Annotated in this window: 48 protein-coding genes and 5 pseudogenes (1 of these 53 running past the window's edge); 32 read left to right on the top strand and 21 right to left on the bottom strand. The window is 57.9% G+C overall.

Features of this window, described 5'->3' with window-relative positions:
* Nucleotides 1-70, top strand: partial view of a 3-hydroxyacyl-CoA dehydrogenase NAD-binding domain-containing protein gene (locus tag XI04_RS03785; protein ID WP_271623487.1) — the end only. It extends 2,027 nt beyond the left edge of the window; only the last 70 of its 2,097 coding nucleotides appear in the window; its start codon lies beyond the left edge, outside the window; it ends in the stop codon at nt 68-70.
* Nucleotides 71-591: 521 nt separating this feature from the next.
* On the opposite strand, the pseudogene XI04_RS03780 reads toward XI04_RS03785, so the two are convergent.
* From XI04_RS03780 to XI04_RS03765, 4 genes and pseudogenes are all read right to left on the bottom strand, one after another.
* Nucleotides 592-1,240, bottom strand: a pseudogene (locus XI04_RS03780) (hypothetical protein); the annotation flags it as partial.
* A 150-nt stretch (nt 1,241-1,390) separates the two neighbouring features.
* On the bottom strand, nt 1,391-2,437 hold the full coding sequence (locus XI04_RS03775; RefSeq protein ID WP_271623486.1) for a phosphotriesterase family protein: 1,047 nt from the start codon (nt 2,435-2,437) through the stop codon (nt 1,391-1,393).
* An 8-nt stretch (nt 2,438-2,445) separates the two neighbouring features.
* The gene (locus XI04_RS03770) at nt 2,446-3,390 is read right to left on the bottom strand and encodes a Bug family tripartite tricarboxylate transporter substrate binding protein (protein WP_271623485.1); all 945 of its coding nucleotides are present in this window, start codon (nt 3,388-3,390) and stop codon (nt 2,446-2,448) included.
* A 111-nt stretch (nt 3,391-3,501) separates the two neighbouring features.
* Nucleotides 3,502-4,854: an aspartate aminotransferase family protein gene (locus XI04_RS03765; protein WP_271623484.1), complete on the bottom strand. Its 1,353-nt coding sequence runs from the start codon at nt 4,852-4,854 to the stop codon at nt 3,502-3,504.
* A 1,691-nt stretch (nt 4,855-6,545) separates the two neighbouring features.
* Between XI04_RS03765 and XI04_RS03760 the strand changes: the two genes are divergently transcribed.
* Genes XI04_RS03760 through XI04_RS03750 form a run of 3 tightly spaced genes read left to right on the top strand, consistent with a single transcriptional unit; the run spans nt 6,546 to nt 9,752 of the window.
* Nucleotides 6,546-7,955, top strand: coding sequence for an MmgE/PrpD family protein (locus XI04_RS03760; protein WP_271623483.1), 1,410 nt, complete (start codon nt 6,546-6,548; stop codon nt 7,953-7,955).
* Nucleotides 7,945-9,000: an ABC transporter substrate-binding protein gene (locus XI04_RS03755; protein WP_271623482.1), complete on the top strand. Its 1,056-nt coding sequence runs from the start codon at nt 7,945-7,947 to the stop codon at nt 8,998-9,000. Before XI04_RS03760 ends, XI04_RS03755 begins: the two co-directional genes overlap by 11 nt.
* Nucleotides 8,997-9,752: an SDR family NAD(P)-dependent oxidoreductase gene (locus tag XI04_RS03750; RefSeq protein ID WP_271623481.1), complete on the top strand. Its 756-nt coding sequence runs from the start codon at nt 8,997-8,999 to the stop codon at nt 9,750-9,752. The genes XI04_RS03755 and XI04_RS03750 overlap by 4 nt, the downstream gene beginning before the upstream one ends.
* Before the next feature lie 1,169 nt (nt 9,753-10,921).
* Here the strand turns inward: XI04_RS03750 and XI04_RS03740 are convergent.
* The 4 genes and pseudogenes from XI04_RS03740 to XI04_RS03725 form a co-directional block, all read right to left on the bottom strand.
* Nucleotides 10,922-11,672 (bottom strand): annotated as a pseudogene (locus XI04_RS03740) (IS701 family transposase); the annotation flags it as partial.
* A gap of 164 nt (nt 11,673-11,836) precedes the next feature.
* Nucleotides 11,837-12,640, bottom strand: coding sequence for an ABC transporter permease (locus XI04_RS03735; RefSeq protein WP_271623498.1), 804 nt, complete (start codon nt 12,638-12,640; stop codon nt 11,837-11,839).
* Nucleotides 12,641-12,695: 55 nt separating this feature from the next.
* On the bottom strand, nt 12,696-13,562 hold the full coding sequence (locus XI04_RS03730) for an ABC transporter permease (RefSeq protein ID WP_271623480.1): 867 nt from the start codon (nt 13,560-13,562) through the stop codon (nt 12,696-12,698).
* A gap of 2 nt (nt 13,563-13,564) precedes the next feature.
* On the bottom strand, nt 13,565-14,659 hold the full coding sequence (locus XI04_RS03725; RefSeq protein ID WP_271623479.1) for an ABC transporter ATP-binding protein: 1,095 nt from the start codon (nt 14,657-14,659) through the stop codon (nt 13,565-13,567).
* 415 nt (nt 14,660-15,074) lie between these two features.
* Between XI04_RS03725 and XI04_RS03720 the strand changes: the two genes are divergently transcribed.
* A complete protein-coding gene (locus tag XI04_RS03720) occupies nt 15,075-15,872 on the top strand; it encodes a formyltransferase family protein (RefSeq protein WP_271623478.1) in 798 nt (265 codons plus the stop codon).
* A 142-nt stretch (nt 15,873-16,014) separates the two neighbouring features.
* Here the strand turns inward: XI04_RS03720 and XI04_RS03715 are convergent, their stop codons facing one another.
* Together XI04_RS03715 and XI04_RS03710 are read right to left on the bottom strand one after the other, a co-directional pair.
* The gene (locus XI04_RS03715) at nt 16,015-17,073 is read right to left on the bottom strand and encodes a phosphotransferase family protein (protein WP_271623477.1); all 1,059 of its coding nucleotides are present in this window, start codon (nt 17,071-17,073) and stop codon (nt 16,015-16,017) included.
* 144 nt (nt 17,074-17,217) lie between these two features.
* Complete coding sequence (locus XI04_RS03710) at nt 17,218-18,453, bottom strand: acyl-CoA dehydrogenase family protein (RefSeq protein WP_271623476.1); 1,236 nt, start codon at nt 18,451-18,453, stop codon at nt 17,218-17,220.
* A 458-nt stretch (nt 18,454-18,911) separates the two neighbouring features.
* Here XI04_RS03710 and XI04_RS03705 point away from each other — a divergent pair, with 458 nt between their 5' ends.
* From XI04_RS03705 to XI04_RS03695, 3 genes are all read left to right on the top strand, one after another.
* A complete protein-coding gene (locus XI04_RS03705) occupies nt 18,912-20,198 on the top strand; it encodes an aminotransferase class I/II-fold pyridoxal phosphate-dependent enzyme (protein ID WP_271623475.1) in 1,287 nt (428 codons plus the stop codon).
* Nucleotides 20,199-20,497: 299 nt separating this feature from the next.
* A complete protein-coding gene (locus XI04_RS03700; RefSeq protein ID WP_271623474.1) occupies nt 20,498-22,918 on the top strand; it encodes a CaiB/BaiF CoA transferase family protein in 2,421 nt (806 codons plus the stop codon).
* Nucleotides 22,919-23,203: 285 nt separating this feature from the next.
* Complete coding sequence (locus tag XI04_RS03695; RefSeq protein ID WP_271623497.1) at nt 23,204-23,464, top strand: transposase; 261 nt, start codon at nt 23,204-23,206, stop codon at nt 23,462-23,464.
* A gap of 234 nt (nt 23,465-23,698) precedes the next feature.
* On the opposite strand, the gene XI04_RS03690 is transcribed toward XI04_RS03695, so the two are convergent.
* The 4 genes from XI04_RS03690 to XI04_RS03670 all read right to left on the bottom strand — a co-directional run bounded on the left by XI04_RS03690 (nt 23,699) and on the right by XI04_RS03670 (nt 27,764).
* Complete coding sequence (locus tag XI04_RS03690) at nt 23,699-23,938, bottom strand: hypothetical protein (protein ID WP_271623473.1); 240 nt, start codon at nt 23,936-23,938, stop codon at nt 23,699-23,701.
* 1,030 nt (nt 23,939-24,968) lie between these two features.
* Nucleotides 24,969-25,547 (bottom strand): anthranilate synthase component II, encoded by a 579-nt coding sequence (locus tag XI04_RS03680; protein WP_271623472.1) that lies wholly within the window; start codon nt 25,545-25,547, stop codon nt 24,969-24,971.
* Nucleotides 25,544-26,935: an aminodeoxychorismate synthase component I gene (pabB, locus tag XI04_RS03675; protein WP_271623471.1), complete on the bottom strand. Its 1,392-nt coding sequence runs from the start codon at nt 26,933-26,935 to the stop codon at nt 25,544-25,546. The genes XI04_RS03680 and pabB overlap by 4 nt, the downstream gene beginning before the upstream one ends.
* A 544-nt stretch (nt 26,936-27,479) precedes the next feature.
* Nucleotides 27,480-27,764 (bottom strand): Dabb family protein, encoded by a 285-nt coding sequence (locus XI04_RS03670; RefSeq protein ID WP_271623470.1) that lies wholly within the window; start codon nt 27,762-27,764, stop codon nt 27,480-27,482.
* A 305-nt stretch (nt 27,765-28,069) separates the two neighbouring features.
* Here XI04_RS03670 and bioB point away from each other — a divergent pair, with 305 nt between their 5' ends.
* The 7 genes and pseudogenes from bioB to XI04_RS38775 all read left to right on the top strand — a co-directional run bounded on the left by bioB (nt 28,070) and on the right by XI04_RS38775 (nt 34,853).
* Entirely contained in the window at nt 28,070-29,068 is a 999-nt protein-coding gene (gene bioB / locus XI04_RS03665) for a biotin synthase BioB (RefSeq protein ID WP_271623469.1), read from the top strand.
* A 40-nt stretch (nt 29,069-29,108) separates the two neighbouring features.
* Complete coding sequence (panD, locus tag XI04_RS03660; protein ID WP_271623496.1) at nt 29,109-29,462, top strand: aspartate 1-decarboxylase; 354 nt, start codon at nt 29,109-29,111, stop codon at nt 29,460-29,462.
* 89 nt (nt 29,463-29,551) lie between these two features.
* Nucleotides 29,552-30,691 (top strand): 8-amino-7-oxononanoate synthase, encoded by a 1,140-nt coding sequence (locus XI04_RS03655; protein ID WP_271623468.1) that lies wholly within the window; start codon nt 29,552-29,554, stop codon nt 30,689-30,691.
* Nucleotides 30,688-31,317, top strand: coding sequence for a dethiobiotin synthase (gene bioD, locus XI04_RS03650; RefSeq protein ID WP_271623467.1), 630 nt, complete (start codon nt 30,688-30,690; stop codon nt 31,315-31,317). Before XI04_RS03655 ends, bioD begins: the two co-directional genes overlap by 4 nt.
* Before the next feature lies 1 nt (nt 31,318).
* Nucleotides 31,319-32,581: an adenosylmethionine--8-amino-7-oxononanoate transaminase gene (locus XI04_RS03645; RefSeq protein ID WP_271623495.1), complete on the top strand. Its 1,263-nt coding sequence runs from the start codon at nt 31,319-31,321 to the stop codon at nt 32,579-32,581.
* A gap of 1,637 nt (nt 32,582-34,218) precedes the next feature.
* Nucleotides 34,219-34,491 carry a hypothetical protein gene (locus XI04_RS38780; protein WP_442869385.1) on the top strand — a complete coding sequence of 91 codons (273 nt, stop codon included), beginning with the start codon at nt 34,219-34,221 and terminating at the stop codon, nt 34,489-34,491.
* Nucleotides 34,407-34,853 (top strand): annotated as a pseudogene (locus tag XI04_RS38775) (3-methyl-2-oxobutanoate hydroxymethyltransferase). Before XI04_RS38780 ends, XI04_RS38775 begins: the two are co-directional and overlap by 85 nt.
* Before the next feature lie 349 nt (nt 34,854-35,202).
* On the opposite strand, the pseudogene XI04_RS03640 reads toward XI04_RS38775, so the two are convergent.
* Nucleotides 35,203-35,985: pseudogene (locus tag XI04_RS03640) on the bottom strand (IS5 family transposase).
* A 1,048-nt stretch (nt 35,986-37,033) separates the two neighbouring features.
* On the opposite strand from XI04_RS03640, the gene XI04_RS03635 reads away from it, so the two are divergent.
* Together XI04_RS03635 and XI04_RS03630 are read left to right on the top strand one after the other, a co-directional pair.
* Complete coding sequence (locus XI04_RS03635) at nt 37,034-37,819, top strand: hypothetical protein (protein ID WP_271623466.1); 786 nt, start codon at nt 37,034-37,036, stop codon at nt 37,817-37,819.
* Between the two features lie 227 nt (nt 37,820-38,046).
* Complete coding sequence (locus XI04_RS03630) at nt 38,047-38,460, top strand: HAMP domain-containing protein (RefSeq protein ID WP_271623465.1); 414 nt, start codon at nt 38,047-38,049, stop codon at nt 38,458-38,460.
* Between the two features lie 338 nt (nt 38,461-38,798).
* Here XI04_RS03630 and XI04_RS03625 read toward each other — a convergent pair whose 3' ends face one another.
* A complete protein-coding gene (locus XI04_RS03625) occupies nt 38,799-38,933 on the bottom strand; it encodes a recombinase family protein (protein ID WP_442869384.1) in 135 nt (44 codons plus the stop codon).
* 262 nt (nt 38,934-39,195) lie between these two features.
* On the opposite strand from XI04_RS03625, the gene XI04_RS03620 reads away from it, so the two are divergent.
* Genes XI04_RS03620 through XI04_RS03610 form a run of 3 tightly spaced genes read left to right on the top strand, consistent with a single transcriptional unit; the run spans nt 39,196 to nt 44,786 of the window.
* The gene (locus XI04_RS03620; protein ID WP_271623464.1) at nt 39,196-40,545 is read left to right on the top strand and encodes a DNA methyltransferase; all 1,350 of its coding nucleotides are present in this window, start codon (nt 39,196-39,198) and stop codon (nt 40,543-40,545) included.
* 23 nt (nt 40,546-40,568) lie between these two features.
* Nucleotides 40,569-43,061, top strand: coding sequence for an ATP-binding protein (locus XI04_RS03615; RefSeq protein WP_271623463.1), 2,493 nt, complete (start codon nt 40,569-40,571; stop codon nt 43,059-43,061).
* Nucleotides 43,062-43,067: 6 nt separating this feature from the next.
* Nucleotides 43,068-44,786, top strand: coding sequence for a hypothetical protein (locus XI04_RS03610; protein ID WP_271623462.1), 1,719 nt, complete (start codon nt 43,068-43,070; stop codon nt 44,784-44,786).
* A 120-nt stretch (nt 44,787-44,906) separates the two neighbouring features.
* Here the strand turns inward: XI04_RS03610 and XI04_RS03605 are convergent, their stop codons facing one another.
* Nucleotides 44,907-45,092 (bottom strand): hypothetical protein, encoded by a 186-nt coding sequence (locus XI04_RS03605; RefSeq protein WP_271623461.1) that lies wholly within the window; start codon nt 45,090-45,092, stop codon nt 44,907-44,909.
* A 161-nt stretch (nt 45,093-45,253) separates the two neighbouring features.
* Between XI04_RS03605 and XI04_RS03600 the strand changes: the two genes are divergently transcribed.
* From XI04_RS03600 to XI04_RS03580, 5 genes are all read left to right on the top strand, one after another.
* Nucleotides 45,254-45,439 carry a hypothetical protein gene (locus tag XI04_RS03600; protein ID WP_271623460.1) on the top strand — a complete coding sequence of 62 codons (186 nt, stop codon included), beginning with the start codon at nt 45,254-45,256 and terminating at the stop codon, nt 45,437-45,439.
* A 62-nt stretch (nt 45,440-45,501) separates the two neighbouring features.
* Nucleotides 45,502-45,900 (top strand): IS66-like element accessory protein TnpA, encoded by a 399-nt coding sequence (gene tnpA / locus XI04_RS03595; RefSeq protein WP_271623459.1) that lies wholly within the window; start codon nt 45,502-45,504, stop codon nt 45,898-45,900.
* A 23-nt stretch (nt 45,901-45,923) separates the two neighbouring features.
* Nucleotides 45,924-46,244 carry an IS66 family insertion sequence element accessory protein TnpB gene (gene tnpB, locus XI04_RS03590; RefSeq protein ID WP_442869382.1) on the top strand — a complete coding sequence of 107 codons (321 nt, stop codon included), beginning with the start codon at nt 45,924-45,926 and terminating at the stop codon, nt 46,242-46,244.
* A gap of 45 nt (nt 46,245-46,289) precedes the next feature.
* Complete coding sequence (gene tnpC, locus XI04_RS03585) at nt 46,290-47,939, top strand: IS66 family transposase (protein ID WP_442869381.1); 1,650 nt, start codon at nt 46,290-46,292, stop codon at nt 47,937-47,939.
* A gap of 2 nt (nt 47,940-47,941) precedes the next feature.
* A complete protein-coding gene (locus tag XI04_RS03580) occupies nt 47,942-48,184 on the top strand; it encodes a hypothetical protein (protein WP_271623457.1) in 243 nt (80 codons plus the stop codon).
* Nucleotides 48,185-48,727: 543 nt separating this feature from the next.
* Here the strand turns inward: XI04_RS03580 and XI04_RS03575 are convergent.
* From XI04_RS03575 to XI04_RS03565, 3 genes are all read right to left on the bottom strand, one after another.
* A complete protein-coding gene (locus tag XI04_RS03575) occupies nt 48,728-49,897 on the bottom strand; it encodes a hypothetical protein (RefSeq protein WP_271623456.1) in 1,170 nt (389 codons plus the stop codon).
* 285 nt (nt 49,898-50,182) lie between these two features.
* Complete coding sequence (locus tag XI04_RS03570; RefSeq protein WP_271595960.1) at nt 50,183-50,473, bottom strand: H-type lectin domain-containing protein; 291 nt, start codon at nt 50,471-50,473, stop codon at nt 50,183-50,185.
* 233 nt (nt 50,474-50,706) lie between these two features.
* Nucleotides 50,707-51,069: a hypothetical protein gene (locus XI04_RS03565; RefSeq protein ID WP_271623455.1), complete on the bottom strand. Its 363-nt coding sequence runs from the start codon at nt 51,067-51,069 to the stop codon at nt 50,707-50,709.
* Between the two features lie 382 nt (nt 51,070-51,451).
* Here XI04_RS03565 and XI04_RS03560 point away from each other — a divergent pair, with 382 nt between their 5' ends.
* From XI04_RS03560 to XI04_RS38760, 7 genes and pseudogenes are all read left to right on the top strand, one after another.
* Nucleotides 51,452-51,652, top strand: coding sequence for a hypothetical protein (locus XI04_RS03560; RefSeq protein ID WP_271595958.1), 201 nt, complete (start codon nt 51,452-51,454; stop codon nt 51,650-51,652).
* A 1,879-nt stretch (nt 51,653-53,531) separates the two neighbouring features.
* Entirely contained in the window at nt 53,532-53,762 is a 231-nt protein-coding gene (locus XI04_RS03555) for a hypothetical protein (RefSeq protein WP_271623454.1), read from the top strand.
* A 383-nt stretch (nt 53,763-54,145) separates the two neighbouring features.
* A complete protein-coding gene (locus XI04_RS03550) occupies nt 54,146-54,319 on the top strand; it encodes a hypothetical protein (protein ID WP_271595956.1) in 174 nt (57 codons plus the stop codon).
* A gap of 4 nt (nt 54,320-54,323) precedes the next feature.
* A complete protein-coding gene (locus XI04_RS03545) occupies nt 54,324-54,557 on the top strand; it encodes a hypothetical protein (RefSeq protein ID WP_271595955.1) in 234 nt (77 codons plus the stop codon).
* 362 nt (nt 54,558-54,919) lie between these two features.
* Nucleotides 54,920-55,435, top strand: a pseudogene (locus XI04_RS38770) (ThiF family adenylyltransferase).
* A gap of 455 nt (nt 55,436-55,890) precedes the next feature.
* On the top strand, nt 55,891-56,166 hold the full coding sequence (locus XI04_RS38765; protein ID WP_442869380.1) for a zincin-like metallopeptidase domain-containing protein: 276 nt from the start codon (nt 55,891-55,893) through the stop codon (nt 56,164-56,166).
* Nucleotides 56,167-56,186: 20 nt separating this feature from the next.
* A complete protein-coding gene (locus XI04_RS38760) occupies nt 56,187-56,309 on the top strand; it encodes a hypothetical protein (RefSeq protein ID WP_442869379.1) in 123 nt (40 codons plus the stop codon).
* Nucleotides 56,310-56,404: 95 nt separating this feature from the next.
* On the opposite strand, the gene XI04_RS03535 is transcribed toward XI04_RS38760, so the two are convergent.
* On the bottom strand, nt 56,405-57,469 hold the full coding sequence (locus tag XI04_RS03535) for a hypothetical protein (RefSeq protein ID WP_271623453.1): 1,065 nt from the start codon (nt 57,467-57,469) through the stop codon (nt 56,405-56,407).
* Nucleotides 57,470-57,671: the final 202 nt, after the last annotated feature.

Here is a 57,671-nt window from a genome sequence, read left to right as displayed (position 1 = left end):
GCTGCTGAAGAAGCTCGCGGCGGAAGGCAAGACGTTCGCCTCGCTCGCGGCCGAGTCGAAAGCGGCGTGATGATGCATTTGTCATTAATGTCTTAGCGGGCCACGTCAAGGAGACGAAGCGAGAATATTGAGGCTCTAATGACATCCCCAAGGCAAAAACCGGGCGCCCAGATTGTTGATCGCGCGATCACCGACACCACACCGATCGCATCGAGACCGATTTCATCCTTTTCGGTCACCTTAGAACCATAGTCACTAGTCAGTCGGAGTATGGAATAGGCCGTAAACTCGGGAGCCATCGGCGCAAGTCATGCCAGTCGCCCTGAGCGCGCCGACGAAGGTTATCGTCCTACGCTCCCGGTTCGCATGCTTGGCCATTCATTGATCATTTCAACCGCTGTTGAGGCGCCACGCTGAACCGCTGCTACCACCCATGCTCTCATCTTTCACGGGCCCAACAATGCAAAGGCAACGGTCCGGGGAAAGGAGTTAGCCACGAGATCGGTCTCCATCACCGGCCCTCGGCATAATTTGCCCAGAAGAGAAGCCCCTACCGATCCCGCAGGCCGCCCTGGGTTGCCTGGACAGTTGCTTTAACCAGAGCACAGTTGCCGCGATAGCGACGACGGCGAAGTAGTTTCTCGCCGTCTTTCGTAGCGCGTAGCGACACGCCTGAACCGCTTCAATTTCGAGAAGCAGCACTCGATGAGATGACGCTCGGCATAGAGCCGCACCACCCATTGCGACCTCGCTGGGAGCCCTCGATGAGCGGCTGGGCCCGAGGCGCATCGCCGGCTTGACCTGTCGTGAGCAAGAAGCCGACCGGGCACCCCAAGCCACGGACAGCCATATGGATTTTTGTCGTCAGGCCGCCGCGCGAACGCCCAATGGCCTGATTTTGAGCCCCCCTTTTCCGCCACTGGCGTGCTGGTGGGCGCGGACAGATGGTGGAGTCAACGATCAGGTATTCAAAGTCCGGGTCATCTGCGAGCGCTTCGAACATGCGCAGCCAGCCCCCTTTGGCGCTCCACCGGCTGAAGCGTCGGAAGACGCTGTTCCATTCGCCGAACGCTTCGGGCAGATCACGCCACGGCGAACCGGTTCGCACGATCCATAACACGCCCTCGACCAACGTCCGGTTGTTGCGGCCCGTCGAACCACGCTGGTCAGGCCGACCCATGATCAAGCCGGAAATACGGTCCCATTGCGGGTCGCTCAGGACGAGCCGATCCAAAGACACCCAAGGCTTCCTCCTAAAAGAAAGCCTTGAATCACGCTCCGTCTGATCTGAGAATCCCAAGAGTGCACACAGCCTAGTCTATGCGACCAGCGAACGCGCTCGGATGCTGCCGCTCATTCCGGAACTGCGGTGACGAGACCCGAGAATTGATCAGACGAAGGTCAGAAGCCGCTTAGGTGTCCGGACGATGATCGTGTCGATCTCCGTCTCGCTATAGCCGCGGCGACGCATCATCGGGATCACATTGGCGAAGATGTGTTGATAGCCGTGCCCGCCGAAACGCGTTAGACGCGTGCGGTGGCAGATGTCGTGACTGATAACGATCTGCTCGAGATGCCCGCGCTGGATTAATGCCCGGATCAGGCGCAGGCGTACAGCATCGTTCGGCATGTCGATATCCGCGTGACTGTAGTAGGACTGCTCCATGCCAAACAGGTCGAACTCAATGACGCAGCCCGTATCGGCAAGGCGCAGCAGTCGATCCTCGTCGAAGATCGTCCGGTCAATGTGGCTCATCACCATGCGATCCATGGGAGCGTCCTGCTTCAAGAAAAATTCCGCCACCTCTTGTGGCTGGTCTTCATGACGACCGGGGTGCACATTGATCGTAGCTCCGGTTTCCCGCTGCGCAAGGATCGCGCCCTGCATCACGCGCCGCTCAAGGTTCGTCCACGGCGATTGACAACCGATCTCGCCGATGATTCCAGCGCGCACGTCAGTTCCCCACGCACCTTCCAGAACCTGCGAGATCATCTCAGACGCGAAGTCCTCAACTCCTCGCGCGTGATTCCGCTGGTCCTGGAAGTCGTGAACATAATGACCGCACCCCATCACAATCTGAGCTCCGCTGGCCCGGGAGATATCCGCCAGTCCGCCCGGATCCGGTTTCAAACCTCCCGAGGTGAGCTCGACGATTGTACGTCCGCCTGCAGCGACCATCTCCCGGATTTCGTTTACTGCAGTATCTTGCTGATTGAGCTTGGTTTTAAGGCCGGATCGCTTTTGTCCGTAATTGATTTGCCAACAATTGCAAAGCTCGATCTCGACGTCGTCGATGCCTGCCGCGACATATTTCCGCGGCGTGATATCGCAGATGACGTGCTCGTGCATCAAAGTGGGTCCAAGGGCGGCGGGGTCGACGATCCCCAGCACCGTTTGCGCCCGACCTTTCAGGGCCAGTCTGTCGAGCTTTGACATTGGCAGCCTCACTGCTCCGGCTTGAGTCCAGCGAACTCGATCGCCTTCTTCCATTTAACGTTCTCATCGGCAATCAACGTCGCCATCTCTTCTGGCGAGCCGCCGACCGGATCGGCGCCAAGCTTTCGCATCCTCTCTACCATGTCCTTGTCGGCCAGGTAGGTATTCGCGCTCCTGTTTAGCTTGGTGATTATGTCTGCACGCGTCCTGACAGGAGCTGCGATCGTGAACCAGGACGAGGCCTCATATCCCGGAACCCCGGCTTCGGCGACAGTCGGCACGTTTGGCAATTCCGGCCAGCGCTTTGCGGTGGTGACGGCGAGTGCGCGGAGCTTGCCACCCTCCACATACGGCAGGGCCGCAGGAAGATTGTCGAGCGACATCTCGACCCGGCCTCCGATCACGTCAGTCAGCGCCGGCGCGCTGCCGCGATACGGCACGTGTTGCAAATCGATGCCGGCTATCGACTTCAAAAGCTCGGTCGCCACGTGGCCAGTGCCGCCGGTGCCCGGCGATGCGTAAGAAAGCTTCCCCGGCTCGGCCTTCGCGAGCGCGATAAGCTCCTGCAGCGTATTCGCCTTCACATCGAGATTGACCGAGATCAGGTTCGGCACGCGCGCAATCACCACGACGGGCGCAAGGTCCTTTGCACCGTCGAACGGCTTGTTCTTGTAGATATACTGGTTGATGACGTGCGGACCGGGCGTACCGATCACGAGAGTGTAGCCATCCGGATCAGCCTTCGCGACGTAATCGGCGCCGAGATTGCCCCCGGCGCCTGCCTTGTTCTCGACGATGAACTGCTGGCCGTATTCCGCAGATAACCTTTGCGCCATCAGTCGGCCGAGGATATCGGTTGTACCGCCCGCTGCGAACGGCACGACCACCTTGACTACCCGCGTTGGCCATTGTGCTTGGGCGGACGCCCGGCCAATGAACGGCGACGACAGCATTGTGGCACCAGCCGCGAGTACGGCGCGGCGGCTTGGATTGGATTTGCCCCTGAATGTGCGTCCCGAGCGCATCGTTCTTCCAGAAATTGCTACGCTCCGTTGAGACGCTGATCAGCTGCGAGCGGGACGTAGGCTGGTCGTGTCTGCCGCAAATAGCACTTTCCGCCGCCTGAGAAATTGGTCGAAGGCGGCGGTAAACGCTTCGCAGGCGGCATCATCAATCTCGAGCGAAAGCGCCGCCATGCCGCGCCGGGCAAGATAGATTCCCTGCTCGAGAAGATCGAAGAACATCAATTCCTTGATGCGCTGATCTTGCGCGGTGGTATCGGCAATCGATCTCACCGGTCCCGCAACACTATGGATGGTGAACATCGAACCAATCCCGGTGAGACACAGGGGGGCATGATGCTCCCGGCATAGCGACTCCAGCCGGTTACGCAGCGCTTCGCCGCGCGCATTGACGCGATCCAATGCCTGCTGCGTGGCGACTTTCGTCATCATTGCAACGCCGGCGGACATGGTAAGTACGTTGTTGTTGAAGGTGCCGGCATGGGCAAGCGCCCCCGCCCTGCGCGGATCGAAACGCTGCATCAAATCGGCGCGGCCGCCGAAGGCGCCGAATGACAGACCGCCTGCCACATACTTGCCAAGCGTCATCAGGTCTGGACGAATGCTGTAGCGGGTCTGCAGACCGCCCGGCGCGAGACGCGAGGTCATTACCTCATCGAACACAAGGAGCGCACGGATTTTCTCGGTCTCCTTGCGTAGCGTCAAGAGGAAATCTCGCTCGGCGGGAATGCAGCCGCCAGAGCCCTGCATCGGTTCAACGATCACAGCGGCAATGTCGTCGGCATGCTGCGCGATCAGCTTTGCCGCCGTGGCAGCGTCGTTGTAGGGCGCAAGCAGCCAATCGAAGGGTACGTTGACCTGATTGACCGCCGCTTTAAAAGTGAACACGGAGCCATGATAAGCGCCATCAAAAGCCATCACTTTCTTCTTGCCGGTCGCGGCGCGCGCGAGCGTCAACGCTAGGAGCGTTGCCTCAGTGCCGGAATTGGTGAAACGCAGCAGCTCCATCGCCGGAAAGCGCCTTGCAATGATCGCAGCAAACTCCGCTTCCACGCGCGTGTGGCCCGATAGGCTCAGTCCGTTGTCAAGCGCCTGCTTGACTGCCGCGCCGATAATCGCATTGGAATGCCCGGCAAGGCCCGCCGTGTACTCGCCCATAAAATCGAGATAGCGATGGCCGTCGACGTCGGACACTTCGCAGCCCCTCCCGCAACGGATCGTCAACGGGAACGGCTCATAGAACAACACAGTGCGGGTGTTACCGCCGGGCATGGCCTCGCACGCGGACGCATGCTGCTTCGCGCTGTTGGGATTGCGCGCCACATAGGCGCCGATGGCACCGCTAAGGGCCTCATCGAAGGCCGAATTGACGCTCAGGGTCTCGACAACATTCATCGCTGTTCCTTTTCCGGCCGTCCAGGAGCTTTATAATTCTATTCGGCGCGCGAAGCCGAATTCTTCGAATGTAGGTTCTTACAGGGCCGAAATTATGCACTGATTGCTTGAACGCGATACTTTCATGCACTCAGGGAAAGACAATACGATTCTATGGTTGCGCGATCATTAGTTGTGTTGTGGCTCACCAACTCCCTTGCGGAGAGGAACCAGTCTTGCCTCTCCTTGCCAATTCCTCTCGAAAACCCTGGGAGCGGTTGGGGTGTCAAAGGGCGGGTCTCTGAAGCATCGAAATTCTCAAAATGAGCCACATCTACCTACCGAACGGGACGGCCCCGGTAGTAGTGCCGGGTATGGCGCTCGAGTGTCTGCAACTCCAGACACTGAGCTAGCGGAACCAATCGAGGTGGATTATCCAAATTGGAGCAGCTGCGCTTCGTCAGCCTTTCGGGAAATAACACGCGGGCATAGTGATCCACACTATGCAAATCGATCCTGCCCGCCGAAGGATGCTCGCTCGCTCATTCGCGCAGAGTGCCAGGGTGTGTTTCTGGCAGACCTGATGTTGGGAGTGCGGGTTCCTGCATCCGCCGAACCCGTTTGTACGCACTGTGGGGCGGCTCGAAGAGATGCTGCGGCCTGTGTTGGAGAGGCCAGGACGCAGATCGCAAACTTCGCCCCCCAGAGTAGGTAGTCTCCCGACGCTCCCCAATCAGCTATTGTGACCTACCGTACGTCACACGCGGACATCAAACTGGTATAGCGATGAAAGGCTTGGTCAACCCCTTGCACGTCTCACGGTTCATTCAGTCGCACGACGAGGCAGCAATTCAGGGCATCAATCTTTCGGTAGGATTCGACTTTCATGAGTATGTCTCGATAAGAGAGGCTACTCCAACGAAAGGAAAGACATACCCAATTGCCGATCAAGGCAGGCGAGGAATACTGGCTGGTGGGTCTAGACAAGAATAATGAGGTCATTCTTATTGAGGCGGCGCGACTATATGACCTCTCGCAGAGCAACCTTGCCGAACATCTCCAATCCCTGAATTCTTTTATGCAGACTCAGCCAAACATGCACATCCTCAGGATCGCAGCATCTGCAAGGCACCAAGCGCATGGCGGATCACCGGAAAGGGAGTTTATCAGCGGAGAAATTTGGGTGCGATCAGATTTCAGAGGGCAAGGCATAATGAAAATTGTGGCGAGAATAATGGCAGGCGTGTCCCTCGCTGTGTGGGCTCCTGACCTTCGGTGCGGACTTGCCGGGCGCTGGTCGATAGATAAACGCGTCTACGATGTACCGCACGCTGAACCTAGTGGGTCAGTACTACGGCTTGTGGCGGAGGATATTGTGGACGACGATTGGCTTTTCTGGACCACCGGGGAGGAGATGAGAAGCTTAATGGATGGTCACGATAGATGGGCATCAGGAGTATCGCCGTCGATTTGCGCCCAGCATGTTAGCTAACCTGGTCCGGCCCCGGAGCAGCAGCGGTAAAGGGGCTGCGAGCGTGCCGATGCTATCCCCGCCAACGAAGCCTCTTGGATCAGCATGGAGACTGCCCTTGATACAGCAGCATCATCTACCGACCGAAATCCCGACTTCAGGAGCTGCTGGACGGGTGAGGGCGATTGGCCTCCTGGATGACGCGTCCCACCCCGGTGCGACGCCTGTAACGGAAAGCTGTGTGACGGCACAGGTTGCAGACTATGTATCAAGGATCAGGTACGAGGACCTGCCCTCAGACGTCATAGCGTGGGCGAAATGGCTTGTTGCGGACAATGTCGCCTGCGCCGTCGCCGGTGGCCAGACGGGCATAGCGGCGAGCTTCCTCGAGTATCAAGAAAGGCATGGCGGCAGGCCTACGGCAGCGGTGCTCGGCCGATCGACGCGTCTCCCTGCTCCGCAGGCGGCCGCCGTCAACGCCTACTCGGCGACACTGCTGAGCTTCGACGATTCCCTGGTCAGATTGGGCCATCCGGGAACGTCGGTGATCCCTGGTGCGATCGCGGTAGCCGAAGAGCTCGATCGGCCTGGCAGCGAACTGCTGGTGGCGATCATCGCAGGTTACGAGATGTCGTTGCGATTGGGGACTGCAATCCGGCCCTCGCCGGAGCGCGCCGCCGCTGTTCTCGGCCTCGCCACTTGGCAGATCTATGGTGCGGCCAGCGCGGTCGCGCGCCTTCATCGTCTGTCGCCCGCAGCAACGCGCGATGTCTTCGGCCTCACGGCGCAGCACGCGCCGGTGCCCTTCCTGCGGAAGTTTCACGGCCGCCCGATGCCGTGGCTGAAGAACAATTACAGTTGGGCAACCATGGGCGCGGTTACGGCCGGGTCGCTCGCCGCGCGCGGCTTTGCCGGAAGCCGCGACATCTTCGATGGCGAGACCGGCTTCTGGCGTATGGCGGGATCGGACCAGTATGATAGCGCTGAAATGACTCGAGCACTGGGCTCCGAGTTCCGACTGATGCAGGTCGGCTGCAAGCCCTACGGCTGCTGTCGCTGGGTGCATCCGGCGCTGGATGTCCTTCGCGCACTGACGGCCGAACAGCCGATTGAAGCGGCAAAAGTTGCTCGCATCGAGGTCGCAACTTTTGGGGAAATCGTGCGCGACTTCGCCGGGAAGTGGCCGGATACAATCATCGAAGCGCAGTTTCATCTTCCCCTGCTGATCGCGCTCGAGCTGTTGGGGCGGTCCTCTGCCGAGGGTCTGGTCGAAAGCGCGCTTGAAGAGCCGCAAGCGCGGCGGCTGGCGGCGAAGGTTTCTCTTTCGCTCCTGTCGGGTGCGGACGACGCTTTCTTCGGGCGGTCGCTGCTGCCGTTCAGGTTGAAGGTTATGCTGACAGATGGATCCGTTCGCGAAGGTTATGCAGAGATTCCGGGCGGAGCGCCGGGGGGGCCGCCTTTCGGGCCTGATGAGATCGCGCGCAAGTTCCATGTGTTGGTGGAGCCAAGTCTTGGCGGCCCTCAGTCCGAGCGGCTCCTTCATGCTGTGTTGGATATCGAGACAACAAGCGCGCGTGAGATTGCCGCGCTGGCGCAGCCTAGCCGGCGCGAGAGCAACCGCGCTAAAGAGGGGCGGTCCGATGAACGGTAGTCTGAGGCTTGCGGCAATCGTCGCGGCGCCTCTGATGGTGTTTGGCGCCGGCAGCCTGGCGCAGCAGCGGCCTTTGGTCGTTGTCACCAGCGGCGGGACCTTTGAGCGAGCTCTGGAGCGACACTTCTATCAGCCTTTCACGATCCGAACCGCAATCCGTATCGCGCCAGTCGGCGCAAGCCTCGGGTCGCAGTGGGCGCGCCTCGCGGCCATGCGGCAGGCCCGAATCATCGAATGGGATGTGGTGACCGCCTTTCCTGAGGATTTGATTAGTCGCTATCAAGAACTGCTCGAGCCGATCGAGTGCGCCCGGATACCCGTCGCAAAGGAGATCCAACTGCCCAACACCTGCACTCCGCATGGCGTGTTGCGAAGCATCGGAGCGGGGGTGCTGACCTGGAACACGACGCATTTCAAGGGGAAGGAGCCAAAGAATTGGTCCGATTTCTGGGATCTAAAGACCTTTCCAGGTCCGCGAACCCTGCCGAGCACACCCTCAGCCCATCCGTGGTTGCTGATCGTCGCCCTGCTCGCCGACGGTGTTCCGCAGAAAGAGTTGTTCCCACTGGACGTCGAGCGTGCCCTCCGCAAGCTGGAGGAGATTAAACCACATGTCTCTGTTTGGTGGAGCACGGGCGAGCAGAGCCAGGCTGCGTTGCGCGATGGTGACGCAGTCATGGGCTTGCTTTGGGTCAGCCGCGTCGTGCCATCTATAGCGCAAGGCGTGCCGCTGCGGCTTTCCTATGAGCAGTCGATTCAGAATATCACGTACTGGGGCATCGTGCGCGATACGCCGAACCGCGATGCCGCCTATCGCTTTCTCGAATTCTTTCTGCACAACCCCAAGGAACATGCGGCATTCACTGAGGACGTCGGAGTTGCGACTCCCAGCGCGGCAGTCCGTGAATATCTTAGCGAAGCGGAGTGGGGCTCGATGCCGACCAACCCGGAGAATTGGAGCAAAACCATCGAGTTGGACGCGAAGTGGATCGCCGATAATCAGGAGATGATCTCCCGCCGCGTGATGGATCTGCTCAGCAAATGACCGCGGATGCAGGCCGCGCGGTTGCAATCGTGACCGGAGGCAGCAGGGGGATTGGCGCGGCCGCCTCCCGTTTGCTTGCGCAGCGCGGCTGGGCGGTCGCGGTGAACTATGTCGCTGCCGACGACGCGGCCCATGCCCTCGTTGCAGGGATCGTTGCGTCAGGCGGACGGGCGACCGCTATCAAAGCAGACGTCACCGATGCAGGCGCCGTCGTGGAACTGTTCGCTCGCTGCGACGCCGAGCTGGGCAGGCTGCGCGGACTAGTGAACTGCGCGGGCCTCGTAGGCATGCGAGGACGTTACGTCGACGTTCCCGATGCGGTCGTCCGGCGGGTCTTCGACGTCAACCTCTTCGGCGCGATGGCCTGCATCCGCGAAGCAATCCCGCGTATGTCGTTGCAGAGCGGCGGACAGGGGGGCGCCATCGTCAACGTCTCATCTGGGCTGTCCACAAGCGGCGCTCCCAATGTCGAGATCCACTATGCGGTCTCGAAGGCCGCACTGAACTGCCTGACCCTCGGTCTAGCCCAGGAGCTCGCGGGCGAAGGCATCCGCGTCAACACGGTGAGCCCCGGCGCGACCCGCACTGAGATGCCCGATGCCGCTGTGCTCGAAGCTGCCGCGGCCGAGATTCCAATCGGCCGCGTCGCTGAACCCGAGGAGATCGGAGAGGCGATCGCATGGCTTCTATCCAATCAGGCTAGCTACGTCGCCGGCGCCTATCTACGCGTCGGCGGAGGCAAGCCGGGCTAAAGAAGTTCGTTCCCGGTCGGCATTCGCCACACCAAGGAAGGAGCGCCCCTCTGGCGATCGGAGTAGGAAGAGATGATGAACAGGGCAGATCTGTTTGGAACGGCCATGGCGTCGCTTCTGTGGCCCGCGCCATAAAGGCGTTGACTCTACAAGGTAGTGGAGTTCGCACGGGGACAGTTCGAACGCACGATAAGCCAGCGGTTTTATCGTCGGTTTCTCCGCAAAGGAGGCGTGGCGCAGTCCTCCCCGTGGGATAGAAGCAGCAATGGGCACACGGTATTACGAAGCCGAAGACGGGTGCCGCCAAACGCGTCGTCAGGCGCTTCCACTATGTCAAAGCTTTTACATTACCGATGCCAGCTCTGAAGGAGGCGTGCAGGATTGGGAGCATGGGAATTTCGAGAATCTCTCAAGTTAGCGCGAAAGGCTTTCGACGGTCCTTAGCCCTCGCGAACATCTTGCTCCTTCGCGGCACACCTTCGTGCCGTTCTTAAAAGCCCTCGATGGCGGCCATATTGTTGGTTCGAAACGCCGCGCCGATTTTGCGCCTAGCCGGGATAAAGGTAGTGCAGCAATGGACCCACTCGAAGCTAGAGCGATTCGATCAGCCCGACGAGACACGTCTAGCCGGAGCGTTGGTAGTAGGAAGCGGAACTCGCGATCGACCCGCAGGACACTTCGCGATAGTCGCCTTGGTTGCGCATTGATCGCTTTCTGTACTGCTGAAGGGGGGCGATGTCGGAACGCGTGATGTTTCAGAACCGAGCGCTCGGAGCTCAATCCTCTAGCGCGAGCCGAATCGCGGTGTTCTCGTCAAAGCGTTCTCGGTAACGAATGTTAGTGTGACCGTCTTGAGGCCCTCATCGATGAGTGCGCCTTCGATCATCAGCCTGTTAATCGCATCGCGTGCTGGCGTTGTGCTCACGCCAAGCCCAGCCACTGCAGACCTGACCGTCAGCTTCGCGGTGGGTAAAAGGAGACCGCCACGATGACATGCCTGAGCCGCTCGTAGGTGCTCAGGTGGATTGGCTCACGATCGGGGTGACGACCTCGCTGTCAAGTGCCACTGCATTCTTTTCCTTCTGTTGCTTGATGCGTCAAATAGCGAGAAGCGCGAACGCCAGTTCTCCTTCGCAAGCTATTTGATGCCCTGCGAACAATTTTAGGCTGTGCGATCGCGGAGGCGGCGCCAGCGACAGGCTGCTGCTTGCCCCAGGAAAAAACACGTGATTGGAAGCAACGCCCAGAACATAGCCCTTGCCCGCCTCCCGCAGCAGGGTTTCGATCTCGCCCGCGCCATACACGCTGTCCGCCGCCACGAAGGAGAACGGCACCTAGGCGGCGATCGCGCCAGCAATCATGCGACGCGTGATTCTTGGGGCTTCGTCGCAAAGTCCACATCGCTTGGTACATGCGCGGCTTTGAGGCGAGCGGGTTCCTCCGTCCATTCCTTCGGGGGATAGAGCGCGCGATCGATAAAGGCATGGCCATGCCGCGACACATAGGAAGCGAACACTCCGATCTGGCAGTTGGTGATCTAGCCCGCCGAGCCAGCGCACTGGCGTGCGACCCCGCACGAGGTCTTGCCCTGTTTCAAGAACCCGGCCTCATCGACGACCAGAACCGCGTCCTCATCGCCGAGCGTTTCCGGCGCGTACTCACGCACAATGTCGCGTAACGCGTCGGCATCCCACTGCCCCCGACCCAGCATCGCCTGCTGGCGCCACGGGTCTGTATCGCCGGCCGCTTCCGCCCCATCCAACCCGTCTCGCGCTGTTCGTTGCCCAACAGTCCGTCGAGAAATTGCCCCGCCGAGGCCCCGACCCGCTCCTGCGTAAACAGCGGACGGGTGCATTGCTTGGCCTCTAGCAACGACAAAGCCCAAAGCGTCAGCGTATCTTCAGCCGAAGCGCCAATCATCAGATCCCGAATCATGGTCACCTATGGATTCAGAACCTTCAATAAAAAAAGCAACAATAACGCTAGATTAATCAACGCGCCTGGAATTGCATCCTGCCGGTCATGCGGTGCCTCCTCTGGCGATGTGCAATCGCAGTGGGAGGTCTGATCGGGCTTGTTGCACTCTACGTCGAGGTCGTACTACGTGCGCGCAGCAACTCGACGCCGCCCATCAAAACGAGCGACAGGACGACCATGACAGTCGATGCGGCTGCAATGACCGGTGTCAGGTTATAGTCGATGTCCTCGAAAAGCTTGCGCGTGAGCGTCTTTCCTTCGATGCCGGAGATGAAGAAGGCGACGGTCGTTTCGTCGAAGGAGGCGACGAAGGCGAAGACCGCGCCAGCAGCAACGCCCGGAGCAATATTGGGCATTACGACATGGACAAAGCTCTGGGCTCGCGAAGCGCCGCAGTTGAGCGCCGCGAGTTCTAGGGTGGGATCGATGCGCTGGAGCGCCGCCGTCGCGGTCAGCAGGATATAGGGCACCGACAGCATCGTATGGGCAATGGCAAACCCGACGAAATTGCCGGTGAGGCCGAGGGGCGCGAAGACGAGATACAGTGCGACCGCGAGCGCGATATGCGGGACGATGAGCGGGGCGAGTGTCAGCGCATGGATCGCCTGGGCCGCCGGCAGCTTGCCACGCACGATGGCAATTGACGCCAGCATCCCGACGATGGTTGCCGCCGCTGTCGTGGCCAGTGCGATGCGCAGGCTGAACCATGTTGCGTTCATCCAGTCCCTGTCGCCGAAATAGATCTGGTACCATTTTAGCGTCAGGCCTTTTGGCGGGAATTGGATGTAGGAAGCTTCGCCGAGTGACATCGGCACGACGAGCAGAGTGGGCAGCAGCAGGAAAGCCAAGACGAGAGCAACCAAAAGATTGAGAAGGCACCGTCCGAGCGGCAGGGACCGTATCCGTTCCATCCTCCTGCGGGCGGAGCCACCGTACGTGAAGAAGGTAGAGGTTGTGAGCGGCATATCAGGCGCCCTTTCCGAAACGCAGGAATCGCTTGAACGCCCCGACGAGGGCGAGCGTGACCGCGAGCAGCAGGCCGGTAAGAGCTCCGGCGAAGGGCCAGTTCAGCATATCGGTCGTCTGCTGGCCAATCAGTGTGGCGATGGTCAGGTTTTGCGGACCGCCCACCAAGGCCGGAGTGATGTAGAGGCCGAGCGAAAGAATGAATACCATGATCGCGCCCGCATAGAGTCCGGGCAAGCTGAGGGGAAGTGTGACGGAAACAAAACTCCTCCAAGAACTGGCACCGAGATTGCGCGCAGCGCGATCGAGCTCCGGCGGGATGGACTTTATTGAAGAGAAGGTCGGCAGGATCATGTAGGGTAGGAGCACATGTGTCATCGCTAGGATGACAGCGCCCTCAGTGTAGATCAGCCGGAGGGGCTGGTCGATCAGCCCCCAACTCTTGAGCGTGCTATTGACGATCCCGTGGCGTTGAAGCAGCACGATCCAGGCATAAGAACGCACCAGCACGCTCGTCCAGAGCGGGACCAGAACGCAGGCCCCGACCAGCATGGCGGCGAGTCCCTGCAGACGGGCCATCACGATTGCGACCGGATAGCCGAGCATGACGGCAGAGATCGTGACGACCGCCGCGGTCCGGACCGTTCGCAGAAGAATGCGTAGAAAGATCGGCTCCTGCGCGATCCTAAGATAGTGTTCGGCCGTGGCCCTCGGCGCGAAGACGCTGCCCAGAAGCAGTTTGCCGATGGGCAGGAGGAAAGCGAAACCGAGCAGCAAGACAAGCGGCAAAGCGAAACCGAGCGACAGGCCACGCGAAAGCTGCGCGGCGTGCGATTTGTCGGACGAGGTATTGGCCGAGAATTCCATGCTCAGACCTCGCGCGGAAACAGGCGGACGGCTGTCGTATCGATTGTAAAATGAATCCGGCCTCGCCTCGGCTCATTGTAGGCGCGAGAGTCAGACGGTACCAGAATTTGTAGCTGCGTTCCGTCATCGGTTCGCACAATCAGCTTGCGGTGCGAGCCGAGGAAGACGGACGTCTCGATTTCGCCGGAAATCGAGCCCGCAGAGGTCTCCATGACAGCGATGCTTTCGGGACGCGCGGCGATCCGAATTGGCTGCCCCGTAACAAGCGCTGTGCCGGGCGCGAGCTGCGAGCGCGGGATTCCGACGATGACGCCAGCGACAAGGATATACAGTCGAGCTCCGTCGATTGCCTGCACGTAACCGTTGAGAAAGTTCATCTTGCCTATGAAGTCGGCGACGAAGCCGCTGTTGGGGGCATGGTAGAGCGCTGTTGGGCTACCGACCTGCTGGATTTTACCTTTGTCCATCACTGCAATGCGATCTGACATCGTCAGCGCCTCTTCCTGGTCATGAGTCACGTAGATGATCGTGATCCCGAGCCTCTCATGCAGCTTCTTGATCTCGATCTGCACTTCCTCGCGCAGCTTCTTGTCGAGCGCGCCGAGAGGTTCGTCCATCAACAACACCGGTGGCTCAACTACCAGCGCACGCGCCACCGCGACGCGCTGCTGCTGACCGCCGGAGAGCTGGCCTGGCATCCGGGCATCATAGTGTTGCAAGCGTACGAGCGCGAGCGCGCGCTCGACGCGGGGGCCAATCTCCTTTTTGAGCACGCCGCGCATTCTGAGTGGAAAGGCAACGTTCTGGGCGACGGTCATGTGCGGAAAAAGGGCGTAGCGCTGGAACACCATACCGATTGCGCGCTGATTAGGCGCGACGTGCGTGATGTCTCGCCCGCCCACGGCGATGGACCCAGACGTTGGCGTTTCGAATCCGGCCATCATCATCAACAATGTGGTCTTGCCCGAACCTGATGGGCCTAGAAGCGAGAGGAACTCGCCAGCCCGAACGTCCAAGTTGATCCCATCAACGGCGACGACCGAGCCGAATCGCTTGGTGATGCCGCGAAACGCGATCGTCCCGCTGTTGATGGGCACTTGGCTGGAGTCCCGGGAGTACACGCTGTTCAACATCTAGCTGACGATGGTGAGTGATGCCGGAGAGTACTTGGAACCGTGATAGACTGACAGGCTAGGTCTGCTTTTTTGTCGTTCGGTGTATCATTCATGATAGAATTTCACGCTCGCCAGCAACCGCACGGACCGCAACCGCGCACGCTGGGACAATGTGTTTAGCGAACGGGTGTGGTGCAGCGTTGCCCTGCCATCGAAGCTTATCAAGCTGCTAGAAATGGTAGTTTATGGTCTCGTCGGATGATGCGAACTAAGTTGACCATACGGTTTGCAAGCTTCCAGAAGAGGAGGAAGTTTGTGATGCATCTTACGACGTCGGCCGGCGTGCTGATTACGGGGATTGCCCATCATCGCTGTTTAGCAGGAGATGAGGTCCAGAATGTCCATTATAGATAAGGGGCTCGTATTTGTTGGCACCAGGGGACTCGCAACCCGCTGCATTTTGTTTATCATCGAAACCTGCGGAAAAGGTGCAGTCTCGGCAATTCTCGGTGCAAACCGAAACGAGAAAACGTGGTGGAGCGACGAAACCGCCGAAGAGCTTTGGGAAGTCGCAGACCGATATGGAATACCGTATTTCGAGTCAATCGACGACATTTCCTGCCAAGGAAGCTTTCTTGTTAGCGTGATTTGGCCCAAGATATTCTCCGCTCATACTCTTGCGCGCTTTGAACAAGGAGGAATTAATCTCCATCCGGCTCCATTGCCCCAATATCGCGGTAGTTTTACGCGGACGCATGCCATACTCAATAACGACAAGAGCTTCGGAGTGACCGTTCATTACCTTTCCGAGCTGGCTGATAGGGGCGATATTATCGGTGAGTTACAGTTCCCCGTGTTGCCCTTAGAGACTGCTCTCTCTCTAGAAACCAGAGCCCAACACTATGCATACGCGCTTTTCTGTGAGGTGTGGCTGCGCCTATTAGATGGATCCGTTACACGTCAATCTCAGGCCGCGCAGATAGCTGACGGTAAGCGCGAGCCGCGCTTCTATTCCAAGCGCATGATGTCCGAGCTCTTGGATTCGGCGGACATTCCTCGCAGCGCCGAACAACTCAACCAGCTCTACCGTGCCCTGTTTCTTCCTCCACGCATCACGCCACCCAAGTGGCTCGTTGAACGGGTTCAGGCAAATGGATGGCTAGGCATCCATTCCGGTAGCAATTCCGAGGCTTAGGTTCGAACGCGACGAGAAGCTCTGGTGCTTCCGGGCTCGCCCTCTTACCACGACGCTTCGCCAACATAGGACGATCTCGCCTCAATTGTGCAAAGCTTGCGCTTTGCGGACAAGCGACAGTGAGTTTGCTAGGCAGCCTTCTCTATACCGCGCCGGTCTTCTGCGCATACTCCCAGGAGGCCTTTGACAGCGGCATGGTGCGCTTGGCTGACTCCGGCGCCTTGGCGTTGGCGGCGGTGCCGTCGCGGACGCGGCCGGCGATGCCCTGGGTGATGCCGGCGAGACGGAACAAATTGTAGGCGAAATACCAATTGAGATCAGGCACCGTCATCTGCGTGACGTTGCAATAGATCTGCGCGGCCTCTTCCAGGCTCGGGATGTGGAGCGCCTTGAGGTCGGCACCCTCGAGGCCCGGCATGATCCATTGCATCAAGAGATAGGTAAAGTCGGCCATGGGATCGCCGAGCGTCGACAGCTCCCAGTCCAGCACGGCCTGCACGCGCGGTTCCGTCGCGTGGAAAATCATGTTGTCGAGGCGATAGTCGCCATGGACGATCGAGACGCGCGCCTGCTCCGGCACCGTCTTCGGCAGCCATTCGGCGACCTTCTCGAACTCCGGAATGTGCTGGGTCTCGGAAGCCCGGTATTGCTTGGTCCAGCGGTCGATCTGGCGGGCAAAGTAGTTGCCGGGCTTGCCGAAGTCGCCGAGCCCGATCGTAACAGGATCGAACATGTGGAGCTTGGCCAGCGTCTCGATCTTGCTGGTGAAGATCTTGCGGCGCGCATCGTTGTCCTGGCTCGGCAGCGTCGGATCCCAGAACACGCGGCCCTCCTCCATCGACATGATGTAGAAGGCCGCGCCGATGACGCCGTCGTCCTGGCACAGCGCATAAGCGCGCGCGACCGGAAAGCCCTGCTTTCCAAGGGCCGCGATGACGCGATATTCGCGGTCGACCGCATGCGCCGAGGGCAGCAGTTTGCCGAACGGCTTGCGGCGCATCACGTAGGAACGCTTGGGCGTGTCGAGGCGATAGGTCGGGTTGGATTGGCCGCCCTTGAATTGCAAGACGACCAGCGGGCCCTCATAGCCTTCGACGTTGTCGCGCATCCAGGCTTCGAGCCGCATCTCGTCGATACGATGCCGCTCCTCGACCGGCTTGGTGCCCGAGAATTCTTCGTCTTTCCTGACGCCGTCAGCCACGATGACGCTCCCTCTTCAGTCCTGACCATTTCAGGTCGAGCATGATCCTAATCGGTAACCGCTGACGCACTTGCGTCAAGCGGTCATTCCGAATGGGACCATGCCCTGTCTCTTCAAGTCGGGAGCGCCGCCTGGCCCTCCCTCTTAGTGACCGGTAGAGTTTGCATACTTCCGAAGTTCGAGCCTGGCAATGGCGCGGTTGTGCACCTCGTCCGGACCGTCGGCGAGACGGAGCGTGCGGATGTGGGCGTAATCCTTGGCGAGGCCCGCTTCGTCCGACACGCCGGCACCGCCAAAGGCCTGGATCGCCTCGTCGATGATCATCAGCGCCATGTTGGGCGCGGCCACCTTGATCATGGCAATCTCGGCCTGCGCAGTCTTGTTGCCGACCTTGTCCATCATGTCGGCCGCCTTGAGGCACAGAAGACGCGTCATCTCGATGTTGGTACGCGCCTCGCCGATGCGCTGCTCCCACACGCTGTGCTCGACGATCTTCTTGCCGAACGCGGTGCGCGAGGCGAGCCGCTTCACCATCTTCTCCAGCGCCTCCTCGGCCTTGCCGATCGTGCGCATGCAGTGATGGATACGGCCCGGACCGAGACGGCCCTGCGCGATCTCGAAGCCGCGGCCTTCGCCGAGCAGGATGTTCTCCTTCGGCACGCGCACGTTCTCGAGCAGCACCTGGGCATGGCCGTGCGGCGCGTCGTCGAAGCCGAACACCGGCAGCATCTTCTCGACCTTGATGCCTGGCGTGTCGAGCGGAACCAGGATCTGCGACTGCTGCTGGTGCTTGGCCGCCTTGAAGTCGGACTTGCCCATCAGGATCGCGATCTTGCAGCGGGGATCGCCGACGCCGGACGACCACCATTTGCGGCCGTTGATGACGTAATGGTCGCCGTCGCGCTCGATGCGGGTCTCGATGTTGGTGGCGTCGGACGAGGCGACCGCCGGTTCCGTCATCAGGAAGGCGGAGCGGATCTCACCGTCCATCAGCGGACGCAGCCATTTCCGCTTCTGCTCCTTGGTGCCGTAGCGGATGAACACTTCCATGTTGCCGGTGTCGGGCGCGGAACAATTGAACACTTCCGAGGCCCAGGTGATGCGGCCCATCTCTTCCGACAAAAGCGCGTATTCGAGATTGGTCAGTCCCGCGCCGCGGAATTCGTCGTCCTCATGCTCGCTCGGCGGCATGAACATGTTCCAGAGGCCTTCGGCCTTCGCCTTCTTCTTGAGGTCCTCGAGGACGGGGATCACCTTCCAGCGGTCGCCGCTCTTGTCCTGCTGATCGTAGATCGGCACCGCCGGGCGCACGTGCTTGGCCATGAAGGACCGCACGCGATCGAGCCATTCCTTCTGCTTGGGCGAGATAGTGAAATCCATAAGAGCCTCCTGAACTTAAGAATGTGGCCCGGTTGTTGTTCTCCATTATTTCCTAGCCGACAAATCTATACTCACCGAGAGTTGCAGGTTGCCGAACATACACTGAAGAATGCCCTTGACCCAGGCTGAGATACCAATCGCTTTTGTCGTTCAAGGAGCAGAGTAAGGGCACTACAGCCCGTCACTTGGAGCCCGTGGCGAAGACATCTGCTACACCGACCTCTGGCCAGTGCGCGATCGTTTCTGATCACCTATACATCGCGCGGCGCTTCGATCTAGCCAACCCATCTGACTTAGTAGCTGCACAAGTGACGTCGGTAGTGTTTGGTAGCCGGAGCAGACGGGGGAGCTGTCCGCAATGCCTCGCGCTGCATCTTAAGTTCGGCCGATTTTGTTAGACCTCACCTTGCACCGCGCTTATCGAAGGCGACTGGTTCGGAGATGGAATGGAGAATGCAATGCAGCAACAAAATGTGCTCTCTAGTGGTGGTCGGCGGACCGGACACTTTCGTAACACCGCCTACGTGATCGAGGAGAGCAGGCGTTATTTCGATGCGGCGCACGCGGCTGGTCTCATGGGTATCCATGGACGCTCAACGATCGGACGGGCTTTTGCTTTGGGTTGCGGCCCGCTTGACAGCCGACCACAGGTACTTGATTTCGTGCGATGCTCCTACTTGGGCCTCGATAACCATCCCGTAGTCATCGATGGTGCGATCGAGGCGATAAAGGCGCACCGATCATTGCACTGGTCCTGCGCGCGAACGCGGCTCAATTTCGACCTCCTGGCGGTACTTGAAGCAACTCTGTCAGATATGTTCTGCGCGCGCGTGCTTACCTATTCCACCGTCATGCTCGCCAATTTAGGCGCAATGCCCCTCCTTGCATCTGGCCAACTAACGGGCGGACGGAAACCAGTCGTAGTATTCGATCGCTTTGCGCACGTCTCGCTCGCCTATCACAAGCCCGTGGTTGCCGATGAAACACGGGTCGAAACGGTTGCACACAACGACATCGACGCTCTCGAACGCCTGTGCCGCCAAGAGCCGGTGGTGGCTTATGTATGCGATGGAGTGTACTCCATGGGAGGCCATTCGCCGATCAACGAACTGCGTCAACTTCAGGAACGCTATGGGCTCTTTCTTTACATCGACGATGCACATGGCACATCGCTATTTGGACGGCACGGTGAAGGATTTGCTCGCTCCCAGTTTCCTTCCGGGCTCGGTGACCGGACGATCATAGCCGCCTCACTGGGCAAGGGGTTCGGCGCATCAGGCGGCATGTTGATGCTCGGGACTTCCGATCAGGAGACTTTGTTCCGACGGTATTCCGTCCCCTACGCGTTCTCGGTGCCTCCCAACCTAGCGGCAGTTGGAGCGGCGCTTGGCTCGTGCAAGATTCACCGTTCGGAAGAACTCGGTCAGCGGCAGAGGCGCTTGGCGCAACGCATAAAACTCTTTGATCGTCTCATGGTAACTGCGGAGCAAGGCAATTCACTTCCGATCAGAATGATCGCCACCGGATCAGAAGCCAAGGCCATTGCAATCGCAAGAGAGCTTCTAGATGCCGGGCTCTATACGTCGGTGACGTTCTTCCCAACCGTTGCGCAAGGAAGAGCGGGGATACGAGTGTGTATTACGGCCGATCATGAGGCTCGCGATATAGAGCGGTTATGCGACTGCGTCTTGGAAAGAATCGATGACATGACCGTCGGCCCCCATACGGACCGGCCCTTTCCGTGATAAAACGGTGACGCTCGGGCGAAATAGTTCGTGCACGCTCTATGCACAACATGAAGGCTCGCTAGCTCCCCGATCGTTCTTGAACTTCGACGCAGGTGACTACTTTCCAGGCCACGGTCATTGGCGATTCATCGCCGAAGGTGAACGCTCTCAGAGCTTGTCCCCGTCCCGCCCGGACGCACGAAACGCAAACCACCCACGTCGCTGCTTGTAACCGCGTCATCCTCCGCGCATCGATAACGTCCGATTGCGCAACGGGCGATGATTTGTGGCCGCAGCATGGTTGGAACTTTGGAGTCATGATGGGAATACTGTCAGGTCTGCGAGTCGTTGAGATCGGAAGCTCGGCTACGACAAGTTATTGCGCACGATTGCTTGCCGATTTTGGCGCCGATGTTCAGAAAGTCGAGCCGCCCCTAGGCGACCCACTTCGCCGCAGCGCGCCACTGACGCCGAGGGGCCAAAGCGCGTGGTTTGCGTTCCTGAACTTTAACAAGTCAAGCGTGATCATCGACCCGGACGACCAACACGCGATGACGAAGTTAATGGCATTAATCGAAAACTGTGACATTCTGATCGACGGCCGCGATGTCGATCCCGCAGATTGCCGGTCCATTGATGTCGAGACGATCCGGCAACGTCGCCCCAGCTTGATCTGCATCGAAGCGAGCTGGTTCGGCAGCGGGGGACCCTACGCAGGATTCGCAGCAACTGATTCGACAGTACGTGCTCTAGCCGGGCTCATCAAGCTGGTCGGACCGGTTGAGGGTCCGCCGTTGTACGCTCCGGATTTCCAGGCGGGCATTTTTGCAGGCCTTTGGGCCTTCATCGCCGTGGCATCTTCGATTGTTGCGCGGACGCAGGGAGGGGCAGGCCGGTCGTGGTCGGTCAGCATTTTCGAAGCGAACCTCGCTCTCAGCGAGAATCATATGTTCGAAGCCGATGCTCGGGGCGAAATGACACGTCGGATCGGCATTAATCGCTTCTGGCCAATGTTTCCGGCAGGCATCTACGAGACCAAAAAGGGATGGCTCGGAGTTACAACGTTAACGCCCGCACAATGGCGCTCGTTCTGCGATATGCTCGGTCTATCGGAGTTACGTGACGACCCAGGTCTGGTGCTCAGCGCAGATCGCTTGCCATACATAGACCAGATCGAAAGACAGTTTCTGCCGAAGCTTAAAGCCCGGACGGCGCAGGAGTGGTTCGTAGAGGGACTGCAACGGAAGATTCCGATCGTGCCGGTACCCGAAATATCGGATCTGCTACTCGACACCGAGAAAAGCGCGCGTGGCGCGATTGTGCCTGTGTTGATCGGCGAAGAAGAGGGCATAACTGTTGGTTCGGTGCAGCGGCTGACCTTGACGAATCCCCGTCGAGGCGGAAAGGTTCCGGCTCCCGGTGAGCAGCAGGAGTTCGCAACCAGCCGAACAAATTCCTCCTTCGCAGTGGGTTCGCCTGGCTGCGTCGCTCCCAACAGGCACCCGTTGGCCGGGGTTCGTGTAATTGACTTCACGATGGGCTGGGCGGGCCCATTGTGTACGCGCACGCTCGCCGATCTTGGTGCAGATGTTATTAAGATCGAGGCCATCCAACATCCAGACTGGTGGCGCGGCGTTGACAGCCGGGCCGCTTACGTGGACGGTCAAATGTACGAAAAGGCGGTGCGCTTCTGTATCATGAATCGCAACAAGCGCGGTATCACACTCGACCTAAGGCGCCCGCAAGGCCTCGCTCTCGCCAAACAGTTGGTTGCGCGAGCTGATATTGTCGTTGACAATTTTTCTGTTGATGTCCTACGAAAGTTCGGGCTTGGTTATGACGTGCTTAAGGCGCTCAATCCGCGCCTGGTGATGATGTCGATGTCAGCCTTTGGTTCGAACAGCGTCCATCGCGATTGCCGGGCTTACGGATCGACTCTCGAGCAGGGATCGGGATTACCGAGTGTAGTCGGGAATCCCGGAGGGGCACCCACTATGAGCCACACCGCCTTCGGGGACCCGGTCGGTGGGCTCAACGGCTGCGCCGCGGTTCTGGTCGCGTTGATTCACGCCCGCACGAATGGCGAGGGGCAGTTCATCGATTTGGCGCAGATCGAATGTATGATGCCGTTCGCTGCGCCATGGATCACGATTCAGTCGATCGGCGGTCTCCCGCCGACAAGATACGGCAACCGACATCCTCAGTTTGTGCCGCACGGGTGCTTTCGGTGTGCGGGTGTGGACAACTGGATCATGGTAGCCGCGACAAATGACGACATGTGGCGGAGGCTCGCACTTCTTATTGGGCGGTCAGACTGGGCCACCGATGCGTCGCTGAAATCTGCAGAAGGTCGCCGGGCTGTTGAGGACGTCATTGAGACAAGTATCGCAGCCTGGACGCTCACCCGCGATGCGGACGAAGCGATGTTTGAGTTGCAATCCGTCAAGATTGCTGCCGGCGTGGCGCGGCTACCAGTTGACCTGCTCAAGGATCAGCATCTTAGGTCGCGCGCGTTTTTCCAAAATATCCAACGCGCTTTCGTGGGCTTCCAACCGCAGCCGTCGATGCCGATTTGCGAAGGTGCAGGCCGTCCCTATGCAATCCGTACGCCGGCACCGACGCTGGGACAGCACAACGGAGAGATCCTGTCAGACTTACTCGGTCTCTCCGAGGCGAACATTGCTGAATTGCGGAGAGAAAGGATCATCGGTACGGCGATGCTCTCCGAACGAGAATGAGCGCAACGAAGCCCCCCGTCACAATCGTAATTAGGGATTATCCGTTCCCTTTATTTAGCCTTGAAGTGGAGTGGTCGTTGTCAGATCGTGAATGGATTGCGCTCCGAGCTCCTAAATCCGATTTGTGGTTGCGGATGTGATAGTTTTAATGGCGCAACATCTGGTTGGGAGTGTATTACGCCTGAAACGTTCCTGAATGCTAGGGTCTCTACCTAATTAGCGTTCTCTGTTTCCCTCGCGTCGAAGTGTTTCGGTGCGGACTTCGATGCGCAAAGGAATGTCTGGCTGAATGACGAGGAATGGGCTCAGATAGAGCCCCATCTGCCAACGAAACAGGCATGCCCAGTGCGCGATGATGATCGACGCATCATCAGTGGTATCGCTCACGTGCTTCAGTGCGGCGCACGCTGGCGCGATTGGCCCGCCCGACCGTTGCCGACACACGACGATCTACAACCTTTGCAATCGCCGTGCAAGCGTGGACATTGGCACGCGATCTTTGAAGCGCTCGCCCGCAACGACGCTGAGAGGACCAAAGCTCGCTAGCGTGCGAGTTGCCTGCATCTTTTTACTGACTGTGTGTCGAGCGCAAACTCGAGGCTTGATAGAACCGCCAGGAATGATCTAGCCGATTCGTAGGGAGCTTACCTCGAAGCGGTCAACGTTCGTACGTGAATGAGTACGGCTGAGCAGCCGCTGCTCCTCAGACTATCACGAGGCCAAGGCTATCATGACATGAACGATGGGATTCCCACCATGGGGCTCGCCGGCCTACGCTCCTCATGTAGTTCGTGAGTTGGTCCGAATATCGAGTTCGATCTCTCGTGTCAGCTCGATGATGCTCTCTGGATGGTGGCCGTTCTTGACAAGAGCATATTTCAAAGCTTGCGCGCGGCTGACAAAAAGGCCGCCAAAGGAGCCCTCTAGTTCGCGGGCAACCCAGTTACCGCGCCGGTTCCTGCCAACCACAATCAGCGGTACCGAGCCAGGCCTCGGAGGCTTCAAGAGCTGAGTCATCATGTCTCATCCGTGACCCGGCGGTTCAGGTTTGCAGTCGAGTTGCTAATAGTGATCACCGGCTTCCAAGTCGTGATCGAGATTGTGACGCTAGCTTGCATGACGGCCCTCAAGGATAGGTGTCCTCGAACATCGGATCGACTGCCTGCGGTCCATTAAGTGGTGGCTCTAGCCGACCGCCATAGAGTTCGGCTGCAGGATACGTCAAACCTGAACCGAGCTCTCCTACGAGTTCTGGCAGTCAACACGGAGGCCGAGGAGAATGCCTAACGGGTTTTGGCCTTGCCGCTGCTTTAGGGCGTCGATACGATCGATGCCTAGAGCTTCGGAATTACTAGGCGCTGTACGACCCAAAGAAGGTGGCCATTCGCCGACCGGCAGAACTTCGCAAACGAAAACGATAGAGATTAGCTGCCCTCTCGGACCCGTGTGTTCGGAATGGCGCTTACAGACACTTCGCGCCCGCTGTCTTTCAAAACGCATCGGCTCTGCACATGGCGCCGCACCGGCGCGCGACTTGTCAGTTTTTCTCTGCGATTCACATCTAGTGAGGCAGCAGACCCAATTGTTAGAAGTCACACCAGTCCATAGAGAGCTCAAGTCGGCTTTGGGCCTATGCCGCGGACAACCTGCCATCGAGCGGCGCGGTCCGCCGGGGGCTATGTCTATGCTCCGATCCAAGAGCGACCGACCATCGCCCATCCAGCTGGGTTAATGGGGATCCTCCAGGTCGACTGCTACCGCTATCGAAAGCTCGCCGAGCGGGGGCGACGTTAAGCCTGCATTCTGTTGGTCCATCCAACGTAAGTTCTACGAACTTGCCACCGCTGGCCCCGCGCTCAGTGCGGGCGAGGCGCTCAAGCATATCCCGTATTCCATGCCACAGAGAAGGACATCCGGGGCCACAGCGCCGATGAGCCTCCTCTCGTTCGTTTTTCATTCGGTTCTCACGACGAAGCGCTGAAGCTTGGCTGCTTCGGCATGTTTGGGCATGTTCAGCTACCTGCTCATTGATCGGGCCTACATTCGCGGGTCAACGAGTGGCTGCGAGCCGCAAGAAATTGTTGAGCAGCAGATACCCCCATTCGGTGAGTATCGATTCGGGATGAAACTGCACGCCGTAGGTTGGTTGATAGCGATGTGCGAGAGCCATGATCTCGCCTTCCTCGGACCGCGCTGTCACCATAAGGTGCGGGGCGGAGGCCGAGTCGAGCTTGATCACAAGCGAATGATAGCGACCGACGGAAAGTGGGGAGGGCAGTCCGTCGAATAACGGGCCCCCCTCATGCATTATGCGAGAGGATCGCCCATGCATGGGGCGTAGCGCACGCGTCACTCGTCCGCCGAAAACGCTTCCAATACATTGATGTCCGAGGCAAATCCCGAGAATCGGGATGCGTCCGGAAAGCTCGCGGATGACATCCATAGATATTCCGGCCTCGCTTGGAGTGCAGGGACCGGGAGAGATAACGATCGCGCGGGGATTAAGGTTGATCACGTCGGTGACGCTGATCGCGTCGTTCCTGACGACCTCGGTTGACTCGCCCAGGCGCTGAAAATGCCGGCCGATGTTGAAGACAAAAGAGTCGTAGTTATCGATAATGAGGATCACGGCGGACCAGGTACTTCAGCACCAAAAGCTTCAAAGATTCGCTGTGCCTTCGCGAGCGTCTCGGCGTACTCGGCTTGCGGATCCGACATCGCTGTTATCCCGCCTCCCGTATGAAACATGGCTTGATTGCCATCAATAGTTACGGTGCGAATCGCGATGTTGGTATCCATATGCCCGTTAAAACCAATGAAGCCGATTGCCCCGCAATAGACCTGTCGAGCCACTCGCTCGATTTCCGTGATGATCTCCATCGATCGCACCTTTGGCGCACCCGTGATCGAGCCGCCTGGAAAGCAAGCTCGCAGCAGCGTGACGGCGTCTTGGCTCTCTGAAAGTTCACCTGTGACGATCGAGACGAGGTGGTGCACCGACACATGGGATTCCAGGTTGCACAGCCCTGCAACTTCAACCGAGTGCGGCGTGCAAACCCGCGACAGATCGTTGCGCAGAAGATCGACAATCATGCAGTTTTCGGCGCGGTCCTTTTCGGACGCGACTAGGAGCTGCGCGCGGTACTGGTCCTCCGCGGAATCATTGCTTCGCGCTATCGTGCCCTTGATGGGGCGTGTTTCGACGTTTCGTGCGTCGAGCTTCAGGAAACGTTCCGGTGAACTTGAGGCAATGGTGAGCTCGCCATAGCGCAACAGGGCCGCAAACGGCGCGGGATTGAGGGAACGCAGCCGGCAGTAAAAGCTAATCGGGTCGAATGAGGTCGGCATCCTCGCAGTGAAGCGCTGCGCGATGTTCGCTTGAAAGATGTCTCCCGCTAAAATGAGGCCGATGACGCGCTGTATGGCCGCGATGTAGTCGTCAAGGCTGAAGTTGGACTGCCATGCGCCTAATGTGCTAGGGAGTTCCTTTAGAGCTGGCGTCGGTACCTCAAGTAAGGCGGCGAACTGATTGGCGCGCCTGCGCGCGCGCTCCAGTCGAGGCGCAGGCTCCTGAGCCGGCCATCCAGTAGAAACGATCCAGCACTTGTGATCCCGATGGTCGAAGCTGATGACGACGTCATAGAAATGCAGGACACACTCGGGCAACGCGCGACCGGCAATTGCAGGTGCCGGCAATCGCTCGAGTGTCCTGTTTAGGTCGTAGCCCAAATAGCCGGCTGCACCTCCCTGAAAGGGAGGGACATCTGTTCGGTTCTGTTGGGGATATCTAGCGAGTAGACTGCGGAGAGCTTCCCACGGATTGCCCCCAAGAGCGACGCCGTCGCAACTCGCTTGTCCATTGTTGACCATGTAGCTACTGAATGGATCACAGGTGACATATGAGTAGCGTCCCAACTCGCTCCTGGCGGCGCTATCCAAAAAGGTCAGGTTTGGTTGATTTCCCAGACGCCGCATAGCAACGGCCGGTTCGATCCATGGAAGTTCGAGGACATGCATTTGAGAACCAGTTGCTCTGCTCTGTGAGAGGTGTTCTGTTCCATCTGGCCAGGCGATTTTTGCTGGTTGCTTTATCTGCAAGCGGTGCCTTAAGAGGCGCCCGGCATCTGAAGGAAAGTGCGATCAATCTGTTTTTTCGAGCTCGATTGCGTTCACTGAGCGCCCTTGAAAAGTGAAGTCCGGGCCGAATTTTCCCCGGTAAAGCTGCCTTAGCCTTCTCGGTGCAATCGGCGTCGATCGCGGATTGTCTGTGCCCTGCGACTCACGGGCTCGGTCTTGCTCCTTGCCCCGGCACAGGCCAGCTGTTTGTGAGCCTAAAGAGCTTGGAGCGGAAAAATCAGCCGAGACGAGCTCGCCATGGATATATTTCGAGGTTTTTCTTGTTTGTCGCAGAACTTCCTCAGGGGCTCCTCGTCAGAGCAACGAACTGGCTAAATTTCGAACTTGCCCCTTCGCCCGACGACCAAGAAGGGAGTGTTTGAGCAGCATTGTGTGGCGCCCGCAGTGTGCTTTGGCCTAGCCGTCTTTCAGGAGCCCGCATCGATTAGACACTATAGTCCGCCGCGAACCGTAGCTCCCGAAGAGGGCGCACACGCCTGATTGATTCCTGGTATAAAGGATGCCCCTTGTAAGCTGCGAGTTCGGCGTCGCTGTCGAATTCACCATAAACGACGACATCGATATCATTCCCGAGTGCATCGCTCTTGCGATTGCGGGCAATCTCCAGCCGACGTGGATGTGGGATTTTCGTGAGGATCGATAGACCTTCGATTATGCCCTCAATCTGAGCTTGGTCCTTGGCGGTGAACAACACGATGTGACGAATCATGGATGGTCGGCGATCCCGGGGAGTGTAGCTGGGCTTACTATCTCGAACGTGAGCTCGCTGCAATGGCGGCCGCTGGCGCGCAGCCCGCGGTTGGTGCTCGAGCTTTTGCTGACGAACGGCCGCAACATGATCTCGCTCAGAGTCGAAATCGATATTGCGTAGGGCTGTTTTCGCAGAAATCATGCAATCCGACTGCATTTCCGCCGTCTTTGAGCAAGAGTAGGCCTTTATACTTTTGCCCTCGAAAAAGCGCGGCTTCAATCGAGTTTCAGAGGGTTTCCTACCAAGCTGACAATGATGAATGCATGAATCCTGCCGCAGAAGCCAGGCACTACAATCGCGATAACAAAGGCCTTGTCCGCTTTGATTGGACGGTCATCGAGGTCGAAGCTTTGTATGGGCTGCCGTTTGCAGACCTGATATTCCAGGCGCAGAACGTTCATCGCGAGAGCTTCGATCCAAACCACGTCGAGGCCGCTAGCCTACTTAGCATCAAGACAGGGGGCTGTCCGGAGGATTGCGGCTATTGCTCCCAGAGCGCGCACTTCGCTACAGATCTGAAGGCCACCCGCCTGATGGATGGTGGCGATGTACTAGCCGCAGCAAAACGCGCCAAGAATGCCGGTGCAACTCGCTTCTGCCTGGCTGCGGCTTGGCGTAGTCCAAAAGAGCGCGATCTTGATCAGGTGTGCGACATGGTCAGGGCCGTGAAAGGTCTTGGCATGGAGAGCTGCGTCACGCTCGGTATGCTGACCGCGAATCAGGCGGCAAAGCTCTCTGAAGCTGGGCTCGACTTCTATAACCATAACGTCGATACCTCGCCTGAATTTTACGGCAGCATCATCAAGACCCGTACGCTAGCAGATCGCCTCGAAACCCTAGCGCACGTTCGCAGCGCCGGGGTCAAGATCTGCTGTGGAGGCATCATTGGGATGGGCGAGCGCATCGAGGATCGCCTCGGCATGCTCGTGCTGCTTGCAAATCTCCCAAGCCATCCGGAAAGCGTGCCGATCAACCTATGGAACGAGGTCAAGGGCGTCCCGGTCAACGAAACCGCGCAGCGTCCTGATCCCATCGCCGTGGCGCGCCTGGTCGCGACTGCTCGAATCATGATGCCGAAGAGCGTGATCCGGTTGTCGGCCGGACGGCAGTATATGACGGACGAACTGCAAGCTCTGTGCTTTTTGGCTGGCGCGAACTCAATCTTCATCGGTGATACGCTGCTGACGACAGAAAACCCCAAGTTGGATCGCGACGCGCACTTATTCGCGCGGCTCGGCATCACGTCTGAGCTTGCCGAATGAAACAGCGCAGGCGATCGAGGCGCTGACGGGCGGGTGTGAAGTGAACATCACCCTCATGAAGGGCAAAATCCATTGCGCTTCCGTGACCGAAGCCGATCTTCACTATGAAGGATCAATCTCGATTGATCGTGCGTTGCTGGACGCGGCGGGGGTCCTGCTCTATGAGCGCGTCGAGATCTACAATATGGATACGGGGGCGCGCTTTGCAACCTATGTCATCGAGGCACCGCGTGGGTCCGGTATCATCGGTTTGAATGGTGCTGCCGCACGGTTGGCGATGCCAGGAGACAAAATTACTGTCATTGCTTATGCATCCTTCGACGAAGCCGAAGCAGAGGTGTTCCAACCGCGCGTCGTGCTCGTTGACCGCAACAATGGCATTCTCGCCCGTTAAGACTTGAGTGGCATGTTCAAGCTCCTCGTCGGCGGCTATCGCCAAAAGGCCGGCAGCATCGGGTGGAGTGCGCAAGGAGCTCGTCGCAAATGGATAAATTCGGACCCTACGTCAAGGCCTTGCGCTCCCTGCAAGATGAAAACCGCTTGCGCGGTCTCAATTCGCGTGCCGGAATTGATTTTTCATCTAACGATTATCTGGCGCTTGCGAGTGCATCGCGTATGAAAAAGGCCGTCTTGGCGGCTATCGAACGTGGCACCCCGCTTGGTGCTGGCGGTTCGCGACTTCTGCGCGGCAATTGTGAAGAGCATGAATGCCTCGAGGCGGAAGCCGCCCAGTTCTTTGGCGCAGAGACGGCGCTGTTTTTTGCGAGCGGTTACGTCGCCAATTTTGCGGTCCTGACGACGCTCCCGCAACGGGACGATCTGCTCGTCCTCGACTCTCTGGTTCACGCCAGTATTCATGAAGGCGCGCGAGCTGGCAGGGCCGAGTTTCGGACAGCTGGCCATAACGATGTCGGAGCCATCGAAAGTGCGATTCGCGACTGGCGTGCGGATGGAGGAATGGGACGGGTCTGGATCGTCGCGGAAAGCCTTTACAGTATGGACGGCGATTTCGCCCCCCTCGATGATCTGGTCGCGCTCGCAGATCGCTACGACGCGTTCCTGGTCGTTGACGAGGCCCATGCTACCGGCGTTTACGGTGCGCTGGGCCGAGGGCTCGCCGGCCATTACGTTCACCGTGAAAATCTCCTGGTTGTACATACCTGCGGCAAGGCGTTGGGAGTGGCGGGAGCGCTTGTCACTGCTTCCGGTGTGCTACGCGACTTTATGATCAATCGTTGTCGTCCGTTTATCTTCGCGACTGCGCCATCACCCTTAATTGCCGTTGCCGTCAGCGAGGCACTATCCATCTTGCAGCGGGAGCCCGAGCGTCAGCATGGCCTCGCAAGGCTCGTTGCATTCACGCATCAGAAGATGGAAGCCCGCGGCGTGCGATGTCCCTCCAGCTCGCAGATCCTCCCATACATGGTCGGCGACAATGCTCATACGATGCGGCTCGCCTCTGCGATGCAGAATCGGGGCTTCGATATTCGCGGAATTCGGCCGCCCACAGTGCCGGCGGGGACAGCGCGTTTGCGAATTTCACTGACGCTGAACGTCAGCGAGGATGATGTGGTCTCCATGGTCGATGCCCTCGCTGAGGAGACGAAGGAGAAGGCTCGATGAGTTTGCGGATCGTGGTGACCGGAACAGATACCGGCATTGGGAAGACTGTGTTCGCCGCAGGCTTGGCCGATCTTATCGGCGCGAGTTATTGGAAGCCGATACAAGCTGGCCTCGACGGAGAAACCGATACCGAAACGGTCACAAGGTTGGCTCGTCTCTCAGCCGATCGAGTCGTGCCGGAGCTCTACCGCCTTCGAACATCCGCTTCGCCCCACCAGTCTGCCGAAGTGGATGGGGTTCGCATTGACGCGGCTTCCATAAGTCCGCCAGACACGGAAGGACGGCCTCTTGTCATCGAGGGCGCCGGCGGGCTTATGGTCCCACTAAGTGGGGATACACTCTACATCGACGTGTTTGAGCGGTGGCAGCTTCCGGTCGTGGTTTGCGCGAGCACAAAACTCGGTACAATCAATCACTCGCTGCTGTCGATTGAGGCTCTTCGAAGGCGGCAGATCACGATTCTGGGTGTTGCGTTCATCGGCGAACGCAACCCGGAAACTCAGACTGCCATTCGTGAGATTGGCCGCGTGCGCTGGTTGGGACGACTGCCTCTGCTTTCGCCGCTCACGCCAGAGGCGCTTCAGACGGCATTCAAGTCTTCATTCTGTGCTGACGATTTCAGTTGAAATGCCGACCCCGAGCTCGCCGATTTGGCATCCGTTTACGCAGCACGCGCTTCAAGGCGAGATGACAAGGATCGCGCGCGGTGAGGGGGCTTACCTTCACACCGCCGACGGCCGACATATCATGGACGCAATCTCGTCCTGGTGGGTCGTGACCCACGGCCATTGCCACCCACATATTGTCATCGCCATCCAGGACCAGGCGGGCAAGCTCAATCAGATCATCTTTGCGGGTTACACCCATGAGCCAGCCGAGGAGCTTGCGGCACAACTCCTGCAACTTACGCCGCCTGCTCTTGAGTACGTCTTCTTCTCAGATAGCGGTTCGACGAGCGTCGAAGTCGCGCTGAAGATGGCGCTCGGCTATTGGAGTAACATCGGCAAACGGCGGACTCGCATTGTGGTGATGCAACACTCCTACCATGGCGACACGATAGGAGCGATGTCGGTCGGAGCCCGTGGCGTGTTCAATGCACCCTATGAACCTCTGCTATTTGACGTCACGCCAATCCCGTTCCCGGCAACAGGTCGCGAGCGGAACACGCTGAGTGCATTATATTCAGTGTGCCAGGAGGAGATGCCGGCGGCCCTGATCGTGGAGCCTCTGATCTTGGGGGCGGGCGGAATGCTGATGTACCCAGCCTGGGTGCTGCGGGAGATGAAGCGGATCTGCGAAGACTGGGGCGTTCTCTTCATTGCAGATGAAGTCATGACGGGCTGGGGGCGAACCGGAACGCTGTTTGCGTGCGAGCAGGCCGACGTCACTCCAGATATCGCCTGTTATTCGAAGGGGCTCACTGGTGGATCGCTTCCGCTCGCAGTGACACTCTGTCGCGCTGATATTTTCGAGGCGCACTATTCGAAAGATCGCAATTTGACGTTCTTCCATTCGAGTTCATATACCGCGAACCCGCTTGCCTGCGCCGCCGCAAAGGCCAATCTGGATCTTTGGCAGAACTCAGATGCGCGCACGCGCGTGTCAACCCTTGCATCCATGCAAGAGCGCGCTATTCAGCCGTTTCAGGCAGATCCGCGCTTTGCAAACGTTCGTCCGACCGGCACCATCACTGCGCTTGATCTGAAAACAGATGACGCCGGCTATCTCGCCGGCATCGGTCCGAAACTGCAAGCCTTCTTCAATGACCGAAATCTTCTCCTGCGTCCGCTCGGGAATACGATCTACGTGATGCCACCTTATTGCGTTACAGCCGCAGATATTCATCAGATCTATGCCGCGATCAGGGAAGCTGCCGATCTGTTCGCTTGATGCACGGTGAGCAAGAACTGCGAAAGACTCGGAATGATCTCTTTGCGGTGAAGACCCTCAAGGAGAGTTGAAATATTGCAGGATTGGAGCGGCCAAATGCCGTTCATTGCATTATTCAGGATCAAAATAGCAGCTATAGGTGGGGAAGTTTGGCGCAACTGCTCTCAGAGGCGGCGCCAAGAAGGCGCGCATCAGGGGTCATTCTGCTGCGCCGGCTGCGGCTTGCATACCCGAGATCGGAATTGGCGACTCCGCACGTCGTGTGCGGGCGCTGTGACGTGGAAGTGGAGAATGCATGGGACTAATTTAGGTGGCGCCAATAGGAGGCAAAACATGCGCAATAGCTCTCACGGTTTCCATGCTGGAAGGTGCTGCGCTATTTGTAGCGGGAAGTTCGGGCTGATCCGCTACTACTGCTGGCGAACGGCGCTTTGCTCCAAAAGGTGCGTCGACCGCTTCAAGTCGCGGCGGGAGGGCGACCAAAAATGGTTGCGCTGGTTGCGAGCAGCTTGACAGCTGCCACTAAGTGAGCTCCGTTGGATAGTGCCTTAGCCGGGCGATGCCTAGCACGACATCACCCGATAGGCCAGGGAGTTTAGCGAGGCGCTTTCAAGGGTGGTGTGAAAACTAAGTGACACGGAGCACGGCAACAATCATCGGTTCCAATGCTAGAGGCTAAAGAAGCGCGCTACGGCTAAGTGGCCATCCGGCCGACCTTGCGCGACCGCCTCCAATGATGCGCTCACATCGCACTATTTCTTTTGGCTTCTCTCGCATGGATCCCGTTCGCCTGATAGGTCTGTCTGCAGGACGGGACACTTCCTGACCGACGGACAGGGACGGGTGTGATGCTGGGAGAAGCAGCTTTCGACTCGTTCTTCGGCATTTGCCGCAGACAGGCTGCGAGTTGAGCGGCTATTATGGTATTGGCCACGAATGGCTTGCGAACTCTAGCCGGCCGCCCACACTCTCCGGCACTCGCATCGATCAGCCTTGCCGAGGTGGGCGGGCAAGGAGGCCATAGGAACTACTGCTGAAGCGGCAGAGTCGGGTCTTCGAAGTTGGTCTGGCCGCATTGCGCAGTCTGTCGGATGGCGATCATCGACCGCCTTGCCCGATTGCATTCGACGCTCGGGAAAGGCATGGCGGCCTCCGGTGAACTCCATGCGCACAGGATAGATCGTGGGTGGAGCTATGGCTTGAGCGGGGTGCCATGTCCGACCGATTTTCAGTTTACAAAGTCTCGCTTGAACGTTGCCGTCGAAGGTGGTCGTGGTCCATCTCCACGACGAATGGCTCGTTGGTCATGACGGGAACGCAAGGCAGCCGAGCCGCGGCGCGCTATGAAGCCAACAAAGCTCTCTTCCTGTTGTTGCAAAGTGCGCCGTATCGACGGCGGCTTCCGTGTGGTTCGGGCAAATAAAACTGTATCGTCGCGCTTGGAAGGTGCCTTGATCGATGCTTCCGCATCGGGAGGTGAAGCCGCTCTCGTCTTCTAAAACGAAACTCTTTCCTTGTCCGGTCCAACGATCAGTGTCGCAGGATTTTCCACGCATGAGCCACATTTCAGAGTCGCCTTTGCAGGGCGTCACCGTTCGCTCCTGCAGCAATGGAAAACGGAGGGACGCACCATCGCGATGACGACGGCTTACGATGCGGTCACGGCCGCATCGCCGACACAGCGGGCGGTATCATTCTCGTCGCTGATAGTATCGGCAATGTCTGCCCGGGACGCCCACGATACGCTTCCCGCCAGCGTGGCAATGATGAATCATCACCTGGCAGCAGCCTCGCGCACAAGATCTCGCGCCCTGGTGTGGCTGACATGCCGTTTCTCAGCTTTCATCTCAGTCTCGACGAGACAACATGCGCTGCCGGAGGTTTTCTACAGCGGGGTGGCGGAGCCGTGAGACTCGAGGGCGGCGCCAAGCGTCTGGGGATCGTGCGCGCTTTGGTGATTGCGAAATCCCGGTGGGGCATCTTGGTCTTACCCCTCAGAGCGTCTTTGTCATGGGGCTTCAAGGTACAGGGAAGGACAAGAGCTGAAGCGTTACGTCTGCATCGATGATGCTCACCGTCCAGGAGGCCGGCTGCCTCGCTTTGGTTCTCGAGGGCATCCGGCCGAGTTCGCGGAAGGCGCATGCACTGACCATGCCCCACCATCGGAATTGCGGCCGGGCTAGGCTGGTCCGGCCAGGTGCTCGTACTCCACGACGTCTTTGGGTTGGTCGAAGGTAAAAAGACGAAAATTCGCCCGCGCCTACGCGAATAAGGAGGTTCTACAGGAGGCGCTGATACGCGCTGAGCGGTCGATGTCCGTCAGGGCACATTCCCTGGGGCAGGAATGCCATCGGCTTCCCGATGAGCTCCGCGCGGCCATTGCGAACTGGAAGGCTCCAACACGCACGGAGTGAGGACGATATGCAAACAATAGAACTGAGTAGGATGACGAAAGTGCAATGTACAGGCCCGGCCAATGCCGGCGATCAGGTCCTAGAGCCCACTCAGAGGGAGCGGTTATGCAGAAATTGGAGGGTAACCGGCGCTGGCGCGCGGAATCTGAGCGTCGATATGTTGTTGAATGCATCAAATCAGTGCCAAGAGCGCACTAGGGTTCAGACTCAATTGAGCCAATATGCGACGAGAGCGGCGAGATGAACAGCGGCCAAAAAATTACGGGCGAGCTTGTCATATCGCGTGGCGATGCGCCGGAAGTCCTTGAGCCTGCAAAAGCAGCGTTCGATGACATTTCGTCCTTTGTAGGCGCGTTTGTTGAAGCGATGGATGACGACACGGTTAGACTTATTGGGGATTACAGGCTTGGCGCCGCGAAGAATGATTTCGCCGCGAAGCTTGTCGCCATCATACCCTTTGTCGGCGAGGAGCACGCTCATGGGTGGCGCGAGCGCCAGGACATCGTGAGCCGCAGTGATATCAGCATCCTGGCCTGGAGTCAGATGCAGGACGACCGGCCGGCAGAGCGGATCGCTCAGCGCATGGATTTTTGTCGTGCGGCCTCCGCGCGAGCGGCCGATTGCTTGATTGTGCTCCCCCCTTTTCCGCCGGAGGCACACCGGTGAGCTTTAATCGAGGTCGAGTCGAGCGACAGTACGACGCCGTCTTCGCCAGGCTTGGCCAGCGCTTCGAAGATTGCGCACCATCGTCCTCGCTTGGCCCAGCGATTGAAGCGATTGTAGATCGTCGTGTAAGGGCCGTATTCACGTGGACAATCACGCCATCGTGCACCCGATTGCAGCATGTGAATGATGCCGCTGACGATGCGTCGGTCGTCGTCCCGATCCGGCCCCGTCAGTCCCCTCGGCAGGTGCGGTTCGATACGCTCCCATTGCCTGTCGTTCAGCCAAAACAAACCAGCGCGCATTCTCTCGCCCCCGAATCAACACTTAGGCAAGAGAATCACGTGGCGCTATTTAGGTACAGACCCTAGTGTGCAGCATTGCGCTCCGATCTTTGCAGGTCGGATAGTGTGTCTGGAAACGGTACGGGGGAGAAGGACATGGTTCGCCATTTCTACCGGCTCCGAATGCGCACATTCGCAGCTGCATTGCGGCAGCACAGCAGGCGCGAAATGCTGCAAACAATCCGGTTTCAATACAGTCTCATGCAGCTTGGGAATGAATTGAAGTCCTCCGACAAACGCTGCATCGCGGCCGGAGATCCGTTAGAGCTTGAAACGGGCACGCGATCGAAGTCGTTCCTCACAGCTTTGCCCCTAAGATCCCGCGGAGCCGGGCGGCATTTCCCTCTACCGCGAAGCGGCTCAACGTCCTTACCTTCACCAGCTTTGCGCCGGAGCGGTCATTCACCTGGTCGACAACGCCCGCAGGCGCGTGAGGCGCTAGTCTGCCGCGATCGCCTCGTTGACATGGTTGCGTGCGTTCGCCACCCGCCCAGGGCGGCCTGGCTGACTAACGCCCTCGCAGCTTCGCAGAGGTTGCAGCACGATCGTGGGCTCGAACGTAGGGCCACAACTTAGGTCGAAAATTGTGCGGTTGACGTAAGCGATCTGCTTTCGTCGCATTGCGAAAAAAGGCCGTGCGAAAATTCCGCACGGCCAAGTCAGGGAGGAAACGCCCCAAAGGGCGGCTGAAGAGAGCATAAAGTGAGTGCCCACACTCACTGGAGCTCCAAGCTTGCGCCTACGGTCAAGTCGCGCAAACCGGATGTTGAAATATCCGTTTCTTGTGCTGATTGAGCCCGAATTTGGTGCAGGCGCCGCATGTTTTATGCGAATTGAACTATTTAGATGCAGCTATTCCGCGGGACGCTCAGTTCAAAATGATCCACGTCTCCCACGCTCTGTGTTCGTCACTAACCCAACAGCAGTTAAGTCGTGCACCGACACGGGGCGCGCGCGTTTTGCGCGCGAGTTTCAGCATTTGGAAATCAATCTAAATTAGGCAGCGCTCGTTGTTGATTGAACGAAGCAGGTTGAGCCAGTCCGCTCAACGTGCGCGTTACTTGCTGATCTGCGATGGTCAGCACTGCTCAAATAAATCAGGTCACATCGAGGGACAAAAAATAAGCAAGAATTCCTGTGACACTGGCGAACGTCCGTCCGTTAGATGGGGCTTTCGAATCGGATTGCGCGAGCAGATGGCAGTGCTCGGGATTTCCGGTGTGCTGGTCACCGGCGTAATCTGCGCCGCAGCTTTGCACTACGCGAGTATCGTTCAACGAGAGGCGAGTGCGAGCAATGAATTGAAAGCCCGTGTCGTTTCATTGTCACAAAGCTTTCTGGAGTCTGGCCAAATCGCGACCGAGTTCCTCCGCAAGCCCAGTGAAATGTCGGTCGAGACGCATGCGGATCTTGTTGATCGCCAGCTCGAAGAGTTAGGTCGGGTCGAAAAACTGATCGGGGAGTTGCCCGAGGATGATCCGCTGCGGCAGGCAGCCTCCCTGCGGCCGGTAATCAATCTCTATGCGACCCGCTTTGGAAACGTCGTTGCAGCACAACGCAACTTAGGCTTCAACGAAAATGAGGGATTTCAGGGCAAGCTGCGCACAGCCGTGCACGCCGTCGAGGAGCGATTGAGCCAGGTGAACCAGCCGCGCCTGATGATCTTGATGCTGATGATGCGCCGCCATGAGAAGGATTTTATCTTACGGGGCGAAGAAAAATACGGCGATCAGCTTTCCGCCAGGGAGATGGAGTTCGAAGCCGAACTTGCTCAGGCAACTCTGCCTACGGGGAGAAATCCCAGCTTCTCGAGCTGATGCGAGCGTACAAGGCAAATTTTATATCATTCATGGTGACGCACCAGACGCTGAGCGATCAGGTAGATGATCTTCGACAGACTTACGGCCGCATTCGCCCGGCAATCGCAGATGTCATGTCGGCGGCAGACGCGCATGCGCAGGCTATGGAGATCCGAGCCGGAGAGATTCGGCAGAGGCTGGCCTAGCTCATTGGACTTGCAACGCTGCTCGCGGGACTGTTCAGTATGCTTTTCGGGCAGCGCATTGCCAAAACCGTCGCCTCGATGACCGCGGCCATGCGCCAGCTAGGTGAGGGTCGGTTCGATGTAGTTTTGCCGGGCCTTGGTCGAAAAGATGAGCTCGGCGATATGGCCGAAGCTGTCGAAATGTTCAAGCAGAGAGCTCGTGAAAAGCTGCAGGCGGAGCTTGATGCCAAGGTCGATCGGGACCAGGCTGCTGCCAACCTGCGTAAGGCCGATATCGCTGGACTTGCGGGCGAATTCGAAGCAGCCGTAGGGCAGGTGATCGAAGCCGTTTCGTCCGCCTCGAAGGAGTTGGAAACCTCCGCCCGGAGCCTTGCCTCTTCTGCGGTTGAGAGCCGCCAACTCTCGATGCAGGTTGCCTCATCAGCCACCGGCGCAGGTACGGGGTTCAATTGACGAGTTCTTGGACCTGGGGGGCTGTCCCCTCTGGCCCGAGAGCGGCCAAGCGACGTTGTAGCTTGATAACGGCCTTAGAATCCAATTTTGCGCCGCGGGCGTTAATACTCCACGATCATTGAAGCCAGCGGCGATGCTGCGGGCGGACTTTGCGCCGGCCTCCAAAACGGCCTGCAAGCTCGGCCGGAGCCGCCTTGCTGTTTCGTCGGCGTTCGCCTTCAATGCCGATACGGCGGCAGAGTTGCCATACCGCTTCAGGTGGCTCGCGCCATTTGGGTTGCCTAAACGTCTAATTTCGGGATGCCCCTTTTGGCCTGTCCGAGCCACGCGATCACGGGCTACTCCCAAAGCGGCTTCGTACGTTCGGCTATCATATCGCGTTCGTGCTCAGCGACGGCGGCGAGAATAGTGATAGCTAGTCTGTTTGCGTTCGGAAGGTCGCAAGCAACGAATTCGATGCCGGCTCGCTCCAGGCCTGAACGGCCATTCAGTTGTCTGGCGTTGGTCCCGCGCGAATTTGATGCCCGCGGGGAAGGGCCGCTGCCCGCAGGTCAGGTCTCACATGAGGGACCCCAATTGAATTTCGTCCGGGCTGTGCAACCACCTGTCTCGGCGCCCGCGCTGCTCGGTCGGTTCAATGGCCTGACGAAATCGTTGGCATTATCAGCGACTTGTTAAGCTGATCGCGCTATAAGCACGCTGAAATTGACTGAGTCTACTCGCAGAGGCCTCCGGATGCTAGACGCCGACGATCGTACATTGATTGCGTCTTTGAGTGAGATTGCGGATTTTCAGCGAAAAACGGGTTCGGCTTGGTCGTACTCCGGTGATGCCGGCCGGACTGCAGCGCATGGCCTAATTCAGTATCCGGCCATGATGGTCCCTGCGATGCAGCGCGACATCCTAGCGTCTATGGTTCGCGCCGCGCCAAAGGCTAGGACGGTTCTTGACCCATTTGTGGGCTCCGGTACTGCTCTAACCGAGACACTTGCGGCGAGCCGCTCGTTTGTCGGCTACGACATCAATCCGCTGGCCATCTTGATTGCCAAGGTAAAAGCAAGCCCCCTTCACGCGGGCATGTATGCTGCAGCGGCGGAGAAGGTCCTTGCCTGGATAGCCGCCGACACTCGGAGCGACTACGCAGTAAGCTTTGTTAATCAGGGCAAATGGTTCAGGCGCTCGAATTCGATTGGGCTCTCGAGAATTCGTCGCGCTATCGAGAAGCTCGACAGTAAACAGTGTCGCCGCTTTATGTGGGTGGCGCTGGCTGAAACGATTAGGCGATGCAGCAATTCTCGTACGTCGACGTTCAAGCTTCATATCCGCCCAAGCGAAGATCTGGAGCGCTTGGACGCCGTGGCCGTTCCTATATTCACGTCTGTATTGAAAGCAAATGTTGAGCGCATGATCGCGGAGAAGGCGCGACTAAAAAAGCTTGGCGTTCTTGTGAATGGAAAGATGATCTCGACGGCAACGATAAAGCTTCAGAGCATATCGAAACCAGGACTGAATCGAAGCGATTCAATTGATCTCGTACTGACGTCCCCACCTTATGGCGATAATCGAACGACGGTGCCTTACGGGCAGTTTTCCTACCTGGCGCTTCGCTGGATTCCGCACGCCGATATCGACTCGTCTATCGATGAACCTCTACTGGATAGCACGCATTCATTGGATACGGCAAGTATGGGGGGCGGCCTTCGCTTGGACAACGCGGTGATCGAGGAGTTAAGCGAGAAATCTGCATCTTTCTCCAGGATGTATACGAAACTACAAGGTATTGATAAGCAAGCAGCCAAGCGGTGGACCGCTTACTGTCGTGATTTGTCACGCTCGTTGGAAAATATACTAGAGACCGTCAACTCGGGCGGATATCTTGCTTGGACAGTCGGACAGCGGCGAATTAGGTCGACCGACGCGCCGCTGGTTGCGGTGCTAGGCGAGCTTCATGACTATTATGGCGCGTATGAAGTAACGCAGCTAAAACGGGCTATTTCTTCAAAGCGCATGCCGACACACAATTCCATAGGTTCATTGATGCAGATCGAGCATGTGTGTTTCTACAGGAAACGACTGGCGTCATAAGGTTGACCTTCGGAGATTGAACTGTGGCTGATCACGATAGCTCGTTGGAGCTTCGAATTGACACGAGGGTCGTGCGGCAGCTCGGTGCTGAGTTGATCACTGACCCCGAGCAGGCCCTGCTCGAACTTGTAAAGAATTCGTATGATGCCGATGCAGATAGATGTCGCGTCCAAATAGATACCAGCGCAAAAGAGTATTTCGCGGCGGGTAAGAGAATAGAAGCGCCTCCCGTCGCAACTGATGACGTCTCCAATAATGGCGCGTCCGAAGCTCCGACTGCCCTTACCGGTCGAATTACTATTGAGGACGACGGACCTGGCATTACCCTAGAGGAAATCAAAGCTCGTTGGCTTCTAATCAGTGGATCGGAGAAGCGACCTGACTCGGGTATGGCCAAATCCTCGACCAAGAAAGGGCGCACTCCGCTTGGTGATAAGGGGATCGGCCGTCTTGGTACGATGCGATTGGGTGACTGCGTTCAGTTTGTATCGAGACCCAAAGGGAGTACGAAGGAAGCTAGCGGTGTGGAGTTCCAGTGGTCAGAGTTCGACGCCGCCAAGACCCTGAATGAAGTCCCGGTTCGGGAAGTCTCGGCAAGCCTTACAAAGGGTTTCTCCACCCGCGTCATGATCGAGGGATTGGAGGACGCTAATCACTGGAAGGCCGCCGATCAATCTGAGTTGCAAGCGCGGATCTCTCGCCTTATCTCGCCCTTTTCGAAGGAGCATCCGCTCCGAGTTTCAATATCCATTGACGGGCAAGAGCTAGAGCTGCAGCGTCTGAAGCAGGACCTTGACCTCTATTCGACGGGTCGTCATTCGTTTTCTTTGAAGCGCGTGATCGAAAAGGAAAAGCCCCGCGACACGTTAGAGCTTACCACCGAGATAACTGCAGACTTTTTCGGAGAGAAGTGGTCTGCCGACAACGAGAGCAATTTTTTTTCGAGATTCACAAAACGTTATCCAAAATTCGGACTGGCTCGCGTTGCGGACGATGCGACGCAAAAGCGGTGGATCTATCGCATCGTGCGCAATGTTGATTGTCGCGAAATCAAAGACTATCAGTCCGACAACTACCCGGGCGATTTTTCCGGAAGCATCTACTCTTTGAACTTTCGTATGTTGCCAAGCGCGGACGACGTTACTCAGAGCAGTGATCAACAGGTAGGCGCGACACCTCCGACCGGTTCATTGAAATCGCTGTTTCAAAAGCTGGCCGGCGTTTCGATTTACCGGGATGGATTCGGCGTTCGAATAGACCCGGATTGGCTGGATATGTCCGCTAATGTCACGTCGGGTGGAAGCTGGTACGGTCTCCGGAGAACGAATACGGTTGGCCATATCGACATAACCTCCCAAGGGAATGCGTCACTTGTTGAGAAGTCGGACCGTGAGGGTTTCGTCGATACCGCGCCATGGCGGCAGTTTCTGTTGCTAGCGAAGAAACTGAGGGACGAAATCAATGATATCTACGAAGCGTTGCGGCGGGGCTTCAACGATTCGCGCAAACAAAAGATCGAATCGGCGGAGAAGGCTCCAACTCCAGAAGGTGCCATCAGAGACCTCTCAATCCAAGCGAAGTTCGGGCAAGATGTCCGATCAACCTTACAATCCCAGCAAGCTGTTCTGGAGAAGGCGGCGGAGCTATTCTCCAACGCCAAAGGAATTAGTGCGAAAGAGGCCCAATCATTCAGGGACCAGACAAGGACTGCGCTGAAGGCGATCCAAGGATTTAGAAGGCAAGAGAACGTTGGAAGCGTTGATGCGTCTGTAGAACTGCTGAGAGAGGAAATCCAGGCGCTCCGATCGCAGGTCCGGACCGCTTATGATTTTATCGCCGCCGGTATGGCCGCGGAAACTCTAGCTCACGAAGTTCATCCACTATTAGATCGCGCCTCCGAACTGATTCTAAAATCGCAACGCTCTGTGCAGAAGTCAGGCCTTACCCAAGTTTCAAACGACCTGCAGGGGGCTCGCTCTTACGTGCGGCTCGTTGGGAAGCAGGTCTCGATTTTAAATCCAATGCTAAAAATCTATCGGGAGACTAAAGATACGGTCAAGCTCTCCGAGTTTCTTAAAGAATATGAAACGTATGTTGAGCGTCGGATGCGCGATGAGAATATCGCCCTTGCGGTAAATGTCGCCAAGCCTTTCACGGTTCATATTCCGCGCGGACGACTTATGCAGATCGTTGACAATCTTGTTCGGAATTCTGAGTATTGGTTGCAAGTGCCGGCCGCACAATCCACAGTGAAGGCGCCTGCAATTACGATCGAGGTCTCCAAGCCCACCATTTCTGTGTTCGATAACGGCATCGGCGTGAAGACGGAGATTGAAGACAGAATTTTTGGCATGTTCGTGAGCGACAAACCAAAAGATACGGGAAGAGGTCTCGGGCTGTTTATAACCAGAGAAATATTGCTGCGCTATGGATGTGACGTGTCTCTATCAGAGACGCGGAACGCCCATGGCAGGCGGTATCGGTTCGAGATCGATTTGGCATCAGTCACGCAGTAGAGCGATATGCGGCAATTATCTTCAGTCATCAAAGCTCTCGGTGTCGAGAGGGTCATTTGGATCGATGATATTTTTGCTTCTATTGCTGAAGCGGAGGCAGTTGACGTAGTCGCATTGGCCCATCGCATCGCAACAGAGGATATGTTTGGAGCCCTGGGCCTTGACGACATGGCATCAGAGGAAGAGCCGGTTACAGAATTGATCCGAATGTTCTCTGAGGATCAGGAACTCGCCAAACGCGCGGGCGATTTGGTCCGAACTAACGTTTCAGTGGATCTCGCAAATCGTGTCATGCAGAGCATGGGATGCGAAGCGGTGCCCAAGAGTGGGGCTGATTGGCAGGCTGCTTTAAAGAGGACGGAGGTGACGTATCAGAATACGCTATTCCTCGTCGATCGTGATTTTAAGCGGGAAGGTATTGATGACGAGCAATCGAACGCGATTCTGAAACAGACTGTCGCTGGTTTTCTGAAAGCTGACACTTCGAATTATTGCGTAGTGCTGACGAAAGAAGTCGGTATCGAACAGGAGGCCACTGCGCGAAAAGAGTTTTTGACGTCGATACTCGATGGAGAGCAGGATAAAAAGGATCTGATTCGCTTTTCGGTGATTTCCAAAAACGTCTTGGACAATGATGGCGAGGAAGTGCTTTCGAAGAGCCTCCGAGATAAGCTCGCCGGCGTTGTCCTCTATGCAATGCTGCAGAAGGTGGAAAGCTCTCTCGACGACAGTGTGATCGCGTTGAGAGACATAATCGTTACGGAATTCATCGACATCAACAAAGCTGTTTTGCAAAATTCTTATAAGGAAGGTGTGTCCGAGCTAGAAGTGCTGCTGCGAATTATCCAGCAGAAGCACCGGATTGAGCTAGCGAAGAGTCTAAAGACGGGAGAGGGCGATGGATTGCACGCGCTCCTTGCTAGATTTCGGTTGTTTCAGATCGATGGCGACAACGGCGTGGAGGTCAGTGATCACATAATAAGCGGCGAGCTTAGCCGCATTTGCCGCGCGGAAGTGATGACGGAAGGGCCTTTAGTAAACGATCTATCTCTCCCAATCGTGCCCGGGGATGTTTTCGCGGAGATCGAGACCGGTGAATCCGCTGATAAACCAAATGCAAATTGGAAGGGTGAACTAGAGCTAGATAAGGAGTATTGGATGCTGCTTGGGCAGCTTTGTGACCTGGTGCCACGGGGGGATACCGGCCTGTCTGCAACAAACATGGCGTTTCTCGTGCGGTTTACAGTCAAGGCAATCAAGAACCACGACAAAAGCCTTCAAAAAGGCCAACTCAACAACGGCAGAATGGGTTGGATGACGGTTGGCGACTTAGCCCTGCACTTTGACTTCCGAGAGGTTTTGTCGGCGAACGTGGCGGCGTTGCAGCTTTGCTCGTTCAATCGAAATGGGGCCGCGGTTCTATGGGAGGGCGATACTGGAGCCAACGTTTGGTCGCTTGCCTCGATGGCGAGGGCCAGGCAGTTAATGTTGAAGAGCTTTCTTGAGCATAAGAAGGTCCCCCAACAACTCCAATATTACGGTACGTCATTCTCTGAGGCGGATACTTCGAGGCAGCTGTCTATTAGGACAAAAAAGGGGAAGCGAATATTCAGCTATTCGATTCGCCGCGTCTGTCGCATTCGAGATGTTGAGGCCAGCGAAGCGCTAGGGGCGCTAGAGCGATACTGGCGTCGACCAGCAAAGCCAAACTACTTCGTGCATTGAAGAAAATCTAGTGAACCCGATCGGTCGTGGGCTCTCGATGAAGAAGCCTTGGCTTCCCTTCGTGGACCGGTCCTTGAAGTGCGAAAGCGCCGTACGGGCGTCAGCCTTGGTTCGCTCGCTCTACGTCGAGGCAGCAAGCCACCGTTCAACGTAGAGGTCGGCCGGAGTGACCTTTGCGGACGCCAACTGAAAGAAGTCAATGGCCTGCTTGGTGGCCGCCCGGGGGTCTGCAAAAGGCTCGTAGTCGTCACGGGTCCCGCCAGCTGCCAGATCGATTTCTTTGGCCCGGTCCGTGATCTGATACATGTGGTCATTGCGCCGCGCGGCATCGGCCCAGACAAATTCTTCCGGAGAGCCATGGCTTCCAAAAGGAGCGGGTCTTGATCCCCGGGTCGTGGGCAATGCGGTGAAGACGGCGCGGAACTAGGTCAATGAGTTCGTACGTGAAGTGGTGAAGGACAAGAACGTTGATCCAAGGCACGGCTGGCGCCATCGCTTCAAAAACCGTCGGCATCGATCAGGGCCTTGAGATGCGCGTGCTGGATGCCATTCGAGGGCACGCGCCGCGCAATGTGTCGGAGGGCTACGGAGACGTGACCATCAAGGCAAAGGCGAGCGCCATCGCGAATTTTCCCACCGTCGAAGTTGCATAAGGGTAAGCTTCCGAGGAGAGACGCCTTGCGGCGGGCTGGCCTGATGGTTGAGAACTGTACGTATGGACAGCCATACGATCAGTACGTTGAATCGACTGGAAGTGGTTGATACAGGCCGGCGGCGGCGTTGGTCTGAGGAAGAGAAGGCGCGAATTGTTTTGGAGAGCCTGTCCGAGCCGCGCCTAGTTGCGGCGACAGCCCGGCGATACGGCTTGTCGCGTTCTCTATTGGTGACTTGGCGAAGAGCCTTCGTGGCGACGCGGACCAAATCCGAGGCTGGCTTTGTCAGGGCAGTTGTGGCCGAGGGGGTACCCGCGGCGTCGGTGGCGGCGTCATCGGAGGGCGCGACCGCGGAGCGTCGGATCGAGATCGAGCTAACCGGCGGGCGGCGGGTCATTGTTGATGCGGGCGTTGACGTTGAGGCGCTTCGCCGGATCATCGAGATTTTGGATCCGCGATGATTCCGGTCCCTACAGGAGTTCGGGTGTGGCTGGCGACGGGCCACACCGACATGCGTAAAGGCTTCGCCTCATTGTCACTGCAGGTGCAAGAGGTGCTGCGCCGCGATCCGCTGAGTGGTCATTTGTTCTGCTTCCGCGGACGCAGAGGCGATCTATTGAAAGTGATCTGGCATGACGGCCAGGGAGCATGCCTGTTTACGAAGAAACTGGAGAGAGGTCGTTTTGTCTGGCCGTCGCTGGCGGACGGTGTGGTGTCGATCTCGCAGGCGCAGATGAGCTATCTGTTGTCCGGCATCGACTGGCGCAATCCCCAAGAGTCCTGGCGTCCAACCAGTCTAGGCTGAGACTTTGTTGTTTGAGTTTGGCCGCGAATGTGATTCCATCTGGCGATGGACTCCAGCGCCGACCTGCCGCCTGATCTTGCCGCCGCGCATGCAATGATCCTGGCCGAGCGCACGGCCAGACTTGCGGCGGAAGCCAGGCTTGCTGAAGCGGCCAATGCCCAGGCGAAGCAATCGGGCACCGAAGCGCTGATTGCCCATCTCAAGCTCGAGATCGAGAAGCTACGACGCACGATATATGGCGCGCGCTCCGAGCGGTCGGCGCGGCTGCTCGATCAGCTGGAGCTTGAGCTTGAGGAACTCGAGGCGGGCGCGACCGAGGATGAGCTCGCTGCCGAGAGGGCGGCCGGGAAGACGCAGACGGTGCGTTCGTTTGAGCGCAGGCGGCCGCTGCGCCAGCCCTTTCCCGATGATATCGAGCGGGAGCGCGTCGTGCTGCCGCCCCCGACGCAATGTCCCTGCTGCGGATCGGCCCGGCTGTCGAAGCTCGGCGAAAGCGTGACCTCGACGCTGGAGGAGATCCCACGCCGGTTCAAGGTGATCGACACAGTCCGGGAGAAGTTCAGTTGTCGGGATTGCGAGGCGATCACGCAGCCACCAGCGCCGTTCCATGCCACACCCCGTGGCTATATCGGACCCCAGCTTCTGGCGACGATCCTGTTCGACAAATTTGGTCAGCATCAGCCTCTAAATCGACAGAGCCAGCGCTTCAAATGTGAGGGGATCGCCCTGTCGGTCTCGACGCTGGCGGACCAGGTGGGCGCCGGAGCCTTTGCGGTCAGGCCGATCTTTGAACTGATCGAAGCCCATGTGCTCTCCGCCGACAGGCTCCACGGTGACGACACCAAGATACCGATCCTGGCGAAAGGGAAAGCAGATACCGGTCGGATTTGGACCTATGTTCGCGACGATCGGCCATTCGGCGGGCGAGATCCGCCGGCGGCGCTGTTCTACGCCTCACGTGATCGGCGCGGCGAACATCCCGCGCGGCATCTTCAGAACTTCGCCGGCATCCTGCAGGCCGATGCCTATAGCGGGTTCAACGCTCTCTTCGATCCCGGACGCAAGGCGTTGCCGGCCACGCCCGCCTTCTGTTGGGCACATGGCCGGAGGGCGTTCTTCGAACTTGCCGACATCGCCCAGAACGCCCGCCGCGGACGGTCGGCGACGGCGATCTCGCCCATTGCGTTGGAAGCGGTTCGTCGGATTGACCAATTGTTCGAGATCGAGCGCGACATCTATGGGCTAAGCGCTGCGGAGCGGCTACAGATCCGCCGGGAGAGAAGCGCGCCACTGCTGACCGACCTTGAGGCTTGGCTCCGGGCGGAATCTGCCCGGCTCTCACGTTCGTCCAACGTGATTAAGCCGATCAACTATCTGCTCAACCGTTGGGAGGGCTTTGCCCGCCTTGTCCACGACGGACGGATCTGCATGACAAACAATGCAGCGGAGCGAGCCTTGCGCGGTTTTGCTCTGGGAAGAAAGGCATGGTTGTTCGCCGGTTCTGATCGCGGCGCCGAGCGGGCTGCCGTGATGGCCACGCTTCTCATGACGGCGCGCCTCAACGACATCGATCCGAAAGCCTGGCTTGCCGACGTCTTGGCGCGCATCGCCGACATGCCGCAGAACCGCCTGCACGAGTTGCTGCCCTGGAACTGGACGCCTTCTGCGTCGAGGTCCTCCGCCCAGGCGGCGTAGCCATGCACGTCAACAAGGTTCACGCCGTCTTCACCATCGCTCGCGTCGCAAAAGACCTCGGCGAAGATGAGGACTGGCTCTGGGACGTGGCCAACGGAATGGACACAGAGGATGGCGTCATCTGGGTTTACGGCATAGGTGACGACCAGGTCATGGCGTTCACCGACTTCGGCATCGAAAACTTGACGGAGCTCATCAGGATGCACAAGGAAGACCCCGAACTCCTCAAGCGGTGGATTCGGTGAGCCCCTGTCCGCGGCCTAGCTCGGATGGATACGCATAAGGCGCCGTTAGCCGACAAAAACCATGCATTCTCCGTCCATCAAGCCGCCGCGAGGCTGGGTGGGTAGATATGCGGCTCACATGGGGGCAACCACGGGATTTCGCCCTCACAGGCGTCAGGGCTACGAAAAGTCGTTCGCATCCGACCGTGTCGATCGTCTCCGACACTTACAAATTGCTATTTTCCAAGCCACTTCCTTGAACTATGCTCAGTGGATGGATGTTGTAATTCTATTTCGTTACGCGATCTGTGCAAGATCATCGATCGCTAAGGGAATTATAATCCCGCTCGCTCGCTCCGTCAGTATCCTTGTAAAGGATGTCCCTGACGACAGATGGAGCGCCGGAGAGCGAGACGCATCAGTACTTTGGCAAGCAGAGAATCAATTCTTGAAGCACGTTAAGAAAGCTCATCTCGAAAGTGCGCTCGTTGAGTGGGAGGCCGTTGACTCGGAAGGGAAGAAGCTGAGCCGCTTCTGGTTCGATCACGTTGCGATGGGTTGAGGCTATTTCTTGATCGGTAGGAAACACTCGTACGAAGCGCAAACGACATTCGGAGTTGTTCCGATCGTATAGCGTAGGGGGTAAATAACGGGTCGCTGCGCCTCAAGCATATTTCTGACCTCGTCATCGGCACGCACAACCATGTCGTAGTGCGGTCTTCTTCCCGGAATATGAATGTTAAAGGGCTGCAGTTTTCCAGCCTGAGTCGTGATATTCGCCTCAAGCTTGAACATAGCGCCAACGTCTCTTGCACCTTTAATGAACGCATCATCCTGATCTTGGGAGTAGATTAGAGAAAATACCTCATTCAGCGCAATCGAATGGGCAATGGACTGCAAAATCAGGGCCTCTGCCTCAAATCGTTCGGGCCTTTCCGGGTGCCAGATTCCAGGCCGCCGGAGAGCGTGATGGTGAAGATTACCCCGCGTATCCACCAGAAGGGTGATCAATTCACGATCCCCTAAGGTGAGCAGCGGTACTAGTACGTTTTTTGGGAGGCGGCCCCGGTGCTTGCTGAGGGTTTCTCGCGTAACCTGCAGCGCCTCCTTTACCGATGATGCCTCTAACAGCTTTTCGACTACTACCTTTGGGTTGCTGAATCCTGGCGCGAATTGCGTTTCCAGGAAAAAGAAAAAATTGTAAAACGCATCAATAAACCGGTCGTTTCTCACGTCTTGAAGGCCCCGTCGGAGAAACGTCAGCGGCACTTCATAGTGAGAAGAACTGGCAGCGGTGAACACCGTCCTGGCGATAAAGTCGAATGTAAAGGGCGATTGATCTTCTACGTCCTTGTCCGTTGTGACGCTGTAAGAAAACAGGCCTAGTTTGGCCCTCTCGTCATCATTCTCTGGCTCCCAATTCACTTGGCGTTTGTTAAAGTCAATTGTGAACGTTCCGAGCAGGCACATCATGCCTTGAACGACCATTAGATAGTCAGTTACTTCTTCATTGTGGGCAGATTTGCCTACATCGACGTGAAGTTTGACGTTTGGATTATTCGAAGGCGAAACCTTTGGCAAAGACGCATCATCGTCAAGACGAACTGCAACAGAGACCGAACTGATAATCCCGTTTTCCTCGCCGAACTCTACCCGGAATTTGTCTACGAGTACTGGCCACCGATCGACCGCAGACAGCGTCGAACGCACTGGGTAGGTATAAATGACAATCATGAGCCTGCCGGCTAGCTGGTGTCAAAAACGGTTCTGTTTTGCCCGAAGGATTATAGCATGCCTTGTTCTGAGACCAAACCTCACTGAGGAGAGGGAGGCTGGAAGCAGACACCGGCTGGCTAACGGATCGCCCACGTCCGCTAAGGGGCACATGCGGGTGTCGCCAAACGTTACAAACGCCATCACCTTGATAGGATTCACGACGGTCTATGGAGGGCTGAGCATCGCGCTCTGGCGCGGACGGGAAGAAAGGCCCGCCGGTGTGATCAGCGGGCTGGCACCGATTTAACCTGCAGCCGCGAACAGGATCCAGGAGATAGCGACTCGAGTTACCGACTTGTCGGTTGCTTGCTTGATCTCGACGTCGAAACCCTTCTGGTCGGCGTGAGTGACCTCGACAAATAGGCTGGTCACTCCACGATCTCCCCCAATATGGAAACCGGTCAATGAGACCGTTACGACGGGTTTCGCGTTCCTGATGTCGCGACCGTAAGGAATGTTGAATTTGGTTTTGCCGGACGTATCGAAGTCAGCGGTGCCAGCTGCCAATGGGGCACCAAGAGAAACCATTGTCATAAACGCCTCTATCAATTAACACGGGAACAATTTCCAACGACAACTACAGCAGAGGACATCTGTCATTGCAACCCATCGTATGGCTAGAGGCTGGGCCGATACGCGATGCTGGGATGGGCCCCGAACGAAGGAATTACTGCCGCCGGGATGGAGGCTATGGGCCAAGCGGTCTCTCGCTCCAATGAGCAGAGAATTTCCGCACTGCTCCCGCAAACCGGAACGGATTTAGCTCGCTAGCGCGTGTTCGCATAGTCCGCTGCTGCCGCCTTGCAAGCCGCGATCTGGGCACAGGCCAGCACCGCGCCCTCCCGCAGGGCATTCTCATACGAATCGTCTGTGTGGTTCGCGTGAAGATAGGCCCCGAGCAAGGCCGCAGCGACCAAGACCGCGACGTAACGGGCCCGCTCCAAAATCAGCCGCGCTTTGGGGTTCTTCTGAATGCGAGGGACTGTCGCCAAGAATACGGCCGGTGTGCTCACAAGAAGGATGGCAACTTGGAGGCTGCCCGACTCGATGTCCAACCGCTTGAGAACCTGTTGTTCGAGCCAGAGGCAGAGCGCGATGAAGGCCCAGACGGTGGCCCAGTAGCTGGCCATGTCGAAGAGAACCTTGATTGGGTCGTCCTCAGATATCTTATTCCTCAGCTCTCGGTAGTCACATATTCGATGCACATGCGCCGCAACTTCGCACAATCGCCCAGCTGGAATTCGCCGAAAATCTCTACTCGAGCGAGGAATTTTTGCGTTTAGGGCCCCCGCGTGCGCGATGGCCGTCTCGCTAGGTCTGCAAGACTACATCGGAATTGGCCCAGCAGGCGGTAGGCACAGATCGGGAAAGGGTAGGCGGAAGCACGGGGTGCAGGGAGCTGAGGCAGACGATCGATCGAAGCAAAACGGTATTGGTTTTTCGGTTACTCGATCGATTCAACTAGAAAGCGCGCTGTGCTATCATCGCTCTTCAAGTTGGGGGGATTCTCCGATGTTGGACGCCACTACCACAGCACTTCTGCGTGAGATCCTCGAAACGGTCTGTGTAAACGTGCCTGGGAGTGATGGTGGCGTGCGGGCATATGTCGCCTCGAAGCTTCTGGAAGCCGCCAGCAAAGGTGAGAGTGAGCGCGAGCGTCTCGAGCAGATTGGCCTCGATGCGCTTCGACACGCGCCGAGCATGTGGCGGTAAGCGATTAGAGTGATGCCGTACGTCAGGTGAACATTCCAGGTCTCAGAGTTGACCGTCTCCGAGAAAAAAGGCGCTCCACGCAATCTTAGTTCAGACCGCTTACAAGAGGTCATTCCCTGAAAACATAGAGTGTGGCAGATTTAAAACTAGCCGTCCACCCAAGCGACCAGACTCCGTGCACTCGGTACACTTGGTGATCCTGTCAATGATGCGATATGGCGCCAGAAGATGGAACTTGTGAGAGTTACCAGAGTCTCAGCTCCGGCGTCCTGTCATCTTGCTTCCGTTCCGGCGATCACCGCTGCGATGAGGCCGGTACTCCCGCAAGACGCCGGTTTCCAACGAGTCGCAGCTGCCACAGACGTCGGCCCTTTCGGAAGGTTGAGCTTAACAGGAGCTTAGGCGCCAAATACTTCGACGTGGGACTTAGGTGCCGCTGCGTCAGTTCTGCATTCGTAAAAGACCTGGCTGACCGAGGAGAGGGCGGGCCGAGTGCTCGCGACGAAAGCTGCGGTGCAGATCGAAAGCGCTGTGTGAGGGTGGCTACGTCCCCTTAGGTTTGGAAGCTCGAGTTGCGGCGGCTCCAAGCGTTGTTGAGCTATGGTGCATTGACCGGTGGCATGGGCGCAGTTGGTCGCGGTGCGAAGTCAGTATGGAGCTGACCGCGTGCGGACATCATGATCGCAAAGGTCACTAGAAGAATGAAAAAGCCGCGCATTTGACGACATCAATCCGAAAGCCATTGAGCAACTACGAAACGTCATGCTCCGATGTTTCACAAGGGCCGCGGAGGGATAACTACGAATCCGCGGCTCGCGAGGCGCGAAAGCCGATAATGCATTATGCTGTAGTGCTGCCAAAGAACAGCAAACTCGCCCGTGAGAACGACGAAAACATGCATTCTGAACCGAGAAGGGAATGAATTTTGCATCGGAGTTAGACAAAAATGCTGTTCGGGGCGGGAAGCAGCAGCGGCTGTATTGCGTCTTTGGCGCAATCGAGGACGGCTCCACGCGCAATCACGACCTTGTTTCGGCTGACCGCTGTCGGCATCGCACTTTTCTGCTCTAGCTTGCTCGCATTTGCCTTGATTTAGAGCGCCGTAGCTGCAGCCAGGGAAGTCGCAGAGTTCTGCCTTCCGAGCGAGGCAACAAGCGGATCCCGGAATACTCGTGGTGGACACAGGTACTGCCTCCAAGACATGCCTGGACTGCTTCGGACACGACGAGAGCGCCGCCGCAATTTCGATTTGAGCTAGGGGGGCACCTCGATGGCAGCAGATCTTTGGAGCCGCAAGGAGCTGTTTGAGTATCCATGAAAAGATATTATTCTGATATTCGCGACGGCGGCCGATTCATGCGCGACGATGAAGGTGTGGAGCGACCCATATCAAGGCTGCGCGGGAAGGGGCGACCACTGCGATCTCCGAGATAGCCTGCGAATGGGCTGGAAGCAGGCCGCACCGCCCCGTGCACTTGAAGTTTGCGATCACCATGGCCCTGTCTTGCAGCTGGTGTTTCCAGCGGTCCAAGAAGAACGTGATGAACAACACGTTCCCATCAGTAGTGTTGATGCTGTTTCAACACGCGGCCGCCCCGATCTAAAGGACAAAGCAAGTCACGCACTCGTAGGCGTTACGTGTTCTGTAGTGAACTGCCGGAACTGGCAGCGCCAACGCGTTTTCTGCCGCCGCTCGTGTTGCGCTAGGAACCGAATTGGACGGGGCGAGACTGAAATTGACGAGTGGCTCGCGGCAAAGATAGCGACAAGAAAGTGCTGACTCGATCAGCAGAAAGACGCCGAATGATCGGCCATTTTCGCCGCTAATCGTCATCGACGCAATGTTAAGTTCTTCCTCCGCGACTGGCTGGGGAGCAACATGGTCAACGCGTTTCGCAACACGGTCATTGCTGTCACTTTTATCGCAAGCGCCAGCGTCAGCATTTTGTGGGATCTTGACGGCTACGTCGCATGTGGCCTTGCGATAGTAGTCTCATTCGCGGCCGGCTATTGCGTCGAGCGCGCCTTCATCAATCGGTCCCATAACGAGATGATCCACCTCTACGGTGCGGACTGGCATTCGGCAGAAGACCGACACGACGGTACATGATGGCCATTCCAGCTTGTCGGATGAGCGACCGTTGAGACACGTCGCACGGTTCACGCTGATCGACCTCTATACGGCACGCATGCCCCGCCACCCTAGGGCCTCGCTCCACGGGGCGCGGGTCTGAAACCCGTGCGCAATCAGTAGTTAAATGAAACGACTATTGCACGTTCCGTTCGTGATGTTGTACAGGAGACGAGCGGCGCGGGAAAGCTGGGATTACATCTGTGGCTTACGTGCGGCGTGCGACGCAGCGTATTCGGCCTGCGGTTATTGCTGTTCATTGGGGGCAGGCAAACTTCGGCCGCTGAGATTTGATCAAGGTCAACTCGTAGCTTACACCTCCGCCTTGTGAGGCGCGTGCAGTCATCAACGCCAGGGCCAGCTTGCGCGAAGCAATGCCCCTCTGGTTGTTGCACGGCCGCGACGGTGCACTGATTTTCGCCCGCAAGAAGGTTGGCCAGACCATTGCCGGAATGGGTGGCCTGAAACTTGCCGATGCCGGCCATGTAGGGTTCTCGCGGATGGACCGCTACTTGCAGCCGACCAAGACGAAATAGCCTATTGAAGGACGGAAAGCCCATTTCAGACTTCAGGGAGATCACGATGGCTGGCGATGCAGACGACAAGACCAATGAAAGACCTGAAATGCTTCAGGGGCTTGCGCCCGTCGACGCCAAGCTGCTGCAGGAATTTCTCAAGGAGATGGACGAGAACGTGATTCCCGACATCGTCAAAGCCGTCGAGGAGAGGCGTCTGCAGGCAGCTGAAAGCCGCCAATGGCAGCTCAAATGCTGACGTAGCGACTTACCTGAGTGATTTTTTCAGCCGTTCGCAGGGTGTGCGGACGAATGCTTCAACTGCCTCGCCGGCCTCGCGTCCAGGGCCGGATCAGCCCGCAAGAGGCTGGAAATTTGCGCCATCGGTTCCGGCTGGCTCGCGCGATAGGGCCCGTTGACAAAATCTGAGGGGTTAGGCCCAGCCCAGGCGGACAGCGCCGCGAGGCTGGGGCATCGGCACGCCGTCCCTACGCCATCCGCGTCAGGGTTCGCCGACGATCAATACGATCTTCAGATTCGGATGTTTGGCCGCGTAGTCCAGGAGACCTTGTCGCGCGCCCACATTGCGGTGGTCGGCCTCGGCGGGATCGGTAGCCTCTTGTGGAATATTTGGCCCGCCTAAGCGTTGGCTATTTCACGCTGGTTGACGAGGATGCGGTTCAAGCGTCCAACCTCTCACGATTGATCGGAGCATCGCAATCCCATGCAGAAAATCGAACGCCCAAGGTTCAGTTAGCACGGCGTTTGATTCAGTAAGCCAACCCATCCGCGCATATTGTCCACTTCAATGCTGATGTGGCGAAAGCTTCAGTCGCGGACCGCCTCAAAGGCTGCGACTACGTCTTCCTTGCGGCGGACTCGATGCGGGCACGCCTGGTCGTGAACGCGTTGGTCCACCAATATCTCATTCCAGCCGTTCAGCTGGGCTCAAAAGTCCGGGCCGATGAGCAGGGGCAAGTCATCGATGCATTCAGTGCTATTCGACCTCTTCGTCCTGGTGTGGGTTGTCTTTGGTGCAATCAGCTGATCGATCCCAATCTCCTCGCGAAAGAGGCCAAGACTGATGCGGAACGAAGGCCCAAGCCTATGGCATTGAGGAGCCAAATCCCAGCGTGATCAGTCTTAATGCGGTCTCCTCAGAGCATGCGGTGAATGACTTTCTCATGGATTACCTGGGGCTTACGAGCTGATCGCCCGTTGCGCTACCAGCATATCACTGCCCTGGCAGGAAAGTTGCAGCTGGTCGAACCGCGCCAAGATGTTGATTGTCCGGAACTGCGTTGGTTACAATCTAGGTCAAGAGGACGGGCCGGGTGTTAGCCTTCACTACAGGGCAGATCTACGCCATCACCTCGCGCGAACCGCATCCCGCCTTTCGAGCATAAGGCATGCCTCTCGGGAAAGCCGCTTCGCTTTTCGGATATCTGCGGGGCGATCGAGCGCTTGCGGTAATCGGATAGCGCCTTGAGCCCATCCTTTGGCGGGGCCCAGCGCGGAGATCGTTAGAGCATGCGCACATCTGCTCACTTGAACTGAGGGGACAATCGCCTCCCTCGAGGATCATCGCGACGATGGCGACAAGAGTTCGAGGCAATGGTTGCAGGGTTGCCTCAGGAAATCATTCGCTGATCTCCGGAGAGTTAGATTACGAGCTGGAGCGGTGGATTGCTGGCGCGACCCTCGCGCACGAGACAACGCATTGGACGCGCGATGAGAAGCGTCTCAATCGCGAATCTGGCTGCAGGCGCTTCGGCGAGTATGCGGTGGAAGAACTTGTCGCCGAACTCGGGGCCGCGTTCCCTTCGGCTGATCTCGAACTGACACCGGAGGTGAGGGACGCCGCCTAGTCGGATTGTGGATTAAGGTGATGAAGAACGACAAGCGCGCCATATTCACCGCTTCATCGCACGCGCAGCGCGCCCCGGCCGATTACCTGAATGGCTTGCAGCCGAATACCGACGAGCGGCGAGGGGAGACCGAAGCCGCCTGATTGTGGATGCCAATCCCGATAAAAAAACCGGCGAGCGTCACCGCTCGCCGGTTTTGATTTTCGTTCACGTGCACGCGACGTGGAAGGCTGAAGTGTTAGTGCGTGTAGCCCTTCACAAGCACCGGGCTCTCATTCAGAAAATCATCCGACTTCAGGCGGTTCAAGTCATAGTCGGACTGGGCAACGATGATCGGGCTCTGCACGAGGTCCGTGTCTGAGATGCTCCGGTCGATGCCGACAAGATGGCCGGCCCACACCGAACCATCCTTCGAACGCAGGAGGCTCAACTCGCCCATCACGACGCCCTTTTCGTTGCGATAGGTCAGCATGGCGCGCTTTCCGTCCGAACGGCCCGTGAGGTACCACCAGCGCGGATCGGGTTTGCCGTCCTCCGAATAGCCATGGAAGCGGCCACGAACCACGCCGGCACTATCGAGGTTCGAGATGCGGAATTCATACTTAAACTTGGTGGTCGTGTTGATTTTGCCCTGGCCGGGGGGCTGTTCGCCCGGCTCGTTCGTAAACGCCGCCATATCCTGACGCAGATACAGGTATTCGGCGGCCGGATCCACCCACTGCGGCGCGTGGGTGGCCGCGACCTGCTGAATGCCACCGGCCAAGACACCCGCGATGCCAAGCGTCTTCGCCAACACCAGCCCCCTGCGGACCGACGGATTGCGGATGAGCTGGCTTGCACCCGACTTCGCCCAGGCAAGCAACTGCTTGAGCGGCGAAACCGTCGCCGCCGCTTGGGCGGCGGCCGAAGCTTCGGCGATCTCGGGAGTGGCGACTGCCGCATCGCCAGAAGCGGTCACGACGGCGGCATGCGAGATGCGCGACGTAACTTCGACCGGCGCGATCACAGCGGCATCGTGCGAGATCCGCGCGGCTGTATCGTCCGTTGCGGTCGCCGCTGTGTCGCGGGAGATACGCGCGACAGCATCGTCGGACTGCGGCGCCGCGGCATCACGGGACAGCGGCACGACCACGGCATCCATTGCCGCGGCGTCATGCGAGATGCGCGCGCTGGCATCACCCGGCGCGCGCGCCGCAGCATCGTGCGAAATCCGCGCGACTGGCGGGGTAGTGTTGGGGGAGAGTGACGCCGGCGCGTCATGCGAGATGCGTGCGGTAGAAGACTTATTCCCAAGCTTGGCCATGGCCAATCCTATTAGGGCGGTGTTGAACCTCATACCGCTGCCCTCGACGCGTATGAGGACCACGCGCCAAGGTTAAAGGATCGATTCTGAACGCAAGCTGTCCGCATCCTTAACGTGTGGTAATGATGCGCTAGGCAGACACGCGGATTTCCGGCGGCAAGTCATTGATCCAGAGGCATCAAAGCCCTTGTGGTAAAGCCCG

It is taken from the genome of Bradyrhizobium sp. CCBAU 11430 (assembly GCF_028128855.1).
GTDB classification, from domain to species: Bacteria; Pseudomonadota; Alphaproteobacteria; order Rhizobiales; family Xanthobacteraceae; genus Bradyrhizobium; species Bradyrhizobium ottawaense.
The sequence above is the reverse complement of the archived record's forward strand: the minus strand, read 5'-3'. Positions and strand labels throughout refer to the sequence as shown.

Excerpts from the sequence above, each read along its gene's own strand:
- XI04_RS03775 (WP_271623486.1), bottom strand. The coding sequence starts at position 2,437 with ATGTCAAAGCTCGACAGACTGGCCCTGAAAGGTCGGGCGCAAACGGTG.
- XI04_RS03770 (WP_271623485.1), bottom strand. The coding sequence starts at position 3,390 with ATGCTGTCGTCGCCGTTCATTGGCCGGGCGTCCGCCCAAGCACAATGG.
- XI04_RS03765 (WP_271623484.1), bottom strand. The coding sequence starts at position 4,854 with ATGAATGTTGTCGAGACCCTGAGCGTCAATTCGGCCTTCGATGAGGCC.
- XI04_RS03755 (WP_271623482.1), top strand. The coding sequence starts at position 7,945 with ATGAACGGTAGTCTGAGGCTTGCGGCAATCGTCGCGGCGCCTCTGATG.
- XI04_RS03750 (WP_271623481.1), top strand. The coding sequence starts at position 8,997 with ATGACCGCGGATGCAGGCCGCGCGGTTGCAATCGTGACCGGAGGCAGC.
- XI04_RS03735 (WP_271623498.1), bottom strand. The coding sequence starts at position 12,640 with ATGGAACGGATACGGTCCCTGCCGCTCGGACGGTGCCTTCTCAATCTT.
- XI04_RS03730 (WP_271623480.1), bottom strand. The coding sequence starts at position 13,562 with ATGGAATTCTCGGCCAATACCTCGTCCGACAAATCGCACGCCGCGCAG.
- XI04_RS03720 (WP_271623478.1), top strand. The coding sequence starts at position 15,075 with ATGTCCATTATAGATAAGGGGCTCGTATTTGTTGGCACCAGGGGACTC.
- XI04_RS03710 (WP_271623476.1), bottom strand. The coding sequence starts at position 18,453 with ATGGATTTCACTATCTCGCCCAAGCAGAAGGAATGGCTCGATCGCGTG.
- XI04_RS03705 (WP_271623475.1), top strand. The coding sequence starts at position 18,912 with ATGCAGCAACAAAATGTGCTCTCTAGTGGTGGTCGGCGGACCGGACAC.
- XI04_RS03700 (WP_271623474.1), top strand. The coding sequence starts at position 20,498 with ATGATGGGAATACTGTCAGGTCTGCGAGTCGTTGAGATCGGAAGCTCG.
- XI04_RS03690 (WP_271623473.1), bottom strand. The coding sequence starts at position 23,938 with ATGATGACTCAGCTCTTGAAGCCTCCGAGGCCTGGCTCGGTACCGCTG.
- pabB (WP_271623471.1), bottom strand. The coding sequence starts at position 26,935 with ATGCATGTCCTCGAACTTCCATGGATCGAACCGGCCGTTGCTATGCGG.
- XI04_RS03670 (WP_271623470.1), bottom strand. The coding sequence starts at position 27,764 with ATGATTCGTCACATCGTGTTGTTCACCGCCAAGGACCAAGCTCAGATT.
- bioB (WP_271623469.1), top strand. The coding sequence starts at position 28,070 with ATGAATCCTGCCGCAGAAGCCAGGCACTACAATCGCGATAACAAAGGC.
- XI04_RS03655 (WP_271623468.1), top strand. The coding sequence starts at position 29,552 with ATGGATAAATTCGGACCCTACGTCAAGGCCTTGCGCTCCCTGCAAGAT.
- bioD (WP_271623467.1), top strand. The coding sequence starts at position 30,688 with ATGAGTTTGCGGATCGTGGTGACCGGAACAGATACCGGCATTGGGAAG.
- XI04_RS03645 (WP_271623495.1), top strand. The coding sequence starts at position 31,319 with ATGCCGACCCCGAGCTCGCCGATTTGGCATCCGTTTACGCAGCACGCG.
- XI04_RS38780 (WP_442869385.1), top strand. The coding sequence starts at position 34,219 with ATGACGACGGCTTACGATGCGGTCACGGCCGCATCGCCGACACAGCGG.
- XI04_RS03630 (WP_271623465.1), top strand. The coding sequence starts at position 38,047 with ATGCTTTTCGGGCAGCGCATTGCCAAAACCGTCGCCTCGATGACCGCG.
- XI04_RS03620 (WP_271623464.1), top strand. The coding sequence starts at position 39,196 with ATGCTAGACGCCGACGATCGTACATTGATTGCGTCTTTGAGTGAGATT.
- XI04_RS03610 (WP_271623462.1), top strand. The coding sequence starts at position 43,068 with ATGCGGCAATTATCTTCAGTCATCAAAGCTCTCGGTGTCGAGAGGGTC.
- XI04_RS03605 (WP_271623461.1), bottom strand. The coding sequence starts at position 45,092 with ATGTATCAGATCACGGACCGGGCCAAAGAAATCGATCTGGCAGCTGGC.
- tnpA (WP_271623459.1), top strand. The coding sequence starts at position 45,502 with ATGGACAGCCATACGATCAGTACGTTGAATCGACTGGAAGTGGTTGAT.
- tnpC (WP_442869381.1), top strand. The coding sequence starts at position 46,290 with ATGGACTCCAGCGCCGACCTGCCGCCTGATCTTGCCGCCGCGCATGCA.
- XI04_RS03580 (WP_271623457.1), top strand. The coding sequence starts at position 47,942 with ATGCACGTCAACAAGGTTCACGCCGTCTTCACCATCGCTCGCGTCGCA.
- XI04_RS03575 (WP_271623456.1), bottom strand. The coding sequence starts at position 49,897 with ATGATTGTCATTTATACCTACCCAGTGCGTTCGACGCTGTCTGCGGTC.
- XI04_RS03570 (WP_271595960.1), bottom strand. The coding sequence starts at position 50,473 with ATGACAATGGTTTCTCTTGGTGCCCCATTGGCAGCTGGCACCGCTGAC.
- XI04_RS03565 (WP_271623455.1), bottom strand. The coding sequence starts at position 51,069 with ATGGCCAGCTACTGGGCCACCGTCTGGGCCTTCATCGCGCTCTGCCTC.
- XI04_RS03560 (WP_271595958.1), top strand. The coding sequence starts at position 51,452 with ATGTTGGACGCCACTACCACAGCACTTCTGCGTGAGATCCTCGAAACG.
- XI04_RS03555 (WP_271623454.1), top strand. The coding sequence starts at position 53,532 with ATGGTCAACGCGTTTCGCAACACGGTCATTGCTGTCACTTTTATCGCA.
- XI04_RS38765 (WP_442869380.1), top strand. The coding sequence starts at position 55,891 with ATGGCGACAAGAGTTCGAGGCAATGGTTGCAGGGTTGCCTCAGGAAAT.
- XI04_RS38760 (WP_442869379.1), top strand. The coding sequence starts at position 56,187 with ATGAAGAACGACAAGCGCGCCATATTCACCGCTTCATCGCACGCGCAG.
- XI04_RS03535 (WP_271623453.1), bottom strand. The coding sequence starts at position 57,469 with ATGGCCAAGCTTGGGAATAAGTCTTCTACCGCACGCATCTCGCATGAC.